The 55,604-nt window shown below is 72.0% G+C and carries 53 protein-coding genes (1 of these 53 running past the window's edge); 28 read left to right on the top strand and 25 right to left on the bottom strand.

Annotated elements, in window-relative coordinates; all coding sequences use genetic code 11:
- The 3 genes from ACFPFQ_RS46335 to ACFPFQ_RS46325 all read left to right on the top strand — a co-directional run.
- Positions 1–312 carry the end of a FadR/GntR family transcriptional regulator gene (locus ACFPFQ_RS46335; protein ID WP_379629692.1) on the top strand. 426 nt of this gene lie to the left of the window's left edge, so 312 of the gene's 738 nt are visible here — the last part of the coding sequence; its start codon lies off the left edge, out of view; it ends in the stop codon at positions 310–312.
- 78 nt (positions 313–390) lie between these two features.
- A complete protein-coding gene (locus tag ACFPFQ_RS46330) occupies positions 391–1,320 on the top strand; it encodes an alpha/beta hydrolase (protein WP_379629691.1) in 930 nt (309 codons plus the stop codon).
- Entirely contained in the window at positions 1,317–2,921 is a 1,605-nt protein-coding gene (locus ACFPFQ_RS46325) for a flavin-containing monooxygenase (protein WP_379629690.1), read from the top strand. The genes ACFPFQ_RS46330 and ACFPFQ_RS46325 overlap by 4 nt, the downstream gene beginning before the upstream one ends.
- A 102-nt stretch (positions 2,922–3,023) precedes the next feature.
- Here ACFPFQ_RS46325 and ACFPFQ_RS46320 read toward each other — a convergent pair whose 3' ends face one another.
- Both ACFPFQ_RS46320 and ACFPFQ_RS46315 read right to left on the bottom strand, forming a co-directional pair.
- Positions 3,024–4,280 (bottom strand): RNA polymerase sigma factor, encoded by a 1,257-nt coding sequence (locus ACFPFQ_RS46320; RefSeq protein WP_379629689.1) that lies wholly within the window; start codon positions 4,278–4,280, stop codon positions 3,024–3,026.
- Between the two features lie 69 nt (positions 4,281–4,349).
- Positions 4,350–4,703, bottom strand: a complete 354-nt coding sequence (locus ACFPFQ_RS46315) for a YciI family protein (RefSeq protein ID WP_379629688.1) — start codon at positions 4,701–4,703, stop codon at positions 4,350–4,352.
- 130 nt (positions 4,704–4,833) lie between these two features.
- On the opposite strand from ACFPFQ_RS46315, the gene ACFPFQ_RS46310 reads away from it, so the two are divergent.
- The gene (locus ACFPFQ_RS46310; protein ID WP_379629687.1) at positions 4,834–5,358 is read left to right on the top strand and encodes a DinB family protein; all 525 of its coding nucleotides are present in this window, start codon (positions 4,834–4,836) and stop codon (positions 5,356–5,358) included.
- A 5-nt stretch (positions 5,359–5,363) separates the two neighbouring features.
- On the opposite strand, the gene ACFPFQ_RS46305 is transcribed toward ACFPFQ_RS46310, so the two are convergent.
- The 4 genes from ACFPFQ_RS46305 to ACFPFQ_RS46290 form a co-directional block, all read right to left on the bottom strand.
- Positions 5,364–6,806, bottom strand: a complete 1,443-nt coding sequence (locus ACFPFQ_RS46305; RefSeq protein ID WP_379629686.1) for a purine-cytosine permease family protein — start codon at positions 6,804–6,806, stop codon at positions 5,364–5,366.
- 75 nt (positions 6,807–6,881) lie between these two features.
- Positions 6,882–7,625, bottom strand: a complete 744-nt coding sequence (locus tag ACFPFQ_RS46300) for an alpha/beta fold hydrolase (RefSeq protein WP_379629685.1) — start codon at positions 7,623–7,625, stop codon at positions 6,882–6,884.
- Positions 7,626–7,704: 79 nt separating this feature from the next.
- A complete protein-coding gene (locus ACFPFQ_RS46295) occupies positions 7,705–8,103 on the bottom strand; it encodes a cytochrome c oxidase subunit 4 (protein ID WP_379629684.1) in 399 nt (132 codons plus the stop codon).
- Between the two features lie 8 nt (positions 8,104–8,111).
- On the bottom strand, positions 8,112–9,026 hold the full coding sequence (locus ACFPFQ_RS46290; protein WP_379629683.1) for a cytochrome c oxidase subunit II: 915 nt from the start codon (positions 9,024–9,026) through the stop codon (positions 8,112–8,114).
- Between the two features lie 297 nt (positions 9,027–9,323).
- Between ACFPFQ_RS46290 and asnB the strand changes: the two genes are divergently transcribed.
- From asnB to ACFPFQ_RS46270, 4 genes are read left to right on the top strand one after another with little or no spacing between them, the layout of a single operon-like run.
- Complete coding sequence (gene asnB, locus ACFPFQ_RS46285) at positions 9,324–11,234, top strand: asparagine synthase (glutamine-hydrolyzing) (protein WP_379629682.1); 1,911 nt, start codon at positions 9,324–9,326, stop codon at positions 11,232–11,234.
- Positions 11,235–11,292: 58 nt separating this feature from the next.
- A complete protein-coding gene (locus ACFPFQ_RS46280) occupies positions 11,293–12,306 on the top strand; it encodes a GNAT family N-acetyltransferase (RefSeq protein ID WP_379629681.1) in 1,014 nt (337 codons plus the stop codon).
- A gap of 28 nt (positions 12,307–12,334) precedes the next feature.
- Positions 12,335–12,967, top strand: a complete 633-nt coding sequence (locus ACFPFQ_RS46275; RefSeq protein WP_379629680.1) for a TetR/AcrR family transcriptional regulator — start codon at positions 12,335–12,337, stop codon at positions 12,965–12,967.
- Between the two features lie 50 nt (positions 12,968–13,017).
- A complete protein-coding gene (locus tag ACFPFQ_RS46270; RefSeq protein WP_379629679.1) occupies positions 13,018–13,890 on the top strand; it encodes an alpha/beta fold hydrolase in 873 nt (290 codons plus the stop codon).
- Positions 13,891–14,007: 117 nt separating this feature from the next.
- On the opposite strand, the gene ACFPFQ_RS46265 is transcribed toward ACFPFQ_RS46270, so the two are convergent.
- Both ACFPFQ_RS46265 and ACFPFQ_RS46260 read right to left on the bottom strand, forming a co-directional pair.
- Positions 14,008–15,393: a helix-turn-helix transcriptional regulator gene (locus tag ACFPFQ_RS46265; protein WP_379629678.1), complete on the bottom strand. Its 1,386-nt coding sequence runs from the start codon at positions 15,391–15,393 to the stop codon at positions 14,008–14,010.
- A gap of 106 nt (positions 15,394–15,499) precedes the next feature.
- On the bottom strand, positions 15,500–15,868 hold the full coding sequence (locus ACFPFQ_RS46260; RefSeq protein WP_379629677.1) for a hypothetical protein: 369 nt from the start codon (positions 15,866–15,868) through the stop codon (positions 15,500–15,502).
- 302 nt (positions 15,869–16,170) lie between these two features.
- On the opposite strand from ACFPFQ_RS46260, the gene ACFPFQ_RS46255 reads away from it, so the two are divergent.
- From ACFPFQ_RS46255 to ACFPFQ_RS46245, 3 genes are all read left to right on the top strand, one after another.
- Positions 16,171–16,866: a Crp/Fnr family transcriptional regulator gene (locus ACFPFQ_RS46255; protein WP_379629676.1), complete on the top strand. Its 696-nt coding sequence runs from the start codon at positions 16,171–16,173 to the stop codon at positions 16,864–16,866.
- Positions 16,863–18,986, top strand: coding sequence for an adenylate/guanylate cyclase domain-containing protein (locus tag ACFPFQ_RS46250; protein WP_379629675.1), 2,124 nt, complete (start codon positions 16,863–16,865; stop codon positions 18,984–18,986). Before ACFPFQ_RS46255 ends, ACFPFQ_RS46250 begins: the two co-directional genes overlap by 4 nt.
- Positions 18,987–19,078: 92 nt before the next feature.
- Positions 19,079–19,651 carry an RNA polymerase sigma factor gene (locus tag ACFPFQ_RS46245; RefSeq protein ID WP_379629674.1) on the top strand — a complete coding sequence of 191 codons (573 nt, stop codon included), beginning with the start codon at positions 19,079–19,081 and terminating at the stop codon, positions 19,649–19,651.
- A gap of 7 nt (positions 19,652–19,658) precedes the next feature.
- Here the strand turns inward: ACFPFQ_RS46245 and ACFPFQ_RS46240 are convergent, their stop codons facing one another.
- The 3 genes from ACFPFQ_RS46240 to ACFPFQ_RS46230 all read right to left on the bottom strand — a co-directional run bounded on the left by ACFPFQ_RS46240 (position 19,659) and on the right by ACFPFQ_RS46230 (position 22,351).
- On the bottom strand, positions 19,659–20,591 hold the full coding sequence (locus ACFPFQ_RS46240; RefSeq protein WP_379629732.1) for a carbohydrate kinase family protein: 933 nt from the start codon (positions 20,589–20,591) through the stop codon (positions 19,659–19,661).
- Positions 20,592–20,731: 140 nt separating this feature from the next.
- Positions 20,732–21,094, bottom strand: a complete 363-nt coding sequence (locus ACFPFQ_RS46235) for a HesB/IscA family protein (protein ID WP_379629673.1) — start codon at positions 21,092–21,094, stop codon at positions 20,732–20,734.
- Positions 21,095–21,232: 138 nt separating this feature from the next.
- Positions 21,233–22,351 carry a glycerate kinase gene (locus tag ACFPFQ_RS46230; RefSeq protein WP_379629672.1) on the bottom strand — a complete coding sequence of 373 codons (1,119 nt, stop codon included), beginning with the start codon at positions 22,349–22,351 and terminating at the stop codon, positions 21,233–21,235.
- A gap of 32 nt (positions 22,352–22,383) precedes the next feature.
- Here ACFPFQ_RS46230 and ACFPFQ_RS46225 point away from each other — a divergent pair, with 32 nt between their 5' ends.
- The gene (locus ACFPFQ_RS46225; protein ID WP_379629671.1) at positions 22,384–23,019 is read left to right on the top strand and encodes a DUF3043 domain-containing protein; all 636 of its coding nucleotides are present in this window, start codon (positions 22,384–22,386) and stop codon (positions 23,017–23,019) included.
- A gap of 87 nt (positions 23,020–23,106) precedes the next feature.
- Here the strand turns inward: ACFPFQ_RS46225 and ACFPFQ_RS46220 are convergent, their stop codons facing one another.
- On the bottom strand, positions 23,107–24,321 hold the full coding sequence (locus ACFPFQ_RS46220; protein WP_379629670.1) for a citrate synthase: 1,215 nt from the start codon (positions 24,319–24,321) through the stop codon (positions 23,107–23,109).
- A gap of 53 nt (positions 24,322–24,374) precedes the next feature.
- Here ACFPFQ_RS46220 and ACFPFQ_RS46215 point away from each other — a divergent pair, with 53 nt between their 5' ends.
- A complete protein-coding gene (locus ACFPFQ_RS46215; RefSeq protein WP_379629669.1) occupies positions 24,375–25,535 on the top strand; it encodes a citrate synthase in 1,161 nt (386 codons plus the stop codon).
- 18 nt (positions 25,536–25,553) lie between these two features.
- Here the strand turns inward: ACFPFQ_RS46215 and ACFPFQ_RS46210 are convergent, their stop codons facing one another.
- Positions 25,554–25,751 (bottom strand): hypothetical protein, encoded by a 198-nt coding sequence (locus ACFPFQ_RS46210; RefSeq protein WP_379629668.1) that lies wholly within the window; start codon positions 25,749–25,751, stop codon positions 25,554–25,556.
- 72 nt (positions 25,752–25,823) lie between these two features.
- Between ACFPFQ_RS46210 and ACFPFQ_RS46205 the strand changes: the two genes are divergently transcribed.
- The 3 genes from ACFPFQ_RS46205 to ACFPFQ_RS46195 are packed head-to-tail and all read left to right on the top strand — an operon-like array spanning position 25,824 to position 28,211.
- Entirely contained in the window at positions 25,824–26,345 is a 522-nt protein-coding gene (locus ACFPFQ_RS46205) for a bifunctional adenosylcobinamide kinase/adenosylcobinamide-phosphate guanylyltransferase (protein ID WP_379629667.1), read from the top strand.
- Between the two features lie 55 nt (positions 26,346–26,400).
- Positions 26,401–27,465: a nicotinate-nucleotide--dimethylbenzimidazole phosphoribosyltransferase gene (locus tag ACFPFQ_RS46200; RefSeq protein ID WP_379629666.1), complete on the top strand. Its 1,065-nt coding sequence runs from the start codon at positions 26,401–26,403 to the stop codon at positions 27,463–27,465.
- Positions 27,462–28,211 (top strand): adenosylcobinamide-GDP ribazoletransferase, encoded by a 750-nt coding sequence (locus tag ACFPFQ_RS46195; RefSeq protein ID WP_379629665.1) that lies wholly within the window; start codon positions 27,462–27,464, stop codon positions 28,209–28,211. Before ACFPFQ_RS46200 ends, ACFPFQ_RS46195 begins: the two co-directional genes overlap by 4 nt.
- A gap of 161 nt (positions 28,212–28,372) precedes the next feature.
- On the opposite strand, the gene ACFPFQ_RS46190 is transcribed toward ACFPFQ_RS46195, so the two are convergent.
- Genes ACFPFQ_RS46190 through ACFPFQ_RS46180 form a run of 3 tightly spaced genes read right to left on the bottom strand, consistent with a single transcriptional unit; the run spans position 28,373 to position 31,052 of the window.
- The gene (locus tag ACFPFQ_RS46190; RefSeq protein WP_379629664.1) at positions 28,373–29,476 is read right to left on the bottom strand and encodes a branched-chain amino acid aminotransferase; all 1,104 of its coding nucleotides are present in this window, start codon (positions 29,474–29,476) and stop codon (positions 28,373–28,375) included.
- Between the two features lie 50 nt (positions 29,477–29,526).
- The gene (gene gcvT, locus ACFPFQ_RS46185) at positions 29,527–30,609 is read right to left on the bottom strand and encodes a glycine cleavage system aminomethyltransferase GcvT (protein WP_379629663.1); all 1,083 of its coding nucleotides are present in this window, start codon (positions 30,607–30,609) and stop codon (positions 29,527–29,529) included.
- A 26-nt stretch (positions 30,610–30,635) separates the two neighbouring features.
- Positions 30,636–31,052, bottom strand: a complete 417-nt coding sequence (locus tag ACFPFQ_RS46180; RefSeq protein WP_379629662.1) for an SRPBCC family protein — start codon at positions 31,050–31,052, stop codon at positions 30,636–30,638.
- 46 nt (positions 31,053–31,098) lie between these two features.
- Here ACFPFQ_RS46180 and ACFPFQ_RS46175 point away from each other — a divergent pair, with 46 nt between their 5' ends.
- The gene (locus ACFPFQ_RS46175) at positions 31,099–31,650 is read left to right on the top strand and encodes a TetR/AcrR family transcriptional regulator (protein ID WP_379629661.1); all 552 of its coding nucleotides are present in this window, start codon (positions 31,099–31,101) and stop codon (positions 31,648–31,650) included.
- On the opposite strand, the gene ACFPFQ_RS46170 is transcribed toward ACFPFQ_RS46175, so the two are convergent.
- Entirely contained in the window at positions 31,647–32,888 is a 1,242-nt protein-coding gene (locus ACFPFQ_RS46170) for an APC family permease (RefSeq protein ID WP_379629660.1), read from the bottom strand. The genes ACFPFQ_RS46175 and ACFPFQ_RS46170 overlap by 4 nt on opposite strands.
- A gap of 112 nt (positions 32,889–33,000) precedes the next feature.
- Here ACFPFQ_RS46170 and ACFPFQ_RS46165 point away from each other — a divergent pair, with 112 nt between their 5' ends.
- On the top strand, positions 33,001–34,521 hold the full coding sequence (locus ACFPFQ_RS46165; protein WP_379629659.1) for a leucyl aminopeptidase: 1,521 nt from the start codon (positions 33,001–33,003) through the stop codon (positions 34,519–34,521).
- Between the two features lie 85 nt (positions 34,522–34,606).
- Here ACFPFQ_RS46165 and ACFPFQ_RS46160 read toward each other — a convergent pair whose 3' ends face one another.
- On the bottom strand, positions 34,607–34,948 hold the full coding sequence (locus ACFPFQ_RS46160; RefSeq protein WP_379629658.1) for an oxidoreductase: 342 nt from the start codon (positions 34,946–34,948) through the stop codon (positions 34,607–34,609).
- 161 nt (positions 34,949–35,109) lie between these two features.
- Here ACFPFQ_RS46160 and lpdA point away from each other — a divergent pair, with 161 nt between their 5' ends.
- The 5 genes from lpdA to ACFPFQ_RS46135 all read left to right on the top strand — a co-directional run bounded on the left by lpdA (position 35,110) and on the right by ACFPFQ_RS46135 (position 40,965).
- Complete coding sequence (lpdA, locus tag ACFPFQ_RS46155; RefSeq protein WP_379629657.1) at positions 35,110–36,492, top strand: dihydrolipoyl dehydrogenase; 1,383 nt, start codon at positions 35,110–35,112, stop codon at positions 36,490–36,492.
- A gap of 53 nt (positions 36,493–36,545) precedes the next feature.
- The gene (sucB, locus tag ACFPFQ_RS46150) at positions 36,546–38,354 is read left to right on the top strand and encodes a 2-oxoglutarate dehydrogenase, E2 component, dihydrolipoamide succinyltransferase (RefSeq protein WP_379629656.1); all 1,809 of its coding nucleotides are present in this window, start codon (positions 36,546–36,548) and stop codon (positions 38,352–38,354) included.
- A gap of 37 nt (positions 38,355–38,391) precedes the next feature.
- Positions 38,392–39,135 (top strand): maleylpyruvate isomerase family mycothiol-dependent enzyme, encoded by a 744-nt coding sequence (locus ACFPFQ_RS46145; protein ID WP_379629655.1) that lies wholly within the window; start codon positions 38,392–38,394, stop codon positions 39,133–39,135.
- Positions 39,136–39,242: 107 nt separating this feature from the next.
- Complete coding sequence (locus ACFPFQ_RS46140) at positions 39,243–40,133, top strand: TIGR01777 family oxidoreductase (RefSeq protein WP_379629654.1); 891 nt, start codon at positions 39,243–39,245, stop codon at positions 40,131–40,133.
- Between the two features lie 10 nt (positions 40,134–40,143).
- Complete coding sequence (locus ACFPFQ_RS46135; RefSeq protein ID WP_379629653.1) at positions 40,144–40,965, top strand: SAM-dependent methyltransferase; 822 nt, start codon at positions 40,144–40,146, stop codon at positions 40,963–40,965.
- A gap of 10 nt (positions 40,966–40,975) precedes the next feature.
- Here ACFPFQ_RS46135 and lipB read toward each other — a convergent pair whose 3' ends face one another.
- Together lipB and ACFPFQ_RS46125 are read right to left on the bottom strand one after the other, a co-directional pair.
- Positions 40,976–41,722, bottom strand: coding sequence for a lipoyl(octanoyl) transferase LipB (gene lipB / locus ACFPFQ_RS46130; RefSeq protein ID WP_379629652.1), 747 nt, complete (start codon positions 41,720–41,722; stop codon positions 40,976–40,978).
- Positions 41,723–41,755: 33 nt separating this feature from the next.
- A complete protein-coding gene (locus ACFPFQ_RS46125; protein ID WP_379629651.1) occupies positions 41,756–42,691 on the bottom strand; it encodes an LLM class F420-dependent oxidoreductase in 936 nt (311 codons plus the stop codon).
- A gap of 78 nt (positions 42,692–42,769) precedes the next feature.
- Between ACFPFQ_RS46125 and lipA the strand changes: the two genes are divergently transcribed.
- On the top strand, positions 42,770–43,774 hold the full coding sequence (gene lipA / locus ACFPFQ_RS46120; RefSeq protein WP_379629650.1) for a lipoyl synthase: 1,005 nt from the start codon (positions 42,770–42,772) through the stop codon (positions 43,772–43,774).
- Positions 43,775–43,842: 68 nt separating this feature from the next.
- Here the strand turns inward: lipA and ACFPFQ_RS46115 are convergent, their stop codons facing one another.
- Entirely contained in the window at positions 43,843–44,415 is a 573-nt protein-coding gene (locus tag ACFPFQ_RS46115; protein ID WP_379629649.1) for a pyridoxamine 5'-phosphate oxidase family protein, read from the bottom strand.
- 91 nt (positions 44,416–44,506) lie between these two features.
- Between ACFPFQ_RS46115 and ACFPFQ_RS46110 the strand changes: the two genes are divergently transcribed.
- Positions 44,507–45,106 (top strand): TetR/AcrR family transcriptional regulator, encoded by a 600-nt coding sequence (locus ACFPFQ_RS46110; RefSeq protein WP_379629648.1) that lies wholly within the window; start codon positions 44,507–44,509, stop codon positions 45,104–45,106.
- A complete protein-coding gene (locus ACFPFQ_RS46105) occupies positions 45,093–45,851 on the top strand; it encodes a DUF4191 domain-containing protein (RefSeq protein ID WP_379629647.1) in 759 nt (252 codons plus the stop codon). Before ACFPFQ_RS46110 ends, ACFPFQ_RS46105 begins: the two co-directional genes overlap by 14 nt.
- A gap of 94 nt (positions 45,852–45,945) precedes the next feature.
- On the opposite strand, the gene ACFPFQ_RS46100 is transcribed toward ACFPFQ_RS46105, so the two are convergent.
- Positions 45,946–46,419, bottom strand: coding sequence for an RDD family protein (locus tag ACFPFQ_RS46100; RefSeq protein ID WP_379629646.1), 474 nt, complete (start codon positions 46,417–46,419; stop codon positions 45,946–45,948).
- A gap of 141 nt (positions 46,420–46,560) precedes the next feature.
- Here ACFPFQ_RS46100 and glnA point away from each other — a divergent pair, with 141 nt between their 5' ends.
- Together glnA and ACFPFQ_RS46090 are read left to right on the top strand one after the other, a co-directional pair.
- Complete coding sequence (gene glnA, locus ACFPFQ_RS46095; RefSeq protein ID WP_379629645.1) at positions 46,561–47,985, top strand: type I glutamate--ammonia ligase; 1,425 nt, start codon at positions 46,561–46,563, stop codon at positions 47,983–47,985.
- 369 nt (positions 47,986–48,354) lie between these two features.
- Positions 48,355–50,754: a serine/threonine-protein kinase gene (locus tag ACFPFQ_RS46090; RefSeq protein WP_379629644.1), complete on the top strand. Its 2,400-nt coding sequence runs from the start codon at positions 48,355–48,357 to the stop codon at positions 50,752–50,754.
- A 10-nt stretch (positions 50,755–50,764) separates the two neighbouring features.
- On the opposite strand, the gene ACFPFQ_RS46085 is transcribed toward ACFPFQ_RS46090, so the two are convergent.
- From ACFPFQ_RS46085 to ACFPFQ_RS46075, 3 genes are read right to left on the bottom strand one after another with little or no spacing between them, the layout of a single operon-like run.
- The gene (locus tag ACFPFQ_RS46085; protein WP_379629643.1) at positions 50,765–52,894 is read right to left on the bottom strand and encodes a transglutaminaseTgpA domain-containing protein; all 2,130 of its coding nucleotides are present in this window, start codon (positions 52,892–52,894) and stop codon (positions 50,765–50,767) included.
- The gene (locus ACFPFQ_RS46080; protein WP_379629642.1) at positions 52,891–53,997 is read right to left on the bottom strand and encodes a DUF58 domain-containing protein; all 1,107 of its coding nucleotides are present in this window, start codon (positions 53,995–53,997) and stop codon (positions 52,891–52,893) included. The genes ACFPFQ_RS46085 and ACFPFQ_RS46080 overlap by 4 nt, the downstream gene beginning before the upstream one ends.
- A 28-nt stretch (positions 53,998–54,025) precedes the next feature.
- Positions 54,026–54,982: an AAA family ATPase gene (locus ACFPFQ_RS46075; protein ID WP_379629641.1), complete on the bottom strand. Its 957-nt coding sequence runs from the start codon at positions 54,980–54,982 to the stop codon at positions 54,026–54,028.
- Positions 54,983–55,604: the final 622 nt, after the last annotated feature.

Raw genomic sequence — 55,604 nt, 5'->3', positions numbered from 1 at the left:
GCGGCCGCCCGGTCCCCGGCCGACGGTGCCGCGATCCGTCGCGCGGACCAGGAGATGCACCGCGCGATCATCGCCGCGGCCGGCAACGCGCACCTGGCCCGGATGTCGCGCGACCTACTGGCCCAGCTCAACATCGGCCTGCCCATCGAGCCCTACAACGCGGCGCTGCTGCAGCTCTCGATCGAGCAGCACACGGCGCTGGTGGCGGCGATCGAGGCCGGCGACGCCGACGGCGCGGCCGCGGTGGCTCGCGTCCACTTCACGATCACGACCGACGCCGTGGAGCGCGCCGCGAGGCGAGCGGGATTCTGAAATTGGTCGTTGACCCCGCGCGGGACGGCTCTTACGGTCGGATTGCAGGTCATCGCTGACCAGAGACGGGCGGGCTCCATGGCTCTCGACGACGCCACCATCACCTTCCTCGCGGGACTGGCCGAAGCCGGCGGACCCCCGCTGCACGAGCAGACCCCCGATGAGGCCCGAGCGCTGGGGCCGGCTCTGCGCGAGCTCTACGGTTCGGGTCCGGAGATGGTGCGCACGTCCGACACGGACGTGGCCACCCCCGACGGCTCGACGTTCACCGTGCGCACGCTGGTGCCGACCGCCGAGCCGGCCGCCGTGATCGTCTACTACCACGGTGGCGGCTGGGTGCTGGGCGACATCGACGACTACGACACGCTGGGCCGCCTGCTGGCGGCGCGCACCGGTGCGGCCGTCGTGCTGGTGGACTACCGCCTCGCCCCCGAGCACCGCTACCCCACGGCCGCCGAGGATGCGTGGACGGCGCTGACCTGGGTGGACGCGCACCTGGAGGAGATCGCCGGGAAACGGGTGCCGCTGATCGTGGCGGGCGACAGCGCGGGCGGCAACCTCTCGGCCGTGGTCGCGCAGCGGGCCCGTGCCGCGGGCCCGGCGATCGGGCTGCAGGTGCTCGTGTACCCCGTCACCGACGCCGACCTGGACACCACAACCTACGCCGATCCCGCCAACCAGCTGATGCTCAGCCGCGACACCATGATCTGGTTCTGGGACCACTACGCGCCCGACCCGGCCGATCGGCGCAAGCCCGATGCGTCGCCGCTGCGGGCCGCGGACCTGTCGGGCCTGCCACCTGCCGTGGTGCTGCTGGCCGAGCACGACGTGCTGCGCGCCGAGGGCGAGGCCTACGCCGCCGCGCTGCGGGCCGCCGGCGTGCCGGTGGAGCTGCGTGTGCTCGACGGCCAGATGCACGCGTTCTTCCAGCTGGTCAACGTGCTGCCGGGCGCCGCGGACGGGCTCGAGTTCGTCAGCGGCCACATCGAGAAGTTCCTCGCGTCGTGACGGCCCCGGTGGAGGCAGAGGTCGACGTCGTCATCGTCGGGGCCGGCTTCGCCGGGCTCTACCAGCTGCACCGGCTGCGGCAGCTCGGACTGGCCACCCGCGTGTTCGAGGCGGGCGACGGCGTCGGCGGCACCTGGTACTGGAACCGCTACCCCGGCGCCCGCTGCGACGTCGAGAGCATGTCCTACTCCTTCTCCTTCGACGCCGAGCTCGAACAGGAGTGGACCTGGACCGAGAAGTACCCGGCGCAGCCGGAGATCCTCGACTACGCCAACCACGTGACCGACCGGTTCGGCCTGCGGGACGGCATCACGTTCGGCGCCCGCGTCACGAGCGCCACCTGGGAGGACCCGCGCTGGACCGTCACCACCGACACCGGCGAGACGGTCAGCGCCCAGTTCGTGGTCATGGCCACCGGGTGCCTCTCGGCGTCGAAGCTGCCGGAGATCCCCGGCCTCGACCGGTTCGCGGGCGACACCTTCCACACCGGGCACTGGCCGCACGAGGAGGTCGACTTCACCGGCAAGCGCCTCGGCGTGATCGGCACCGGTTCCTCGGGCATCCAGTCGATCCCGGTCATGGCCGCGCAGGCCGCTGACACCACGGTCTTCCAGCGCACCGCCAACTTCTCGATGCCGGCGCGCAACCGGCCGCTGACCGCTGACGAGATCACCACCACCAAGGAGAACTACCCGCTGCTGCGCGAGGCGCAGCGCAACTCGATGTCGGGGATCCCGCGCGAGCCCGCCACGCTCTCGGCGCTGGAGGTCTCGCCCGCCGAGCGCGCCGCGACCTACGAGCAGGGGTGGGAACGGGGCATGCTCGTCGCGATCAGCGGCAGCTACACCGACATCCTCACCGACCGCGACGCGAACGAGACGGCGGCCGAGTTCGTCCGCGGCAAGATCCGGGAGACCGTCACCGATCCCGGGGTGGCCGAGATGCTCTCGCCGCGGACGTTCCCGTACGGCACGAAGCGCCCGTGCCTGGACACCGGGTACTACGAGACGTTCAACAACGCCAACGTGCACCTCGTCGACCTGCGCCGCACGCCGCTGGTGGAGATCACCGAGCGGGGCGTCCGCACGTCGGAGCGGGAGTACGCGTTCGACGCCATCGTGTTCGCCACCGGCTTCGACGCCATGACCGGCGCGCTGCTGGCCATGGACATCCGGGGCCGCGACGGTGAGGAGCTGGCCAAGCACTGGCGCGACGGCCCGCGCACCTACCTCGGGTTGGGGATCGCGGGGTTCCCCAACCTGTTCACGATCACCGGCCCGTCGAGCCCCTCGGTGCTGAGCAACATGATGGTCTCGATCGAGCAGCACGTGGACTGGATCAGCCGGTGCATCGCCCACCTGCGCGAGCACGACGTCGCCGCGATCGAGCCCGCGGTGGAGGCGGAGGACGCCTGGGTCGCCCACGTCGAGGAGGTCGGCAACACCACGCTCTTCCCGGTGGCCGACTCCTGGTACATGGGCGCCAACGTCCCCGGTAAACCGCGGGTGTTCATGGCCTACATCGGCGGGGTGCAGGCCTACCGCGAGCACTGCGACCGGATCGCGGCCGACGGCTACGAGGGCTTCCTGCTGACCCCCTGACCGTCGAGAACGACGTTGTCATGATCAACAGGGCCCGATGATCATGGCAACGTCGTTCTCGACGGGATCTGCGGGGGCGCGTTCGCTGCACGTGATCGGACCTCACCTCTCCCCCAGCTCCGCCGCCCGCCCCAGGCTCAGTTCCCGCTCCCGCACGTTGCGGGTCAACGCCGCGGCCCGCTCGAACTCGGCCCGCGCCTCATCGGTGCGTCCCAGCTTCGCCAGCAGGTCGCCGCGGACGCTGGGCAGCAGGTGGTAGTTGGCGAGCGAGCCGTGCTCCACCACCGCGTCCACGAGTTCGAGCGCGTTCTGCGGCCCGTAGGCCATCGACACCGCCACCGCGCGGTTGAGCTCCACCACCGGGGAGCGGGTCAGGTCGGCCAGCGCCGTGTAGAGCTCGACGATGCGCACCCAGTCGGTGTCCTCGGCGCGGGCCGCCCGGCCGTGGCAGGCGGCGATGGCCGCCTGCAACGCGTACGGCCCGTTCGCCCCGCCGAGCTCCTCGGCCCTGGCCAGCGCCGTGAGCCCACGGTTGATCAGCAGCCGGTCCCAGCGGGCCCGGTTCTGGTCCAGCAGCAGCACCGGTTCCCCCGCCGGTCCGGTGCGCGCGGCCGTGCGCGAGGCCTGGATCTCCAGCAGCGCGACCAGCCCGTGCACCTCCGGCTCCGCGGGCATGAGACCGGCGAGCACCCGGGCGAGCCGCAGCGCGTCGTCGCAGAGCGCGGGTCGCATCCAGTCATCACCCGCGGTGGCCGAGTACCCCTCGTTGAAGATCAGGTAGACGACCTCGAGCACCGACGACAGGCGCTGCCCGCGCTCCGCGGGCGGCGGCACCTCGAACGGCACCTGCGCCGCGGCCAGCGCCTTCTTCGCCCGCGTGATGCGCGCCGCGATCGTCGCCTCGCCGGTCAGGAAGGCCCGCGCGATCTCCGCCGCCGTCAGCCCCCCGAGCAGGCGCAGCGTCAGCGACACCCGCGCGGCCGTCGACAGCACCGGATGGCACGAGACGAAGACCAGCCGCAGCAGGTCGTCGTCGATCTCCTCGGCGAACGCACGGTCGAAGTCGACGGTCAGCGCCTCGTCGGCCGCCCGGCCGAGCTCACCGTACTTGCGCTGCAGGACGTCGTTGCGCCGGAACGTGTCGACGGCCCGCCGCTTGGCCACGGTCATCAGCCAGGCACCCGCGTTGCGCGGCACCCCGGAGTCGGGCCACTGCTCCAGCGCCGCCACCACGGCGTCCTGCGCGAGCTCCTCGGCGAGCCCGACGTCGCCGGTGAAGCGGGCCAGGCCCGCGATCAGCCGGGCCGACTCCATCCGGACGACCGACTCGATCGCGGTGCGGGTGTCCGTGGCAGCCATGCCACGGATCCCACCACCCCCGGGGCGCCCCCGCGAGCCCGGCCCCGGACCACGGGGCCGGCAGCAGGCTCAGAAACCGTCCTCGGGACCGAAGATCTGCCGCACCCGGGACTCGCCCCCGCCGACCACGGCCAGGAAGCGCTTGGTCCATTCGATGGCCTCGTCCTTGTCCCGCACGTCGACGATGGCCCAGCCCCCGATCAGCTCCTTCGCCTCGATGAACGGGCCATCGGTGACGGTGTACTCCCCGCCCTCGAGGCTGACCTTCGAGCCCAGCGCGGTCGGAGCGACGCCACCGGTGGCCACGAGGACGCCCGCCTTGGTGACGTCCTCCATGAACTTGCCCATCTCGACCATGAGCTCGGGCGTGGGCGGCGGCTGGGGAACGGACTCGTCGCCGAGGGTGTAGAGGAAGAACCGCATGATCGTCTCCTTGGGGTGTGTTCCGTCCTTGCACCCATGCGTCGAACGGGACCGCCCCGGAATCGACACGTGCACCGAAGATTTTCCAGGACCTCTATCGTGGCTGCTCCCCCGTCCCGCAGGAGGCACCGTGAGCACCGAACGCACCGACATCGCCAGCACGCTCGGCAAGCACCGTGCGCTGTTCCTCAGCACCGTCCGTGACCTCACCGACGAGCAGGGCCTGCTCCCGAGCACGGTCAGCGCGCTGACGCTGACGTCGCTGCTCAAGCACGTCGCCGACACCGAGAAGGGCTGGGCCGAGTTCATCACGAAGGGCCCGGCGGCGCTCGGCGGCGACGTCGACTGGAGCGCCTTCGACGGCGACGGGGGCGGGGGCGGCGAGTTCGTCGACACCCGCTTCGTCGTCGAACCCGGCGAGACCTTGGCGGTACTCACGGCGCGCTACGCCGAGGTGGCCCGCACCACCGACGAGCTCGTCGCCACCGTCGACCTCGACTCCGCCCAGCCGCTGCCGAAGGCGCCGTGGTTCGAGGCGGGCGCCAACTGGTCGGCGCGGCGGGTGTTCCTGCACATCATCGCCGAGACCGCGCAGCACGCCGGGCACGCCGACATCATCCGCGAGGCGATCGACGGCGCGAAGACGATGGGCTGACGGCCTCAGGCCCTCGCCTCCTGGCGCCGCACCCGGGCCCGCCCGGTCAGCAACGTCACGACGAGGCCCAGCAGGAGCGCGGCGAGCACGCCCAGGTTGGCCCCCGCCCACGCACCCTGGCGCCCACCCAGCCCGAGCGCGTCGAGCAGGTAGCCCTGCCAGCCCAGCCACGCCACCGTGTTGGTGACGAGACCCCAGCCGATCGCGGTGCCGATCACGACCACGGCGATCGGCACCGGGTTCGCGTCGCCGTAGCGGCCGCGCCGGTCGTAGAGATCGGCCTCGGCATAGTCGCGGCGGCGCATCGCGATGTCGGCGAGCATCACACCGCACCACGCCGCGACCGGCACGCCGAGCGTGATGAGGAACCCGGTGAACTGGCCCAGGAAGTCGCCTGCGAAGAACACCACGTAGACGGTGCCGATCACCATGATCACGCCGTCGACGAGCGCCGCAGCCCAGCGCGGGGCGGGCAGGCCCAGCGTCAGCAGCGCGAGGCCGGACGAGTAGATGTCGAGCACCGCGCCGCCGACGAGACCGAGCACGGCCACCAGTGCGAACGGCACCAGGAACCAGGTGGGCAGCGCCGCGGCCAGCGCGCCGATCGGGTCGCCCGCGATCGCCGTGCTCAGATCCGCCGACGACGCGGCGAGCAGCAGCCCGAACACGAGCAGCACCAGCGGCGCGAGCGAGGCCCCGAACGTCGTCCAGCCGATGACACCGCGGCTCGACGCCGAGCGCGGCAGGTAGCGCGAGTAGTCGGCGGCCGCGTTCACCCAGCCCAGGCCGAACCCGGTGAGCAGGAACACGAGCGCCCCGACGACCTGCTCGGTCGAGCCCGCCGGCAGCGCGCCCACGGCCGACCAGTTGATCTGACCGGCCACGAGGACCATGTAGACGACCGTCAGCACCGCGGTCACCACGGTGATCACCGTCTGCAGCCGCATGATCAGGTCGAAGCCGAGCACCCCGGCACCGACGATCAGCGCGGCCACCACCAGCAGCGCGACGATCAGCGTCGGCGTGCCGCCGCCCCAGCCGAGCCTGTCGAACACCGTGGCCGTGGCCAGCGTCGCGAGGATCGTCAGCACCGTCTCCCAGCCGACGGTCAGCAGCCACGAGATCGCGGTGGGCAGCCCGTTGCCCCGCACCCCGAACGCGGCCCGCGAGAGCACCATCGTCGGCGCCGAGCCGCGCTGGCCCGCCAGCGCGATGAAGCCGCAGAGCAGGAACGACACCACGATCCCGACGATCGCCGCGATCACGGCCTGCACGAACGAGATGCCGAAGCCCAGCGTGAACGCGCCGTAGCTCAGCCCGAGCACCGAGACGTTGGCGCCGAACCACGGCCAGAACAGCTGCCGTGGACGGCCCTTGCGCTCGGCGTCGGCGATGACGTTGATGCCGTTGCCCTCGATCTGCAACGTGCCCGCCCTGCCCTCGGCCACGGCTGCCCCCCCTGTTCGCCCGCACCGGTGCTCACCGCCGGTGCGCGAACCGTAGTGCCCCGCCGCAGGTACCCGTCAGACGCTCGCCAGGAACTCGCCGACCGCCTTCGCGCCACGAGCGGGATCCTGCAGCATCCACCAGTGCCCGAGCCCCTCGAGCACCTCGACGCGGGCACCGGCTCGGGCGGCGCCGCGACGGCGGGTCTCGTCGGAGCCGCCGAAGTGGTCCTCGGTGGCCAGTAGGCAGAGCCCGGGGCGGATCGCGGCCGCCGGCAGGTGCTCCCCCAGCGCGGCCAGCACCGGCTGGGGTGCCGAGCGGTAGAGCACCAGCAACGCGCGGCCCATCTCGTCGTTCTGCCCGGCGGCCACGGCCTCGGCGATGTCCTGCGGCATCCCGAGCCCGACGCAGCGCTCGGCCCGCTCGGCGAGCGAGGCCCCGAACATCATCTCGACGAGCTTCTCGCCGGCACCGGGCTTGAGCCACATCTGGGCGAGGTCGTGCCAGACGTAGTCGGGCTCGTAGATGCCGATCACGTCGGTGGTCCAGCTCAGGAGCAGGTCCGGACGGCTCATCGCGACGTTCATCACGTGCCCGCCGCCCCAGTCGTGACCGATCAGGTGCACCGGCTCGCCGATCGCCGTCAGCTCGCCGACCAGCCAGTCGCGGTACCCGGTGACGGTGGCGTCGAAGCCGGCGGGCAGCGGCGCCCCGAACCCAGGCGGGGACAGGCACACGACGTCGTCGCGGCCCAGTTCGGCGACGAGCGGCCGCCAGATCGCGTCGGTCTCGGGATTGCCGTGCACCAGCACCACTGTCATCCCGCGATCATCGCACCCACCGGACGCGCGAACGGCACCCCCCGAAGCTCGGGAGGTGCCGTTGGCGGGTGGTGCGGTGTCAGTGCTCGGCGGGCCGGATGTGGTACTCGAACACCAGGCCACCGACCGCGATGAACAGCAGGACGGCGCCGATCACCAGCAGCCAGATGTAGAAGAACGCCAGCGCGATGGCGACGAGCGCCGCAGCGCCCGCCAGCCCGATCGGCCAGTAGCTGCCGGGCGAGAAGAACCCGACGTCGCCCGCGCCGTCGGAGACCTCCGCGAGCGGGTTGTCCTCGGGGCGGGACTCCAGGCGCCGCGACACGAACCGGAAGTACGTGCCGATGATCAGCCCGAGGCCACCGGTGAGGAACAGCGCCGCGATGCCGACCGGCTCCTTGGCGATGAACGTGTACGCGATCGCGGCGATGAAGAAGAACGCCGTGATGACATCGAAGATGCGGGATTCGACCTTCATGGCGTGCCTCAGCTCCCCGTCGAGGGCGGCAGCGACGCCGAGCGCTGCGTCCGGTCGGTGGTGAACGGATAGGTGGTGTACGCGGTGGGCGTGCACAGCTGCCCGCAGCCCAGCTTGGCCAGCGCCTCACCCGCGGTGTAGGCCGCACCCGTTGCCGGGTTGGTCTGCGTGCGCAGCGCGACCCACTGGTCGTAGAGGGCCGGGGCGAGCGCCCGTACCTCGAAGTTCATCTGCGAGTGGTAGCTGCCGCACAGCTCGGCGCAGCGACCGACGAACGCACCTTCACGGTCGATGCTGTCGATCTGCCAGCGGAAGTCCTGGTCGTTCTTCTCCGGCATCGGGAAGACGTCGCGCTTGAACAGGAACTCCGGCACGAAGAAGCTGTGGATCACGTCGTTGGAGTGCTGGGTGAACTCGATGCTGCGACCCGTCGGCAGCACCAGCAGCGGGATCGTCTCGGTGGTGCCGAGCGTGCTCACCGGCTTGCCGTCGGCAGCCTTGTTGTCCGGGTAGTCGAATCGCCAGTTCCACTGGAACGCGGTGACATCGACGTGCATTTGAGCGGGTTCGTCCTTGTCCACGAAGTTCTGGACGTTGACCGTGAACCCGAACAGGACCGCAACGATGATCGTCGGGATGACCGTGAAGACGATCTCGACGGGCAGGTTGTACTGCGTCTGACGCGGCACCTCGGTGGCGTCGTCAGTCTTCTTCCTCCGGTGGAAGGCGACCGCCCAGAACATCGCGCCCCAGGTGATGGCACCGACGACGAGCGCCGCGATGGCCGACCAGGTCCAGAGGTTGCGCATGGCTTCCGCCTGCGGCGTCACCCCGGACGGCCAGCCGAAGCGGATGACGTCCTCCACCGAACACCCCGTGGTGAGCGGGATGATCAGAGCGGCGAGGCCGACGAGCTTGGCCACACGGCCAACACTCGGGCGCCCGAATCCGCGGCGATCTTCTCCGCGCTGTGCTCGGCCCACTGCTCGCCGCCTCCCGTCGTGACAACAATCGGCTGCCGGAACCCCCGGCGGCGCGCGTAGGCACGCGCCTTCGACCTCGCGTAGAGACTAGGGCATGCCCCGGCCGCGCAAGCCACCTGTCCCCGGTCGGGTGGGCCACCGGATCCGGTGACGTCCAGCACTCCGCTGCCGAGGTGGGGCCGACCGCGGGTGAGGCGAGGTCGGACCGAACCGGGCGCGACGGCATACTGACTCGCTGTGTGCGGACTCCTGGGACTGCTGACCACCGAGGGCGATGCGGCCGCGCGGGCGGGCGCCATCGGCGCCGCGATGCGCTGCATGCGGCACCGCGGCCCCGACGAGAGCGGCACCTGGAACGACGACGACGTCGCCTTCGGGTTCAACCGGCTCGCGTTCATCGACATCGAGAACTCGCACCAACCGCTGCGCTACGCCGACGACCGCTACACGCTGGTGTTCAACGGCGAGATCTACAACTACCTGGAGCTGCGGGCCGAGCTCGCCGAGAACCACGGTGCGACCTTCGCCACCGAGGGCGATGGCGAGGCGATCGTCGCGGCCTACCACCAGTGGGGCCCGTCGGCGGTGAGCAGGCTGCGCGGCATGTTCGCGTTCCTGATCTGGGACGCCCAGGAGCGCGTCCTGTTCGGTGCGCGCGACCCGTTCGGGATCAAGCCGCTGTTCTACGCCACCGGCCCCGCGGGGGTGGTGTTCGGCAGCGAGAAGAAGAGCCTGCTGGAGCTGGGTCCCACGATCGGGCTCAACGACCCGATCACCGAGCTGGATCCCGTTGCGCTGCAGCACTACCTGCTGCTGCAGTACGTCCCGGAGCCGGAGACGCTGCACCGCGTGATCCGCCGCGTCGAGTCCGGCACGCACTTCACCGTGCGGCCGGGCGGCGAGGTCGACGTGGAGCGCTACTTCACCCCGGTGCTCCACAGCGGCGGCGGCTCCGGTGCGCCGCTCTACCGCAAGATCGCCGACGCGCTGCGCGACTCGGTGGCCAAGCACATGCGCGCCGACGTCACGGTCGGCTCGTTCCTGTCGGGCGGCATCGACTCCACCGCGATCGCCGCGCTGGCCAAGGAGCACAACCCCGACCTGGTCACGTTCACCACCGGCTTCGAGCGCGACGGCTACTCCGAGATCGATGTGGCCGCCGAGTCGGCCGCGGCGATCGGCGTCAAGCACGTGGTGCGGGTGGTCAAGCCCGACGAGATGATGGAGGCGCTGCCGCTGATCGTCTGGTACCTCGACGACCCGGTGGCCGACCCCGCGCTGGTGCCGCTGTGGTTCATCGCCCGCGAGGCCCGCCAGCACGTGAAGGTGGTGCTGTCCGGCGAGGGCGCCGACGAGCTCTTCGGCGGCTACACGATCTACCACGAGCCGCTGTCGCTGGCGGCGTTCGAGCGCGTCCCGGGCGCACTGCGCGGGCTGCTCGGCAAGGCGTCCACCAAGCTGCCGCCGGGCATGCGCGGCAAGGACCTGCTGCGCCGCGGCGCGCTCACCCTGGAGCAGCGCTACTACGGCAACGCCCGGATCTTCCTCGACAACCAGCTCGAGGGCGTGCTGCGCCAGTACGACCCGCGCCGTTCGCACACCGACGTCACCGAGGCGCACTACCGCGACTCGGCCGGCTGGGACCCGGTCTCGCGGATGCAGCACGTCGACCTGTTCACGTGGTTGCGCGGCGACATCCTCGTCAAGGCCGACAAGATGACGATGGCCAACTCGCTGGAGCTGCGGGTGCCGTTCCTCGACCCCGAGGTCTTCGCGGTGGCGTCGGGCATCCCGCTCGAGGAGAAGCTCGCCGAGAACACCACGAAGTACGCGCTGCGGCGCGCGCTGGAGGGCATCGTGCCCGCCCACGTGCTGCACCGGGCGAAGCTCGGGTTCCCGGTGCCGATCCGGCACTGGCTCAAGGACGAGATGTACGACTGGGCGCGCAACATCATCCGCGACTCCCAGGCCGACCACCTCGTCGACCTCGCCGCCACGCAGCGGCTGCTCGACGCCCACCGGGACGGCCCGATCGACCACAGCCGCCGCATCTGGACGCTGCTGGTGTTCCTGATCTGGCACGGCATCTTCGTCGAGCAGCGGATCAAGCCCGAGATCCCGGAGCCGGCCTACCCCGTCCGCCTGTAGCCCCCGCAGCCGGAGAAAACGGCTCGCGCCGACGCCGCTTCCGTGCCGGGATGGGCGGATGACCACCGCCGAGCTCCGGATCGACGCCGTCGACCCCGCCGATGAGGCGGGGCTGCGGCAGTGGTTCGACCTCCTGCGACTCGCGCAGGACCACGACCTCCCCGACGACCCGCCGCTGACCTGGATCGATGTCGGAGCCCGGCTGCAACCCCGCGGCGGCAAGACCGTCGAGCTGTGGCTGGCCCGGCACGGCGAGGAGGCGGTCGGAGCCGTCGTGATCTTCCTGCCGACGCTGGACAACCTCGACAACGCGACGGTCGACGTCGTCGTCGCGCCGCAGCACCGTCGCCGGCGGGTCGGGACGCGGCTGCTGGAACACGTCGGTGCCGCAGCCCGGGACCGCGGCCGCAGCCTCCTGTTCCTCGAGGCCCAGCAGCCGCTCGACGGGCCGAGCCCCGCCACCCTGTTCCTCGAGGCCGCGGGCGCCCGGCTGGCGCTCGCCGACACCCGTCGCGCGCTCGACCTCACCGCGCTCGACCAGCCGGAGCTCGACCGGCTCCTCGCCGATGCCCGGGACCGGGCGGTCGGGTACCGGCTCGTCCAGTGGGTCGGTGCGACGCCGCAGCCCCGGCTCGACGACATGGCGAGGCTGGCCGGCCGGATGAGCACCGACGCGCCGTTGGACGACCTGCAGCTCGAACCCGAGGTGTGGGACGCCGAACGGTTGCTCGGCCGCGAGCGCGCCCTGGCGGCCCGCGGGCTGTACAGCATCGTCACCGCCGTGGCCGACGAGCACGACGCGCTGGTCGGCTACACCGTGGTCCTCGGGTTCACCGGGGTGGGCTGGTTCGGCCAGCAGAGCGACACGATCGTGCTCACCGAGAACCGGGGCCACCGCCTCGGCATGCTGCTCAAGCTCGCGAACCTGGCGTTCGCCCGCGCCCGGAACCCGGAGCTGCGGGTGATCCACACCTACAACGCCGACTCCAACGCGCACATGGTGGGGATCAACGAGGCGATGGGCTTCCGGCCGCTCGACCGGCTGGGCGAGTGGGAGCTGGACCTGGTGTGAGCGGCGGTGCCGCGGCGGGGATGCTGTCGTGGTGGACGTCTCCGCCGACCAGGGCCCCGCAGCGCGCACCGGCTACCGGCGATCGGCCGGCACGCCGCGGGGCGAGGCTCGACGCCGGGAGCTGCTGGAACGGGTCACCGAGGACCTCGCGACCAACGGACTCGTCGACTTCTCGCTGCGCCGGGCGGCCCGGGCCGCGGGCGCCACGCACAAGGTGTTGCTCTACCACTTCGACAGCGCCGACGACCTGCTCCTGCAGGCGGTGCTGCGGCTGCGTGACCGGCGCATCGACAACGCGATGATCGCGGCGTCGCGCGAGCCGGACAGCCGCACGCTGGCGTCCCGGGTGCGGTCGCTGTGGCCGGTGCTCACCGGCGAGGGCTCCCGGACGCTGGACCAGGCCATCGGGTTGGCGATGTACGACCCGGAGCGCTACGCCGAGCTCGGCCGCGGCGCGTCGCAGCAGTACCTGCCGTCGCTGCTGGCGCTCTGCCCCGAGCACTGGGACGGGCGGCGCAAGCTCGAGGTGTCGGAGATGATCCTGGCCGTGCTGCGGGGATTCCTGGTGGACCACCGCACGAGCGGCGATACCGAGGGCATCACCGCGGGGTTCGAGGCGCTGATCCGCGCGCTGGAGCGTGAGGAGGCGGCCGGGCCGTAGCGGTTTTGCGAACCGCGTGGTTCACTTCTGGGACGCAACCGGAGGTGCCCATGGAGATCGCGCTGTCCACCGGAACGATCGACTACCGCGACACGGGCGGGCCCGGCCCCACCGTCGTGCTGCTGCACGGGCTGCTGATGGACGGCTCGCTGTGGGACGCACCCGTCGCCGACCTGGCCGTCGATCACCGCTGCGTGGTGCCGACGCTGCCCCTCGGTGCGCACCGCCACCCGATGCACCCCGATGCCGATCTGTCCCTGCCCGCCGCGGCCCGGCTGGTCACGGAGCTGCTCGACCGGCTCGACCTGCACGACGTGACGCTCGTGGGCAACGACACCGGCGGCGCGCTCGTCCAGCTGATCATGGCGGCGGGCTGCGACCGGGTCGGACGGATCGTGCTCGCGTCCTGCGACGCGTTCGACAACTTCCCGCCCGGCCTCACCGGCCGCACGCTCCTGCTCACCGGCAAGCTCTCACCCCGGCTGTTCGGGATGTTCCTGCAGCAGCTGCGCCTGCGGCCGTTCCGGCGGCTGCCGATCACCTTCGGCTGGCTGACACGACGCGGCGACGCCACCGTCGCCGGCTGGCTGCGGCCGGTGCTCACCCGGCCGGAGATCCGGCGCGACGCCGTGCGCATGCTGCGCGCCGCCGCCGCCGACCCCGGGTTCCTGGAGGTGGCCGCCGAACGCCTGCCGGACTTCGACCGTCCGGCGCTCGTGGCGTGGGCCGTCGAGGATCGCGTGATGCCCCTCGAGCACGGCAGGCGGCTCGCGCAGCTCCTCCCCCAGGGACGGCTGGTGGAGGTGGCCGACAGCTACACGCTCATCCCGCTCGACCAACCGGCCCTGCTGGCGAGCCTGATCCGCGAGTTCACCCCCGTCCGGCCGCCGGCACCGGACCCGGAGCCCGCGGCGGCGGGGTGACGGACCGGCGCGGCCCGTCCTCGCGTTGCAGGAGGCGAGTGCGGTTCCCGATGGCAGGAAAGCCACTTTCCCGCAACGTCGTTGCGGGAAAGTGGCTTTCCTGCAACCCGGGTACCCCTACCCCAACCGCACCCGCAACGCCGCCATGAGCTCTGCGCGGTTGCCCGCCAACACCTTGCGCCGCATCCGCCCGACGTGCTGCTCCACCGTCTTGGGCGAGAGGTAGAGACGCGCGCCGATCTCGCGGTGGGTGAAGCCGTCCAGCACCAGCCTGCCGATCTCCCGTTCCCGTTCCGTGAGCAGGTCGTCGGACGGGTGTTGCGGCCGGTCCCGGCCGGTCCCGAGCAACACCCGCGCCGTGGCGGGCTCGGTGGCCAGTGCCGCGGCCGCACCGCAGAGCTGCCGCGCCTCCCACGGCCTGCCGGCGGCGGCGAGGCCGGTCGCCGCCGCGAGGACGGCGGCGGGCTCCGCGGTGTGGTCGAGCACCGCCGCCCACGCGGCCGCTGCCGCTCCGCGGACCGCGTCGAGCCCGCACAGCTCCCCGGCGAGCGACGCCACGGGGGCACCGGTCGCGATCGCCCGCTGCAGCCGCCACCAGAGCAGCACCGGCGCACACCACGACGGCGATCCGGCCGCGACGACCGTCGTGTCCATCGCGGCGGCGATGTCCTCGGCCTCGGCGGGCGCCACCACCGCGGCCGCCACGGACAGCTCGCCCCAGACGTCGAGGCGCAACACCTCGACCTCGGACCCCGCCACCACCGGGGCGGCGCGGTGCCACGCTGTGGCGAGCGCCTCCGGATCGCCGGACCGGCGCGCCAACCCGACGGCCACCACGGCGGCCAGCAGGGCGTCACGACGCATCACCGGGGCCGTTGCCGCCGCGGCGAGCGCGGCCCCGGCGTGGGTGAACCGGGCGGTGCGCAGGTCCACCCACGCCGTGAGCAGGGACCGCAGCGGCGTCGGATCCGGCCGCGCCGCGAGCATCGCCGTGGCCGCGGCGTCCGCACTGCCCGCGAGCGCCAGCTCGACGGCCAGGTCGTCCCAGCGCTCGACGGCGAACAGGTCGGCAGGGACGGTCGCCACCGCCAGCCCACGCAGCCGGCGGGCAGAGCCGAGCAGATCTCCACGCACACCGTCCAGCACGGCCGCGACGCCCTCGATCAGCACGGCGGTCCCGCGCGGCGCGGGGTCGGCGAGGCCGCTCCGGGCGCGACCGAGGTCGGTCGCGGCGACGGCGAGACGGCCGCCCAACGCCCCGAGCAGCGCGGCGTGCGCAGCGGCCGGCACCGCCGCGGCTCCCGCGTGCATCTCGGCGATGCGCCGCCAGCGGGTCGCGCCGTCGGTCAACGCGCCGTCGGCGGCGGCCGCCGCGGCGACCACGGCGGCGGCACTCCCATCCGGGTCGGCGCCAGCGGCGAGCACCCGGTCGGCGACCTCGATGGCGCGGGTGACGTCACCGTCGCGCCACGCTCGTGCGGCGCCAAGGCCCGGTTCCGGCATCGTCGTGCACACCATGGCAGTCCCCTCGGGATCGGAGCAGCCATGCTCGCCGAACCCGGGCCGGACGGATGTGGAGAAGGACACACCCGGGCCGGTGACTTGCGGCCTACGAGGTGGCGAAGCGCCCCAGCGGAAGCAGTTCGGCCAGCGCCCGGTCGAGCAGCGTGCAGTGCTCCACCGTGTACAGCATCTCCGCGATCGCGTCGGTGCCACCGGGCGGCGAGGCGTCGTCATCCGCGCACACCCCGCCGCTGTTGATCATCGAGGTGCGGGCGTCGCGCACGTCCTGCGCGCAGGTTCCGGCGATGCCGCGCGCCGCGAGGGTCCCCTCGGGGTCGTCGCGGAACGCCGCACCGGCCGCCGGGACCTGCAGCAGCTCCACCAGCAGGTCGGTCAGCGCCGACCGCGCGGCCTCCCGTTCCAGCTGCGCGGTGACGTCGAGGATGAAGGCGTTGAGATCGAACTGGCTGCTCATGAACGCTCCTGCTCGCTCGGGGTCCGGCCCCTTCGGTCCGCTGCGATGAACGGTAGGGACGGCGACGGCGCCCGCCATCCGGGGAACTACCGGGTTCGCCCGGCTTCCTGCAGGGTTCTGCCCGGTGCCGACGGCGATCGACCCGAAACCCCGCCGCGGCGGTGAACCCCGTCGCGCCCCCGTCCGTACCCCCCGAATCGGTTCGCGACTCCCCCTAGACTGCGGGCCGATCATCGAACGAACGGGCGAGGGGCCGCCATGCCGGGCAGTACCGAACGGGACCGGGCCGAGCGGGACCGGCGATGAGCGATCCCGCCGCCGACCTCGACCCGTCGGAGTTCCTGGCCCGGCTGCCACCCGCCGACTGCGCCGAGCTCACCCAGCGCGGCCGCCCACGCCGCTGGCCGGCGGGGGCATCGCTGTTCCTCGAGGGTGAGCGGTCCACGACGGTGGTGGTGGTCCTGACCGGTCGCGTCAAGGTGTTCACGCTCTCGGAGGAGGGCGAGGAGACCGTCCTCGCCGTGCGCGGGCCCGGCTCCCTGCTCGGTGAGCTCGCCGCCGTCGACGGCGCGCCCCGCTCGGCCTCGGTGGCAGCGCTCGAGCCCGTCGTGGCGCTGGTGTTCCCCGTGGGGGTGTTCGTCGACTTCCTCAGCACCCATGCGGCGGCCGCCATGGTGGTGTTGCGGCTGGTCATCGGCCGGTTGCGCGACGCGGACCGCAAGCGGGCCGAGTTCGCGGCCTACGACACGGCGGCCCGGGTGGCGCGGCGGCTCGTCGAGCTCGCCGAACGCTTCGGAGAGCCCGACGGGAACGGGGTGCGGATCACCGTGGCGCTCACCCAGGACGAGCTGGCCGGCTGGGTCGGATCCTCGCGGGAGGCCGTGGCCAAGGCGCTGCGGGCGCTGCGGGAGCGCGGGCAGCTCACTACCGGGCGGCGCACGATGACCGTGCTGGACATGGACGGCCTGCGCCGCCGCGCAGGCGAGCCGACCCCGTGACCGCCGACTCCCTGGCCGCAGGCTCCCCTGCTGCCGCGGCGCCCGCCACCGTTCCCGCGGCCGACCGCAGCGGGCGCGCCCGGCTGGCGCTGTGGACGTTCCACCTCGCGCTGCCGATGGCGGGGCTCTACCTGCTGCTCGCCGTGCCGGCGGCCGACGTCCGCATCGAGCACCACCCCACGCACTTCTGGCTGGTCATCGCGGCAGCGGCGCTCAACATCGGGTTGGCCGAGCAGGTCAACCGGGGTGCGCGGGCCCACCGCGACGCCCGCCTGACGCTCGTCGGGCTGGGGTTCCTGGCCGCGGCGCTGTTCCTGGGCCTCCACGCGTTGGCCACGCCCGGCATCCTGATCGACTCGAGCAACGGCGGGTTCGCGCTGGCGACGCCGGTGGGCCTGTTGCTCGCGGCACTGTGCAGCGCGGTGTCCACCGTCGATCTCGACGGGCCACGCGGCGCGGCCGTGCTGGCGGCCTGCCGGTGGCTGCGGTGGGTGTTGATCGCCTTCGGTGCGGTGTGGGCCGCGGTCTCGCTGTCGGGGTTGCCACCGCTGGCGAACCCCGCCGTCGGCGAGCCCGGCAGCCCCGCCCTCATCGCCATGGTCGTGGTCACCGTGCCGCTCTACGTGCTCGCGGCGGTGCGCTACTTCCGGCTCTACCGCAGGCGCCGCTCGGTCGTGCTGCTGTCGGTGCTCACCGCCGACGCGCTGCTGGCCGAGGCCATGATCGCCGTGGCGCTGGGCGTCAGCTGGCAGCTGACGTGGTGGCTGTGGCACGTGCTGATGGTGATCGCGTTCGGCTACGTCGCCTACAGTGCCTACGTCACCTACCGCCGCGAGGGCATCAGCGGTGGCCTGTTCGACGCCGTCGGCTCCGAGCAGACGCTGCGACGCGTCCGTGCGGAGTACAGCTCGGCGTTGGAGGCGCTGGTCGCGGCCGTGCAGCGGCAGGAGGCCGGTGAGCTCACAGCCCGGGAGATGACGTTGATCACCGCCGGGCTGGCCCGGCGGTTCGGGCTCTCCGAGGGCCAGACGGCCGTGCTCGGCCGCGCCGCTGCCGCGCTGCGCGACGAGCGCGAGCAGATCGGCAGGCTCGATGTGCTGGTCGCGATCGGCCACGAGTCCCGGGTGCGCCACAGCGAGCAGGACCTGCTGGGTATCGCCGTGCGCAGGCTGGCGGGCGGGTTCGGCGGCGACGGCGTCCGGGTCGGCCTGCTCACCGAAGGCACGCTGGAGTTCCCGCCGCAGCTGTGCACCGACCCGGGATGGAGCCTGGGCCCGAGCGCGGCGCGGGACCTGGAGCGGTCGCTGGGTGGCATGGCGGCGTTCGAGGTGGCCGGCACGGTGCTCGCCTGCCCGCTGTCGGTGAAGGAACGTCCGGTCGGCATGCTGCTCGCCCGCCGCTACACCGGCTTCACCGCCCGCGACCGCTCGATGATCGCGTCGCTGGCCAGCCAGCTGTCCATCGGGCTGGAGAACGCCCGCCTCTACCACCAGCTCGACGGGTTGTTCCGCCAGTACATGTCCCCCGACGTCGCGACGCAGCTGATCGCCGACCCGAGCCAGGCCGCGCTGGGCGGGGCCGTCGTCCCGGTCACGGCGGTCTTCGCGGACCTGCGCGGGTTCACCACGTTCTCGGAGCGCTCGACGCCCGAGGAGATCGTCGCGATGCTCAACCGCTACTTCGAGCAGGCCACCGAGGCGATCCTCGCCGAGGGCGGCACGGTGGTGCAGTTCGTGGGCGACGCGATGATGGCGCTGTTCAACGCGCCGGTCCGCCAGCCCGACCACGCGCTGCGAGCCGCCCGGGCCGCGCTGGCGATGCAGCGGCGGGTGGAGCACGTCGCCGAGCCGGGCTGGCCGCAGTTCCGCATCGGCATCAACACCGGTCCGGCGCTGGTGGGCAACATCGGCAGCACCGCCCTGCGCAACTTCAACGCCATGGGCGACGCGGTCAACGTCGCCGCCCGGCTGGAGTCGGTGGCCCAACCGGGGCAGGTCGTGATCGGTGAGGACACGCGCGTGCTGCTGCCGGCCTCGGCGCGCACCGAGTCGCTGGGCGTCCTTGCCGTCAAGGGACGGGAGCAGGGGGTGGGGGCGCACGTCCTGCTGGGGCTCGACTGAACCTGTCAGTTACGTCCTGGGTGTGTAGAAGTACCAGTTTGACCCCGTCGGACGACCTCTGACCCATGGGCCATTCCCAGCACTGTTGCGGCATGCCGAAGACGAGCTCGCTGCCCCGCCGCACCGCCCCCTGCACCGGGCCGTGCGCCCGCCTCTGCACGGAGGCCGGATTCGCCGCCGCCTACCAGGAACACCGCCCACGGATGATCGCCAAGGCCATGTCGATGCTCGGTGACCCCGGCCTCGCGGAGGACGCCGTGCAGGACGCGTTCCTGCGCGCCTGGTCGGCCTGCCCGACGTTCGACCCGGGCAACGGCCCACCGCTGGTGAGCTGGCTGCTGACGATCACCCGCAACATCGTGATCGACGGGGTGCGGGCGCGGGCCTCCCGACCGCAGACGGCCCCGGCCGACAGCAGCCCCGAGCCTGCCGACCGCCGGGCGGCCGTGGACGCCATCGTGCTGCGGTCGGTGCTCGTGGACGCGCTGGCGACCGTCAGCCCGGAGCACCGCGCCATCGTCGTGCAGACCGTGGTGCGCGACCGCAGCCACGCCGACGTCGCCGCCGAGCTCGGGGTGCCGGTCGGCACCGTCAAGAGCCGCGTGTTCTACGCGCTGCGCGGCATGCGTGGCGTGATCGACCAGCCGGAGGCGCTCTCCGCCTGAGCGGGGCTCAGGTGGTGGGCAGGATGCGCTCGATCTCCGCGGCCGCATCCGGACCGAACGCGTCGCGCAGCCGCTCGAGGCCGTGCGCCTGGTCCCACTCCCACTCCTGGCCGCCCTCGGTCTCCAGCACCTGCACCGCGACGAGCGCACCGAGCTGCGCGCCGCGCTCCAGGGACAGCCCGCCCGCGGTGGCCGCGAGGAATCCGGCGCGGAACGCGTCGCCGACGCCGGTGGGATCGACCTTGCCGGTCTCGGGGACGACCCCGATCTTGAGCTCACCGGTGTCCTTGCCGACGATCTGCACGCCGTGCTCGCCGAGCGTGGTGATGCGGATGTCGATGACGTCGGCCACCTGCGACTCGGTCCAGCCGGTCTTCTGCAGCAGCAGGTCCCACTCGTAGTCGTTGGTCATCAGGTAGCGGGCGCCCTCAACGAGCTTCCGGATCTCGGGGCCTTCCATCCGCGTGACCTGCTGGGAGACGTCGGCGGCGAACGGGATGCCCAGCTCGCGACACTCGGCCGTGAGCGCCACCATCGCCGACGGGTCGCTCGCGCCGATCAGCACCAGGTCCAGGCCGCGCGGTACCAGCGGTGCGAGCGTGACCTCGCCCGAGCGGGCCATCGCGCCGGTGTAGAACGAGCCGATCTGGCGCATGTCGTCGTCGGTGGTGCAGACGAAGCGTGCGGTGTGCACGTCGTTGCAGACGAGGATGGCCGAGCAGTCGACGCCGTGCGCCTCCAGCCACTGCTGGTACTCGCCGAAGTCGGCACCGACGGCGCCGACGAGCAGCGGCGACTGCCCCAGCACGCCGAGCCCGAAGGCGATGTTGGCCCCGGACCCGCCCTTGCGGATGGCCAGGTCGTCGACCAGGAAGCTCAGCGAGATCCGGTCGAGCTGATCGGCGACCAGCTGGTCGGCGAACCGCCCCGGGAAGTGCATGAGGTGGTCGGTGGCGATGGAACCGGTCACGGCGATGGGCACGGGGGGTCACCTTACCGGGTGGTGAACGCACGAACCCCGGCCGTGGAGCCGAAGCTCACAGCCGGGGTTCGGGCTTCCGGGACGATCCGGAGGAAAGCTCAGTTGAACGAGTCGCCGCAGGCGCACGAGCCGCCTGCGTTGGGGTTGTCGATCGTGAAGCCCTGCTTCTCGATGGTGTCGACGAAGTCGATCACCGCGCCCTGGAGGTACGGGGCGCTCATCCGGTCGACGCCGACCTTGAGGCCGTTGTAGTCACGGAACAGGTCGCCATCGAGCGAGCGGTCGTCGAAGAACAGCTGGTAGCGCAGGCCTGCACAGCCACCGGGCTGCACGGCGATGCGCAGGTGCATGTCATCGCGACCCTCCTGCTCGAGCAGGAGCCGAGCCTTCAGGGCGGCAGCTTCACTGAGCTCGACGCCGTGCGTCTCAGCGGGTGCCTCGGTGATGTTCTCGACGGTCATGGCTCTCCCAACAACGAGCGGGGTACTGCGTATTCCGCCGACGGCAGATCCGGCAGAAGTCTTCCTGACCCCATAGTAGGCCCCGGCGCCGGCAACGCACCCCCACCGGCGTCCGCCGCTCGTGATCCGCACCACGGATCACGAGCTCCAGCGCGCCGCCACCCGCTCGGCCAGCGCGGCGAGCGTGCCGGCCGGATCGGCCATGGAGGCTGCGACACCGCCGGCGTCGTCGGACACGGAGTAGGCGGAGTCGACACCGGCCGCCGCGGCCTCGCGCCTGCCGACGGACACCTGACCGGCAAGCACGACGCACGGCACGCCGCGCTCGGACGCCGACCGCGCAACGGCCGTGATCAGCTTGCCGCGCAGCGACTGCCAGTCGAAGCTCCCCTCGCCGGTGACGGCCAGCCCGGCGGCGTCGAGCTCGGCGTCCAGGCCGACGAGGTCGCGCACCAGTCCGGCGCCGGAGACCTGCCGCGCGCCGCAGGCCAGCAACGCCGCGCCGATCCCGCCGGCCGCGCCCGCACCCGGCTCGTCGCGGACGTCGCGCCCGAACGCCGTGGCCAGCACCTCGGCGAACCGCGCCAGCCCGGCGTCCAGGTCCGCGACGGCGGCCGGGTCGGCACCCTTCTGCGGGCCGAACACCGCGGCCGCGCCGTGCTGCCCGAGCAGCGGGTTGTCCACGTCGACCGCCGCGACGAGCTCGATCCCGTCGAGCTGCGGCAGGCCGTCGAGGCGGGTGGCGGCCGAGAGTGCCGAGCCACCGGCGGGCACCGGCACGCCGGACGCGTCGACGGGCCCGGCGCCCAGCGCGGCGAGCATGCCGGCGCCACCGTCGGTGGTGGCCGAACCGCCGAGCCCGATCACGACCGTGCTGACGCCGTCGGCCCGCGCCGCCGCCACCAGTTCCCCCACCCCGCGGCTGGTGACCGCGCGGGCGGTGGCGGGAACCCGCTGCTCGCGCGGCACCAGGTGCAGCCCGCAGGCGGCGGCCGACTCCAGGTAGGCGGTGTCCCCGATCCGCAGCCAGCGCGCCGGCACGGGAGCCCCGAAGGGCCCGGTGACCTCGAGTTCGTGCCAGGTGCCGCCCACCCCGGCGTGCAGCACGTCGACGAAACCGGTGCCGCCGTCGGCCAGCGGGAGCAGGCGGAGCTCGTCGCTCGGAGCGGCCCGTCGCCAGCCCGTTGCGATGGCCTCGGCCGCCGCCGTTGCCGTCAGTGTTCCGCCGAAGGAGTCAGGTGCCACTACCACGCGCATGGCCACCACCGTAGGGCCCGTAGGCTGCAGTGGTGAGGTTCCTGCGCCGCTCCACACCGACCACGGTCGGTGCCGAATCGTCCGATGCCACCGATGCCGCGCAGGGCCCTGCCGAGCCCAGCCGCACAGCCGGGAAGGGCCGTCCGACGCCGAAGCGCCGCGAGGCCGAGGCCAAGCGCCGTGGCCCGGCGCCGCCCCCGCCGCGCACGCAGCGTGAGGCCGCCAAGCTGGCCAGGGCCAACCGCCCGGCCAAGGAGGACCGCCGCGCCGCCGCCGCGCACCGCACGGAGCGGATGAAGGCCGGCGACGACAAGTACCTGATGCCGCGCGACCGCGGGCCCGTCAAGGCCTACGTCCGCGATGTCGTCGACTCCCGGCCGCACATCATGGGCCTGTTCATGCCGCTCGCGGTGATCGTGCTGATCTCCGTGGTGCTGCCGTTCCCGGCCGCACAGCAGTACCTGAGCCTGTTCAGCATCATCGCGCTCGCCACGATGATCATCGAGGGCATCACGCTGGGCATCACCACCACGCGCAAGGCCCGCGCCAAGTTCCCCGACGAGACGATCGGCGGGCTCGGCACCGGCTGGTACGCCTTCACCCGGGCCAGCCAGCTGCGCAGGCTGCGCATCCCGAAGCCACGCGTGGAGCGCGGCGCCAACCCCTGACCGGCGCCTGACCGCAGCGAGCTGACGCACACCATCAGTGGGTGACGCACACCGTCAACGGTGTGCGCCGGCCCCTCACGATGTGCGTCAGCTCTGCGCCGGAGCCGGCTGGGGCGGGCGTCGGCCGCGGTAGTGCCCGCTCGGGCGCATCCGCAGCGGCGCCGCCGCGTACTCCTCCAGGGCATGGGCGATCCAGCCTGCCGTGCGGGCCACGGCGAAGATCGTCTCGCCGGCGTGCGCGGGCATCCCGAACGCGACCGACAGCGCGGCGAGCGCGAGGTCGACGTTGGCCGGCAGCGCCTGGCTGCGGCTCATGATCTCCGCGATCTCCCGCGCCAGCGTCACGGCGCCACGGGCCTGTGGCAACGCCGTGAGCAGCGCGAACAACGCCTCGGCCCGCGGGTCGGCGCTCCGGTAGACCCGGTGGCCGAGCCCGGGCACCCGTTGCCCCGACCGCACGTGCTCGGCCACGACCGCGACGCTGCCCCGCTCCAGCGCGTCGAGCAGCATCCGGTGGGCCTGCTCGCTGGCGCCGCCGTGCAGCGGGCCCTCGAGCGCGCCCAGCCCCGCCGAGACCGCCGCGTACGGGTGGGCCCGCGCCGACGCCGCGACGCGCACGGCGAACGTCGACGCGGCCAGGTCGTGGTCGAGCAGCAGCACCATCGCGGCGTTGAGCACGGCCACCTCCGCGGCACCCGCGGGCCACGACGACAGTGCTGCCCACAGGCGGGCGGCCAGCGATGCGTCCGGGTCGCCCGCGCCGTCCAGCGCACCGATGCCCACGGCCGGGATGGCCCGACCGGCGGCGCACACGCTCGCGGCCGAGAGCTCGAACCGCAGCGGGTCTGCGGCTGCGGCGACGATCGTGGCCACCCGCAGCCGGTCGACCGGCCCGCAGCCTGCGGGCAGCGCACCGACGGCCGCCGCGGCCTCGGCGACGACACCGGCCGGTGCCACGAACCGCATGTCGGGCTCCCACCGGCCCGTCCAGAGCCACTCGGCAACCGTCTCGTACGGGAACCGGGCCAGCGTGACGGGGTCGGTGCCGCGGTACCAGTAGCGATCGCCGTCGATCAGGGTGATCGCGGTGGTGACGGCCGGCACACCCCCACCGGCCGGTGCACCGGCCCGGCGGCCGTCGCGGGCCAGCGCCTCGACCTCGGCGCGATCGAAGGTGGACCCGCGGCCGTTCTCGGCCGGGCTGCTGGTCAACAGGCCCCTGCTGACGTAGGCGTAGATCGTTTCCGGCTTGACCGCGAGGCGGTCGGCGACCTCGCGCGTGGTCAGTCGGTCTCGAGTCATACATTGATTCAATCAATATTGACAGCTGACGGTCAACAGCGGACAACAGACGCATGCAGACCGCATCGCCCGCGCCCGTCGAGGTGCCCCGTGGACTGAAGGGCGTGGTGGTCACCGACACCGCGCTCGGCGACGTCCGCGGCTCGGAGGGCTTCTACCACTACCGCCAGTACTCTGCCGTCGAGCTCGCGCAGACCCGCAGCTTCGAGGACGTCTGGCACCTGATGATGATCGGGGAGCTGCCCGACGCCGCGCAGCGGGCCGCGTTCACCGCCCGCACCACAGCCCTGCGCGTGCTGCCACCGGAGGTCGCCGACGCGCTGGGCGTGATCGCGCGTGGCAGCCGGGCGGCCGGGGCGCTCGACGGGCTGCGCACCGCGCTGTCGCTGCTCGGCGCCGGTCGCGGGTTCGCGCCCGTCTACGACCTGACGCCCGAGCAACGCCGCGAGGACGCGCTCGTGGCCGCCGCCGCCGTCCCGACGATGCTCACGGCGCTGTACCGCCTCGGGCAGGGCCTGGAGCCGGTGGGGCCGCGCACCGACCTGGGCTACGCGGCCAACTACCTCTACATGCTCACCGGCGAGGTTCCCGGCGCGCGCGAGACGCGCGCGATCGAGCACTACCTGATCTCGACGATCGACCACGGCTTCAACGCGTCCACGTTCACCGCGCGCGTGATCGCGTCCACCGGCGCCGACGTGGCGGCCTGCCTGGTGGGGGCCGTCGGAGCGCTCTCCGGCCCGCTGCACGGCGGCGCGCCCAGCCGGGCGCTGGACACGCTCGACGCGATCGGCAGCCCCGACAAGATCGACCCCTGGATCCGGGAGGCCGTGCTGGCGGGTGATCGCATCATGGGCTTCGGGCACGCGGTCTACCGCACGGAGGACCCGCGCTCGCGGATGCTGCGCGAGCTGGCCGAGCAGGAGTTCGGCGGGCCGCGCGTCGCGTTCGCCGTGGAGGTGGAGCGGCAGGTCGAGGCGATACTCGCCGAGCTCAAGCCCGGCCGCGAGCTGCACACCAACGTCGAGTTCTACGCAGGTGTCGTGATGGAGCTGTGCGGGGTGCCGCGGGAGATGTTCACGCCGACGTTCGCGGCGGCACGGGTGGTCGGCTGGGGCGCGAACATCCTGGAGCAGGCGGCCGACACGAAGATCATCCGGCCGGCGGCGCGGTACGTGGGACCGGCGCCGAGCCAGCCGGTGCCGGTGGTCTGACGCGCTCCATCCCGTTGGCTACTGGTCGCGCAGGCTCATCGGCCCGTAGACCTCCACCTCACCGTCGACGAGCACCACCGCGTCGACGCCGGCGTCGCGCAGCTCCGGCCAGACGTCGGAGAACCACGTCTCGGCCTCGGCCTGGTCGTCGAACTCCTCGTCGGGCCCGTCGGTCGGCGCGGCCGATGCGTCCAGATAGCGCCAGCGGAAGGTCATGACGCGACGATAGTGATCGGTCCGTCTTCCATCGAGGGCAGCGCCGTCCACGGCGTCGGTTAGCGTGCAGCGGTGATCACATTGGTGCTCGGTGGCACGCGTTCGGGCAAGTCCCGGCACGCGGAGGACCTGCTTCCCGCCGACGCACCCGTCCGCTACCTCGCCACCGCCCGTCGCGACGACGCCGACGCCGAGTGGGCGGCCCGCCTGGAGGCGCACCGCGTTCGCCGCTCCGCCGCGTGGACGACCGTGGAGGACCCCGACGTGGCGGCGCTCGTCGCTGCGGGCGGCACGCCGATGCTGGTCGACGACCTGGCCACCTGGCTCACCGGCGTGCTCGACGACGCCGATGCCTGGGAGGCGCCCACGGTGCCTGCCGAGGTCGGGCAGCGGGTGGCGGAGCTGGTGGCGGCGGTGCGGTCCGCGCCCGGCCGGGTGGTGCTGGTGTCGGCGGAGGTCGGGCTCGGGGTGGTGCCGGCGACGCGGGCCGGGCGGCTGTTCCGCGACGAGCTGGGCGCGCTCAACGCCGCGCTCGCCGCGGTGGCGGACGAGGTCGTGCTGCTGGTGGCCGGGTTGGCGCTGCGGTTGAAGTAGTGCCCGGGTGGCCCCGGGTGTGGGGGCACCGGAGGCGGCGCGGTAGGAAGGCGCCGTGGATCTCCCAGCGGTCAGCCCTCCCGACGTCGATGCCCGTCGCGCCGCCGTCGCTCGGTACGCGGAGCTCGACGCCCCGACCGCGGGGCTCGGGAAGCTGGCGGAGATCGGGGTCTGGCTGGCCGCGACGCAGGGCACCTGCCCGCCGCGCCCGCCCGCCCGACCGCGGGTGATCGTGCTGGCAGGCGATCACGGGGTCGCTGCCGCGAACGTGTCGGTGCACGCCGCGGGCACGACGTCGGCGCAGGTCGAGGCCGTGCGGGAGGCGACGGCGCCGGTCGCGGTGCTGGCGCCCGTCGCGGGCACGTCCGTGCGGGTGGTCGACATCGCCCTCGACACCGACGCACCGGAGGGCACCGCGGCCCGCTACCGGGTCCGGCGCGGCAGCGGGCGGATCGACACCGAGGACGCGCTGACCGTCGAGGAGGTGGAGCGCGCGGTCAAGGTCGGGCGCGACCTCGCCGACGAGGAGGTCGACGCCGGGGCCGACCTGCTGGTGCCGGGCTCGCTCGGGGTCGGCGCCACGACCGCAGCCGCCACGCTGGTGGCGGCGCTGACCGGCACCGAGCCGGTCGCCGTGATCGGGCGCGGCAGCGGCGTCGACGACAACGGGTGGATGCGCAAGGCCGCCGTCGTCCGCGACGCACTGCGCCGGGCCCGGCCGCACGGCCGCGACCCCCTCACGCTGCTGCGCATCGTCGGCGGGGCCGACCTGGCCGCGCTCACCGGGTTCTGCATCCAGGCCGCGCTGCGCCGCACCCCGGTGCTGATCGACGGGCTCGCCGTCGGCGCCGCCGCGCTGCTCGCCGACTCCATCGCACCCGGCTCGCGGGCCTGGTGGCAGGTGGCCCAGCGCTCCCCCGAACCCGCCATGGCCGTGGTGGTGCAGCACCTGGACCTGCAGCCGCTGCTGGAGCTCGACATCCGGCTCGGCGACGGCACGGGCGCCGCCGCGGTCGTCCCGCTGCTGGTGATGGCGGCCCGGCTGCTGGCCGAGGTCGGCACGATCAGCGTGCCGGAGCCCGAACCGGTCGCCGACACCGCCGCAGCCGCACCCGAGTGAGAGGTCTCGCGCTCGCGCTGAGCTGGCTGACCGTCCTGCCGGTGCGCACCGGCGCCCCCGACGCGCGCACCGCCGCGAACGCGATCCGGTGGGCACCGCTGGTCGGCGCGCTGCTCGGAGCGGTCGCGGGCGGGGTGCTGCTGGGCCTCACGGCGCTGGGCGTCCCCGCGCTGGTGGCGGGCCTGCTCGCCGTCGCCACGGGGGCGTTGGCCACCCGCGGCATGCACCTGGACGGGCTGGCCGACACCGCCGACGGTCTGGGCTGCTACGGCCCGCCGGAGCGCGCGCTCGCCGTCATGCGCGACGGGGGCGCGGGACCGTTCGGGGTGGTGACGCTCGTGGTCGCGGTCGGGGTGCAGGGCGCCGCGCTCGCGGTGCTGACCACGCTCCCCCCGCTGCCGGTGCTGGGCGCCGTCACGCTCGCCGCCGCGGCCGGCCGGGCCGGTTTCGCGTGGATCTGCCGCCCGGGGGTGCCGGCCGCGCGCCCCGGCGGGCTCGGTGCGACCGTCGCCGGTTCGCAGCCGTGGTGGGTGGCCGTGGCCTGGTGGCTCGTGCTCGCCGCGGCGGGCGGCGCGCTCGCCGGGGTGCGCGGGATCGTGGCGGTGGCGCTGGGTGCCGCCGTCGTGATCGGGCTGTCCTGGCACACCGCACGCCGCTTCGGCGGCATGACCGGTGACGTGCTCGGCGCGGCCTCCGAGCTCGCCGCCACCGTGGCGATGGTCGTGCTGGTGGCGTCGCCGCGCTAGGAGGGTGCTGAAGAACTCCGGCCGTAGCGAGCGGCGTCCAGGTGGTGTCATGGTAAGGCGGGCAGATGCGGCGATACCGCTGTTGTATCGACGCATCTGCCCAACGCCGCGAGGGCGCCGCCTGGGCGTCGCGCAGTAGGCCCGAGCTTTTCAGCGCGCTCCTAGGCCGGAACGACCGTGCGCATCCAGGAGTGGGTGTCGGGAGCGTCGCCGCGCTGGATGTCGGTGAGCAGCTTGCGCAGGCGCAGGGTGACGGGGCCGGGCTCGTTGCCGCCGATGCTGGTCTCGCCCCCGTGGTGCTTGACCTTGCCGATCGGCGTGATCACCGCGGCGGTGCCGCAGCCGAAGACCTCGGTGAGCGTGCCGTTGGCGCCGTTCTCCAGCCACTCCTGGCCGGAGACGCGCCGCTCGGTGACCTGGCAGCCGATCTCCTTGGCCAGCAGCAGCAGCGAGTCGCGCGTGATGCCGGCGAGGATGCTGCCCGAGAGGGTGGGCGTGACGACCTCGGTCTGGTCATCCGACCCGTAGACGAAGAACAGGTTGTTGGAACCCATCTCCTCGATCCACTTGCGCTCCTCGGCGTCGAGGTAGGCGACCTGGGCGCAGCCGTGTGCGGTGCCCTGCGCCTGCGGCAGCAGCGAGGCCGCGTAGTTGCCGCCGCACTTGGCCGTGCCGGTGCCGCCCAGCGAGCTGCGGGTGTAATCGGTGGCCAGCCAGACGTCGACGGGCTTGACGCCACCCGCGAAGTAGGGGCCTGCCGGCGAGGCGATGAGCACGAACAGGTACTCCGACGCCGGGCGCACGCCGAGCCCGACCTCGGTGGCGATCATGAACGGGCGCAGGTAGAGCGACTCCTCGCCACCGGCGGGCGGGGCCCACTCGCGGTCGGCCGTGAGCAGCTCGGTGATCGCGTCGAGGAACAGGTCATCGGGCAGCTCCGCCATCGCGAGCCGCGCGGCCGATCCGCGGAACCGGGCCGCGTTGGCCTCGGGGCGGAAGCACGCGATGGAACCGTCGGGCTGCTTGTAGGCCTTGAGTCCCTCGAAGATCTCCTGGCCGTAGTGCAGCACCATCGACGCCGGGTCGAACGACAGCGGCCCGTACGGGCCCACCGTGGCGTCGTGCCACCCCTTCTCGACACTCCAGCGGATGGTGACCATGTGGTCGGTGAAGAACCGGCCGAAGCCCGGGTCCGCGAGGATCTCCGCGCGCCGGTCGGCCGGCAACGGTGAGGGATGGGGGACCCGGGTGAACTGCGTGCTCATGCCCCAGACGGTACTGCCTACCACCGAAGATCGGACATCAGAGTTTCCGATCACCGCACATGTGACGGAACAAACGGCGGTTTTGCCACCACACAGTCCAACGCCCTGCCCCGGACATCGACGGTGACGGCGTCGTCGAGCCCGATGCCGGACGCGGTGTCGATGAGCGCCAGCGCGATACCGACCTTCGTCGTCGGCGAGAACGTGCCCGACGTGGTGACGCCGACCGGCACGCCGTCGCGCAGCACGGGCATGCCCGAGCGCGGGATGCCGCGCCCGGTGGCCCGCAGGCCGCGCAGCCGCCGGACCGGGCCGGCCGCCTTCTCCGCCAGCAGCGCCTCACGCCCCCAGAACTCGGGCTTGGCCCAGCCCACCGCCCAGCCGCTGCCGGCCTGCACCGGCGAGATGTCCACCGACAGGTCCTGGCCGTGCAGCGGGTAGCCCATCTCGGTGCGCAGCGTGTCGCGCGCCGCGAGCCCGGCCGGCTTCGCCCCCGCCGCCACGAGCGCGTCCCACACCGCCGGCGCCTCGACAGCCGGCACGAGCAGCTCGTAGCCGCGCTCGCCGGTGTAGCCGGTGCGGCAGACCCGGACGTCGCCGGAGTCGGTGAAGGCCATGTAGTCCATGCCGTCGAGCGCCGCGGCGGGCAGGACCGTGGCCACCGCGGACGGCGCCTGCGGGCCCTGCACCGCGATCACGGCGATCTCCCGGTGCCGGTCGGTGATCGTGACGCCCTCGGGTGCCGCGGCTCGCAGGAGCTCGGCGACCCGCGCCGCGTTGGCGGCGTTGGGCATGGCGAGCACCTCGTCGGGCCCGACCAGGTAGACGATCACGTCGTCGACGACGCCGCCGCTCGCTGTGCAGCACAGCGTGTACTGCGCGCTGCCGGGCTCGATCCGGTCGAGGTCGGCGGTGAAGCAGCGGTTGACGAACGCTGCCGCCCCGGGGCCCGCGATGGCCAGCTTGCCGAGGTGGCTGACGTCGAAGAGCCCGACGCTCTCCCGCACCGCCGTGTGCTCGGCCACCGTCCCGTCCGGGTACGAGATCGGCATCGACCACCCGCCGAACTCGCCCATCGTGGCGCCGAGCGCGGTGTGTCGAGCATGCAGGGGGCTGGTGAGGAGATCGTCCACGACGCTGGACGGTACAGAGGGCGCCGCTACCGCTCGCAGCAGCGCTTGAACCCGTCGCCCTCGAGCTTGATGTAGCGGTTGGTCAGGCCCTTGTAGAGGGTGCCGATCACGGCACCGACCGGCCCGTTCTGCACGATCCGCAGGTCGAGCCGCGTGCCGTCGCCATCGGGCGAGATCAGGTGCTCCCCCACCGTGCGCACGCCAGGACCCGTGGACTCCCAGATGAAGCCGCGGGCGGGGTCGATCACGGTCACCTTCCACTCCGCCTTCGGCAGCTTGGGCTGGCGCACGACCGCCCGGCTGCCCACCGCCAGCGGGCCGCTGTCGACGCGCTGCACGTCGTTGATCGACGTCGTCCAGTTCGGCCAGTCCTCCACGTCGATCAGTGCCGCGAACACGCGGCCGGGATCGGCGTCGATCGTCACCGTGTAGTGGAAATCCATGACTCCTCCAGGCGTGTACCAGTCGGTACAACGTACCATCTGGTACATGCCTGGACGCGACGATCTGCTCGCTGCCGCACTCGACTACGTCACAGCGCACGGGATCGGTGAGACGTCACTGCGCGCGCTCGCCACCGAGCTCGGCACCAGCCACCGGATGCTGATCTACCACTTCGGATCGCGGGAGGGCCTGCTCGTCGCGATCGTGCAGGCCGTCGAGCAGCAGCAGCGCGACCTGCTCGCCGCGCTGGCCACCGACCCGGACCTGCCCCCGCTGGAGCTGGGCCGCCGGTTCACCGAGCAGCTGTTCGACCCGGCGCTGTGGCCGTCGGAGCGGCTGTTCTTCGAGCTCTACGGCCAGGCGCTGCAGGGCCGCCCGCACGCGGTGGCACTGCTCGACGGCGTGGTCGAGAACTGGCTGGAACCGATCGGCGAGCTCGTGGTGCGGCTGGGCGTGCCGCCGGAACAGGCGCGGGCGCACGCGCGGCTGAGCATCGCCGTCTCGCGCGGGCTGCTGCTGGACCTGCTCGCCACCGGCGACGTCGACGGGGTGCGCGCGGCCGCGGAGGTCTACCTGCGGGTGTTCGAACCCCGCTAACGGTGCACGAACAGCGTGCAGACGATCCACGCGACGAGCAGGGTGGCCGCGGTGATCAGCACCTGCGGCAGCGGCAGCAGTACGGCGAGCCCGACGCACATCACGAGCCCGAGCACGGCGGTCCAGGCCGGCCAGCGGCGCATCGCCGCCGGTAGCCGGAGTGCGGCGAGGTTGATCACGGCGTAGTAGACGAGCAGTGAGCACGCCGAGAGCGCGATGGCCGCTGCCGGGCCGGCCAGCACCGAGACGCCGATGGCGACCAGCCCGCCCAGCACGTCGGCCCGCCACGGCGTGCCGCGCGAACCGATGGTGGCCAGCGGCCGCGGCAGCTCACCGCGGCGGGCCATCGCCAGCGTGGTGCGCGACAGCCCGACCAGCACCGTCAGCAGCGCCGAGCCGGCCGCGACGGCAGCGCCGACCCGCACCAGCACCCCGAGCGCGGGCGCGGTGCCGGCGTCGACGAGCACCACCAGCGGCGCGGTCTCGGAGGCGAGCCGGGCCGGGCCGAGGCCCACGAGCAGCGCGATCGCGACGAGCACGTAGATGGTGAACGTGATGCCCAGCGCGATGCCGATGGCCCGGCGCAGGGTCCGGGCCGGGTTGCGCACCTCCTCGCCGAGCGTGGCGATGCGCGCGTAGCCCGCGAAGGCGAAGAACAGCAGCCCGGTGGCGGTGAGCACGCCGAGCGGTCCGCCGTCGTGGGTGATCACCACCGGCTGGACCGGCTGGGCGGCGGAGGGCACCACGACGGCGCTGGTGCCCAGCAGCCCCGCGCCGACCACCACCAGCAGCACCGCGATCGTCCCGCCCACCAGCGCGTATGCGCCGCGGGCCGTCCAGCGCACACCCGCGCTGTTGAGCACGGTGGCCACGGCGACGGCGGCGAGCCCGGCCGGCACGGGGTCCGAGGGCAGCACGTAGCTGCCGAACACGCCGGCCGCCGCGGCCGCCGACGCGGACTTGCCCACGAGGAACGCGACCCCGGCGAGCCGCCCGACCCCGGGACAGAGCTGTTCCCGGCCGTAGACGAAGCCGCCGCCGCTCTCCGGGTGGGCGACGGCGAGGTCGGACGTGGAGGCCGCGTTGCAGGCCGCCACGATGCCCGCCAGCGCGACAGCCAGCAACAACCAGGCCCCGGCGGCGGCCGCAGCAGGCCCCCACACGGCGAAGACACCGGCGCCGAGCATCGCCGCCAGACCCAGCACGACGGCATCGGTCGTGCTCAGGCGGCGCTGCACGCTCGAGGACACTGCCCTACCCAAGCACCCTGGCCTGCCCGATCCGACCGCATCGCGGTGTCATTAGCATCTCGAAGCGGTCTCGCCGCGCAACGGCTTCTCGATCATCGAGATGCCGGCCACGAAAGGAAGCACCGTGTCCACCGATCTGCACCTCGGCAGCGCCTCCCCCGCCACGGCCGACACCGACGCCGTGATCGTCGGGTTGCTGCCCGCCGCCGAAGCGGGCGCGACACCCCGCCTCGCCCCCGGTGCCGAGGAGGTGGACGCCGCGTTCGACGGCGCGCTCGCCCAGCTGCTGGCCGTCACCGGTGCCACCGGCAAGGCCGACGAGGTCGTCAAGATCCCTACCCGCGGCACGATCACCGCACCGCTGCTCGTCGCGGTCGGGCTCGGCAAGCCGGATGCGGGCGATGCGCCGAGCGCCGAGCAGGTGCGCCGCGCGTCGGGCACCGCGGCGCGCGCGCTGGCGGGCACCGAGCGGGCGCTCAGCACGCTGGGCCGCATCGAACTGGCGGCGGCAGCCGAGGGCACGCTGATGGGCGCCTACACCTTCACCGCCTACCGCACGGGCAGCAACGGCCGCGCGCCCGTCGGGTCTGTCGAGCTGCTCTCCACCGACAGCGACGCAGCGGCGACGCTGCGCACCGCGGCCGCGGTCGCCACCGCCGTGCGGACCACTCGGGACCTGGTCAACACCCCGCCCAACGACCTCTACCCCGAGACCTTCGCGGCCCGCGCCCGCGAGCTGGCCGAGGCCGCCGGGATCGAGGTAGAGATCCTCGACGACGAGGCGCTCGTCGCGGGCGGGTACGGCGGCGTGTCCGGCGTCGGGCAGGGCTCGTCGCGCAAGCCGCGGCTCGTGCGCCTGCGCTACGCGGGCGGACCGTCGCCGCGGGCGAAGGTCGCGCTCGTCGGCAAGGGCGTCACGTTCGACACGGGCGGCATCTCGATCAAACCGGCGGCCGGGATGGACGCGATGACCTCCGACATGGGCGGCGCCGCAGCCGTGATCGCCACCACCGTGCTCGCCGCGCAGCTGGAACTGCCGGTCGCCGTCACCGCCACGGTGCCGATGGTCGAGAACATGCCGTCCGACTCCGCCTACCGACCCGGCGACGTGCTGCGCATGTACGGCGGCAAGACCGTCGAGGTGCTCAACACCGACGCCGAGGGCAGGCTGATCCTGGCCGACGCGATCGTCCGGGCCGCCGAGGACGGGCCCGACTACCTCGTCGAGACCTCCACGCTCACCGGCGCGCAGCAGGTCGCGCTGGGCATGCGGACCATGGGCGTGATGGGCAGCGAGCCGTTCCGCGAGCGCGTCGCCGGCCTCGCGCGCGCCACCGGCGAGGACGGCTGGGCAATGCCGTTCCCGGGGCACATCCGCGCGGAGCTGGACTCGCGGGTCGCCGACATCGCCAACGTCACCGGCAAGCGCTACGGCGGGATGCTCGTGGCCGGCACGTTCCTGGGCGAGTTCGTGCCCGCCGGCCTGTCGTGGGCGCACCTCGACATCGCCGGACCGTCGTTCCACACGGGCGGGCCCTACGGCTACACCACCAAGGGTGGCACCGGGGTGCCGGTGCGCACACTGCTCGCGGTGCTGCAGGACATCGCGGAGAACGGCTGAGGTTCGCCGGCCGCCCTCCCGCGATGGCAGGAAAGCCACTTTCCCGCAACGTCGTTGCAGGAAAGTGGCTTTCCTGCAACGACCGTCAGAGATCGCGACGCCGCGCCCGCTCCCGCAGGATGCGCTCCCGGGAGTCGTGGTCGCGCATCCGCTGCGGGTAGCCCACCAGCTGCACGTCGTAGACGGGGATGGCGAGCGAGCGCGCCAGCTTCCGGGCGGCGGCGGGGCCGCTGATGCGCCGGCGCGTCCACTCCCCCTCCTTGGCGACGAGCAGCATGGTCGTCTCCGTCACAGTGGTGCGCGGCTCGACGAAGGCCTCCACGCCCTGGTGCGCGCGCGTCCAGTCCCGAAGGTGCGACTCGTCGGCGCCCGCTGCCCCGCGCAGCACCCCTGACCTGGCCTTGCGCAGCTTCCCCAGTAGACCCATCGCGGCCACCTCCTGCCGATGACAACGCCGGAGGCGCAAGATTTTCTCCCGGACGGACCAGTTCCCGCGCGCCGCGGCCCCGGATGACAAGATGGCGTCAGCGGCGCGACCTGCCGCAGCAGCACCGGTATGGCCGACAACTTCGGTGAGGGAGTATTCACGTGCCCGAGCACAACGCGGACCTGGTCATTCTCGGCGGTGGGTCAGGCGGCTACGCCTGCGCACTGCGGGCGGCTGAGCTGGGGATGTCGGTCGTGCTGGTGGAGCGCGACAAGGTCGGCGGCACCTGCCTGCACTACGGCTGCATCCCCACCAAGGCGCTCCTGCACGCGGCCGAGGTGGCCGACAGTGCCCGCGAGGGCGCGAAGGTCGGGGTCAGGAGCTCCCTCGAGGGCATCGACATGGCCGGCGTCAACGCCTACAAGGACGGCGTGATCGCCAAGCTCTACAAGGGCCTGCAGGGGCTGGTGAAGTCCCGCAAGATCACGGTCGTCGCCGGTGACGGCAAGTTCGTCGGCCCCAACGCCGTGGTGGTGGGTGACGATCGCTACGTCGGCAAGAGCGTGGTGCTCGCCACCGGCAGCTACGCGCGCACGCTGCCCGGCCTCGACATCGGCGGCCGCGTCATCACCAGCTACGAGGCGCTGAACCTCGACTACGTCCCGAGCAAGGTCGTCATCCTCGGCGGCGGCGTCATCGGCGTCGAGTTCGCCAGCGTGTACTCCAGCTTCGGCGCCGAGGTCACCATCGTCGAGGCGCTGCCCCGGCTGGTGCCCAACGAGGACGAGTTCGCCTCCAAGCTGCTGGAACGCGCCTTCCGCCGCCGCAAGATCACGTTCAAGACCGGCGTCCGGTTCACCGGTGCGAAGCAGTCCGACGACGCCGTCACCGTGTCGCTGGAGTCGGGCGAGGAGCTCGAGGCCGACCTGCTGCTCGTGGCCGTCGGCCGCGGCCCGAACACCGCCAACGCCGGCTTCGAGGAGGCGGGCGTCACGATGGAGCGCGGCTTCGTCCTCACCGACGAGCGCCTGCGCACCAACCTCCCCGGCGTCTACGCGCTCGGCGACATCGTCCCGGGCCTGCAGCTCGCGCACCGCGGTTTCGCGCAGGGCATCTTCCTGGCCGAGGAGCTCGCCGGGTTGAAGCCCCCGGTCATCGACGAGGCCGGCATCCCGCGCGTCACCTACTGCGAGCCCGAGGTCGCCTCCGTCGGCCTCACCGAGGCGCAGGCCAAGGAGCGCTACGGCGAGATCCAGACGCTCACCTACGACCTCGCCGGCAACGGCAAGAGCCAGATCCTGCAGACGCAGGGCGCCATCAAGCTGGTCAAGTCGGGCCCAGAAGGCACCCCGGGACCGGTCGTCGGCATCCACATGGTCGGAGCGCGGGTCGGTGAGCTCATCGGCGAGGCCCAGCTGGTCTACAACTGGGACGCCCAGGCCGAGGACGTCGCCGCGCTCATCCACGCCCACCCGACCCAGAACGAAGCGTTCGGCGAAGCGCACCTCGCGCTCGCCGGCAAGCCGCTGCACAGCCACAGCTGACCGGTTCACCGGCCCGAACACGACCGCGTAGATACGAGGAGCTCCGACCCACCATGGCCTTCTCCGTCCAGATGCCCGCTCTCGGCGAGAGCGTCACCGAGGGCACCGTCACCCGCTGGCTCAAGCAGGAGGGTGACCAGGTCGAGGTCGACGAGCCCTTGCTCGAGGTCTCCACCGACAAGGTCGACACCGAGATCCCGTCTCCCGTCGCGGGGGTGCTGCAGCGGATCGTCGCGGCCGAGGACGAGACGGTCGAGGTCGGCGGCGAGCTCGCCGTCATCGGCGACGGCGACTCCGGAAGCGACTCGAGCAGCGACTCCGGCAGCGACTCGGCTCCGGCACAGGAGGCCGCCGCCCCCGAGCCGGAACCCGAGCCCGAGCCCGCTGCGGCCGCCCCCAGCGCGGCCGAGGAGCCCGCCGAGGCGCCGAAGGCGGCCACGCGTTCCACCGACTCCGGCACCGCCGTCACCATGCCGGAGCTGGGCGAGAGCGTCACCGAGGGCACCGTCACCCGCTGGCTCAAGCAGGTCGGCGATTCCGTCGCGGTCGACGAGCCGCTGCTCGAGGTCTCCACCGACAAGGTCGACACGGAGATCCCGTCGCCGATCGCCGGCACTCTGCTGGAGATCACCGCGGCCGAGGACGAGACGGTCGACGTCGGCGGCCAGCTCGCCGTCATCGGCTCGGGTGAGCCCGCCGCGAAGTCCGAGCCCCAGCCGAAGTCCGAGCCGAAGCCCGAGCCCGAGCCTGCCCCCGCGTCGAAGCCCGAGCCGAAGGCGGAGGCGGAGTCCGCCCCGACCCCGCTCCAGACCGGCGGCGCCTCCACCAACGGGTCGGCCGCACCGGCCGACTCCGCTGACCACGATGGAGGCGACGACGAGGGCGGCGACGCACCCCGCGAGGGCGCGCCCTACGTCACGCCGCTGGTGCGCAAGCTCGCCGCGGAGAACGGTGTCGACCTCTCGGCCATCAGCGGCTCGGGCGTCGGCGGCCGGATCCGCAAGCAGGACGTCCTCGCTGCCGCGGAGGCCGCCAAGCCCACCCCGGCTCCCGAGCCGGAGCCCGCCGCGGCCCCCGCCGCGAGCGCACCGGCACCGTCGGCGCCCTCGGCTCCGGCGAAGCCCGCCGCGGGCGCGCCGCAGCCGGGCACCACGGTCAAGCTGCCGCGCCTGCGGCAGGTGATCGCGCAGCGGATGACCGAGTCGCTGCGGGTCTCGGCCCAGCTCACCACCGTGCAGCAGGTCGACATGACGCGCATCGCGAAGCTGCGCACGCGCGCCAAGGCCGAGTTCGAGCGCCGCGAGGGTGTCAAGCTCACCTTCCTGCCGTTCTTCGCCAAGGCCGCCGTCGAGGCGCTCAAGCAGTTCCCGCAGGTCAACGCCTCGATCAACGAGGAGGCGAAGGAGGTCACGTACCACGGTGCCGTGCACCTCGCGATCGCCGTCGACACCCCCCGCGGCCTGATCGTCCCGGTCATCCACGACGCCGACGAGCTCAACATCGCGGGCCTCGCCCGCAAGATCGCCGACCTCGCGGCGCGCACGCGCGACAACAAGGTCTCGCCGAACGAGCTCTCCGGCGGCACGTTCACGATCACCAACATCGGCAGCGCGGGCGCGCTGTTCGACACGCCGATCATCAACCAGCCACAGGTCGCGATCCTCGGCACCGGCATCATCACCAAGCAGCCCGCCGTCGTGCCGGGCCCGGACGGCGACGACGTCATCGCCGTTCGGTCGATGTGCTACCTGCCGATGACCTACGACCACCGCCTGGTCGACGGTGCCGACGCGGGTCGTTTCGTCAGCGCGATCAAGGCTCGGCTGGAGGAGGGCGCGTTCGAGGCCGATCTGGGTCTCTGATTCGCGAACCATCGGTGGGCGGTGCCAGGCTGCGGGTATGGATCACGCGGCCGGCATCGCCCATCTCCATGTCGAGTACCGGTTGCTCGCTGCCGCGATCGCGGCGGCACGGCCGGACGAGCCGGTCTCGAGCTGTCCCGGCTGGACGGTCGCCGATCTCGCGGCGCACGTCACCACCGTGTACCGGCACAAGACCGAGAGCATGCGCCGCGGTGAGAATCCCCGGCCATGGCCGCCTCCCGGTGGGGTCGGCACCCTCGACGACGCCTTCGCCGAGCTGATCGGCGAGTTCGCCGCCCGCCCGGCAGAGCAGCCCACCGTCACGTGGTTCACCCCCGATCAGACGGTCGGGTTCTGGATCCGGCGCATGGCCCACGAGACCGCCGTGCACCGCGTCGACGCGGAGCTGGGTGCCGATTTCCCGATCACCCCCGTCGACGAGGAGTTGGCCCTCGACGGCATCGACGAGCTGCTCCGCACCAACGTCGAGTTCGCGTTCGCGTCGTGGCCGGAGGATTTCACCGAGGTGTTCCACGGCGCCGACCCACGGCCGGTGCTCATCGATGCGGGTAGGCGGGCCTGGTGGATCACCACCGGCCCCACGGAGATCGTCGTGACCGATGCCGAGCCCGACACCGAGCCCGACACCGAGCCCGCCCGGCTCACCGGTCGGCCCGGCGAGCTCTACCGCTACCTGTGGGGCCGCCCGGGGGATGTGCGGTTCCAGGGCGGTGCAGAGCGCGCCGCGCAGTTGAGCGCCGTACTGGCCGTCGCGCTGTAGGGGCGCGCCGGCGCCGCACCCCACGGTGACGGCGGCCACAACGTGATCAGCGACGCGATTCGGTGGTCCAGCTCGCGCCCCGGTACCCCGTCCGCAAGGATCGCCCTGTGCGGGTACTCATTGCCGGTTCGTCCGGCCTGATCGGCAGTGCCCTGGTCGCCCACTTGCGGGCGGCGGGGCACGACGTCCTGCGTCTCGTCCGCCGCGAGCCGGCCGGACCTGACGAGCGGAGCTGGGATCCGCCTGCCGCACGCATCGACGAGGGCACGTTCGACGGCGTCGACGCGGTGGTGAACCTGTGCGGCGTCGGCATCGCCGACCGCCCGTGGAGCGGCGCCCGCCGCCAGCAGCTGCGTGACAGCCGCACCGTCCCCACCGAGGTGCTGGCAGCTGCGGTCGCCGACCACGGCGTCGCGGCGTTCCTGTCGGGCTCCGCCGTCGGCATCTACGGCGACGCCGGGCCCCAGGAGGTCGACGAGCGGGCCCCTTCGGGCGGCGGGTTCCTCGCCGAGCTCTGCCGGGACTGGGAGGGCTCCGCCCGCAAGGCCCAGGAGGCAGGCGCCCGGGTCGTGCTGCTGCGCAGCGGGCTGGTGCTGTCGCGCCGCGGCGGGCTGCTGGGCAGGTTGCGCCCGCTGTTCAAGGGCTTCCTCGGCGCCCGGCTGGGTCGCGGCACGCAGTACATGCCGTGGATCTCCCTGGACGACCACATCGGCGCCATCCGCTTCCTCCTGGAGCATCCCGAGGTCAGCGGCCCGGTCAACCTCACCGGCCCGCTCCCGGTCACCAACACCGAGTTCACCGCCGCGCTCGCCGCGGCCGTCAAGCGTCCCGCCGGGTTGGCGGTGCCGGCGTTCGTGCTCAAGGCCACGATGGGCGTGATGGGCGAGGAGATGCTGCTCTACAGCCAGCGCGCCGTACCCGCCGCGCTGCAGGACGCGGGATTCCCGTTCCGCCACGTGACGGTGGGTGAGGCGCTCTCCGCGGTCGTCGACCGGTGACGGTGGCAGGATGCCCGACATGATCGAGCCCGGCGCACAACCTGATCTCCAGACCCATCTCGCGCACACGGCCCGGATCTACGACTACTTCCTCGGCGGCAAGGACAACTACGCCGCCGACCGGGCCGCCGGTGATGCCACGATCGCGGCCTGGCCCGCCTCCCGCAGCGGCGCGCTCGCCAACAGGGCCTTCATGCGCCGGGCCGCCCGGTTCCTCGCCGCCGAGTGCGGCGTCACCCAGTACCTCGACATCGGCACCGGCATCCCGACCGCGCCGAACCTGCACCAGATCGCGCAGGGCGTCGCGCCCGAGTCGAGGGTGGTCTACGTCGACCACGATCCGATCGTGCTCGCGCACGCTCGTGCACTCATGGTCGGGACGCCGCAGGGCGCCACCACCTACATCCAGGCCGACCTGCGCGATCCGCGCGGCATCCTCGATGCGCCCGAGCTGCGCGCCACGCTCGACCTCGAGCGGCCGGTCGCGCTGCTGCTGCTCGCGATCGCGCACTTCGTCGAGGACGAAGCCCAGGCGATCGGCATCGTCGACGAGCTCGTGTCAGCGTTGCCGTCGGGGAGCTACCTGGCGCTGTCGACCGCCACCTCCGACTTCGATCCGGAGGGCCTCGCACTGGTGCAGGAGCAGTACCACAAGCACGGCCAGCCGCTCGCCTTCCGGACCCACGCGCAGGTGGAGCGCCTGTTCCACGGGCTGGAGCTGGTGGAGCCCCGCATCGTGCAGGCACACAAGTGGCGGCCGAACCCGTCCGATGTCGGGGCCTTCCGCGATGTCGACGTCGCGATGTACGCCGGGGTCGCCCGCAAGCCCTGAGGCTGATCCGCTACCGGAGTGCGGGGTGCAGCTGCAGGTCCAGCCCTGCGGGGGCGGCGGCCTTCTGGACCTCGTGCACGCCCACCGGCAGCGTGCCGTCGAGGGCTGCCTGCACGGCGGCGGTGACCGCGTCGAGCACCTCGGCCACCGGCACCGTGCGGCCCAGCTCCGCCGACAGCGAGGTGACGCCGACGTCGGTGAGCCCGCACGGGACGATGCGGTCGAACTCGGCCATGTCGGGGTCGACGTTGAGCGAGAACCCGTGCAGCGTGACCTTGCTCTGCACACGCACGCCGATCGCGGCGATCTTGCGCTCCTGGCGGGTGGTGTCGGCGGGCAGCCAGACGCCGCTGCGCCCGTCGACGCGACCGGCGGCGGTGAGGCCGTAGCCGTGCACGACCGCGATCAGGGCCTCCTCGAGACGGCGCACGTAGTCGACGACGTCGAGCGGCTCGGCGAGCCCGACGATCGGGTAGCCGACGAGCTGGCCGGGCCCGTGCCAGGTGATCCGCCCGCCCCGGTCGACCTCGACGACGGGTGTGCCGTCGGTCGGCCGGTCCTCTGGCTGGGTGCGCTTGCCCGCGGTGTAGACCGACGGGTGCTCGAGCAGCATGAGCACATCGGGCCCGCCGTCGAGCCGGGCGGCGGCGTTGGCGCGCTGCGCGTCCCACGCCTGCACGTAGTCGATCAAGCCGAGCACGTCGACACGCATCGGGTCGCTGCTGCGGCGGCAGGACCGGATCTCACCCGTAGCCATGGACGTCACGCTACGCGCCGGGCGATCGGCACGTCAGGCCAGCTGGGGGGCCACCTCGGCGGCGATCAGCTCGATCTGGTCGATGTCACCGATGTCGAGCAGCTGCAGGTAGATGCGCGTGATGCCGGTCTGCTCGCGCCACTGCCCCAACCGGTCGACGACCTGCGCAGGCGTGCCACCCAGGCCGTTGGTGAGCATGTCGACGGGGTCGCGGCCGATGGTCTGCGCCCGCGCGGCGACCTCGGCGTCGGTGCGTCCGACGGCGATGGTCTGCGCGGTGGAGCGCACGAGCGTCGCGGGGTCGCGGCCGATCTCGGTGCAGGCGGCGTCGGCCAGCGCGAACAGCTCGGCCACGACCTCGGGTGGGGAGAAGCCGACGTTGATCTCGGCACCGAACCGGGCGGCGAGTTGCGGCGTGCGCTTCCGGCCGTGGCCGCCGATGATCACGGGCGGGCGGGGCTGCTGCACCGGCTTGGGCAGCGCGGGCGAGTCGAGCAACGAGTAGTGCTTGCCGCTGTAGGAGAAGCGGTCACCCGGCAGCGTGCCCCACAGCCCGGTGATGATCTCGAGCTGCTCCTCGAACCGGTCGAAGCGCTCCCCCAGCGGCGGGAACGGCACGCCGTAGGCGGCGTGCTCGGCCTCGAACCAGCCGGTGCCCAGCCCGAACTCGACGCGGCCGGTGGACATCTGGTCCACCTGGGCCACCGCGACGGCGAGCAGTCCCGGCAGGCGGAAAGTGGCGGACGACACGAGCGTGCCCAACCGGATGCTCGTGGTCTCCCGCGCGAGCGCTGCGAGCGTCAACCAGGCGTCGGTCGGCCCGGGCTCACCGGACGCGGCACCCATCGCCTGGAAGTGATCCGAGCGGAAGAAAGCGTCGTAACCAGCACTTTCGGCCGCCAACGCCACCCGCAGCTGGTCGTCGTAGCTCGCGCCCTGCTGGGGTTCGGTGAAGATCCGGAGGTCCACGCAGGCGGACGCTACCCCGCCTCGGCGACGTGGGTGCAACGTGATCCGACCCCGGCGGCGGCGCGTAACCTGACAGGCGTGACGATCGCACCCGAAGGTCGCAAGCTCCTGCGCCTCGAGGTCCGCAACAGCGAGACCCCGATCGAGCGCAAGCCGCCGTGGATCCGTACCAAAGCGAAGACCGGTCCCCAGTACACCGAGCTGAAATCGCTGGTGCGCACGGGCGGCCTGCACACGGTGTGCGAGGAGGCCGGCTGTCCCAACATCTACGAGTGCTGGGAGGACCGCGAGGCCACCTTCCTCATCGGTGGTGAGCAGTGCACCCGGCGCTGCGACTTCTGCCAGATCGACACCGGCAAGCCCGCCGACCTCGACCGCGACGAGCCCCGCCGTGTCGCCGAGTCGGTGCAGCAGATGGGCCTGCGCTACTCCACCGTCACCGGCGTCGCCCGCGACGACCAGCCCGACGGCGGCGCGTGGCTCTACGCCGAGACGGTCCGGCTGATCCACGAGCTCAACCCCGGCACCGGCGTCGAGCTGCTGATCCCCGACTTCAACTCCATCGATGTGCAGCTGGGCGAGGTGTTCGACGCCCGCCCCGAGGTGCTGGCGCACAACCTCGAGACGGTGCCGCGCATCTTCAAGCGGATCCGGCCCGCGTTCCGCTACGAGCGCTCGCTCGAGGTCATCACCAAGGCGCGCGCGGCCGGGCTCGTCACGAAGTCCAACCTGATCCTGGGCATGGGCGAGACGCCCGACGAGGTCACCGACGCGCTGCACGATCTGCACGAGTCCGGCTGCGAGATCATCACGATCACCCAGTACCTGCGCCCCTCGCCGCGCCACCACCCGGTGGAGCGCTGGGTGAAGCCCGAGGAGTTCGTCGCCCACTCCGACACCGCCGAGGCCATGGGCTTCGCCGGTGTCATGGCCGGCCCGCTCGTGCGCTCGTCCTACCGGGCCGGGCGGCTCTACGCCCAGACCGTGCAGAAGCGCGGCGAGACGCTTCCCGCCGGGATGGAGCACCTCGCCACCGAGGGCGCCGCAGCGCAGGAGGCGCGCTCCCTGCTCGCCCGCCAGTAACCGTCGAGAACGACGTTGCCGTGATCAACAGGGCCATTCGATCATGACAACGTCGTTCTCGACGGATTTCAGCGGGACGGCAGGGACAGCTGCACGCCCGCATCCTCGAGTTCGGCGAGGCTGAACCGCGGGGTGATGTGCTGCGGGCAGTTCCAGTCGAACGCCTCCACCTGCACCGTGGCGATCGCCTCCACACGGCCCGACGTGCCCGGCTCGGCCAGCCGGGCCGCGAGCTCCGGGTGATCGGCGGCGTCGAGCCACCGCGCGAAGCCGAGGACCTTGAGCCGGCGCTGGTGCGGGTAGTCCATGAAGAACATGGCCATGCGGTCCTCGCCGTCGAGGTTGCCCGCGGTGACGTACTGCCGGTTGCCGCGGACGTCGGCCCAGGCGAGCGTCGCCTCGTCGAGCACGTGGACGAATCCGGGTGGCCCGCCGCGGTGCTGGATGTAGGGCCAGCCGGACTCGCTGACCGTCGCGACGTAGAACGAGTCGCGCGCGGTGATGAAGGCCGCCTCGCTCGGCCCGAGCAGATCCGCACCGGCCGGGCCGACACCCCGATCGGCGTAGGCGCGGGCGCTGCCGTGCACCTCCTGCTGGTGCCGCACGGCCGGCGTGAACGCAACCTGTCCGAACCGACTCATGTCGACCTCCTCGAAAACGGCACCGATCAGTACCGAAGCAGAACGGTACCGATCGGTTCCATCTTTGGTCAAGAGCCGGTACGGTGCGATGGTGCCCACACGCGCCAGGGAGCGGCTGCTCGACGCCGCCCGTCAACTCTTCTACGCCGAGGGCGTCCGCGCCGTCGGCGTCGATCGGCTGCTCACCGTGTCCGGCGTCGGGCGCGCATCCTTCTACCGGCACTTCGCGAGCAAGGACGATCTGGTCGCCGCGGTGCTCATCAGCGAGTCCGAGGACTACCTCGCCTGGCTGCGCTCCGTGGTCGAGGCCGGCGACGGGGATCCGCTCGCGGTGTTCGACGGGCTGGCCACCCGCTTCACGGCCACCGACTTCCGCGGCTGCGCCGCGCTCAACGCGATGGTCGAGATCGTCGAGGTCTCAGACCCCGCGTACGCGCTCGCCGCCGGCCACAAGAGGGCGGTCATCGCCTACCTCGACGGCGTGCTCGACGCCGCAGGCCACCCCGACCACGCAGCCCTCGCCGAGCAGTTCATGCAGCTCATCGACGGGGCCAACGTCACGTCGATGCGGGAGCGCACCACCGAAGCGGCCCAGCGCGCCAAGTCGATGGCCGCGTTGCTGCTCAACACCGGTACGGGTGGGGCGATCACGACACGGTTGCCCGTATCCTCGTCCCATGGCCGGTGGTAAGTCCGACAGCTCAGCCGAGAAGAAGGCTGCGCTGAAGTCTGCACAGCAGGAGAAGAAGCGGGAGAAGCGCGCCGCTTCCAAGCAGCGCCGCAAGCAGATCTGGGAGGCGTTCAAGACCCAGCGCCGCGAGGACAAGCTCCTCATCCCGCTGATGGCGGGTGCGTTCCTGCTGCCGATCGTGCTCGTGTTCGTCATCGGCCTGTTCTTCGACATGCAGTGGATCCTGCTGCCGATCGGTGTCGCGATCGGCGCGCTACTGGCCGTCACGATCTTCGGGCGCCGCGTGCAGAGCACCGTCTACGGCAAGGCCGAGGGCCAGCCGGGCGCCGCCGGATGGGCGCTGGACAACATGCGCGGCGCCTGGCGGATCACCCCGGGCGTCGCTGGCACCACCCACCTCGACGCCGTGCACCGCGTGATCGGCCGCCCCGGCATCATCCTGGTCGCCGAGGGCGCCCCGCACCGGGTCAAGTCGCTGATCGCGCAGGAGAAGAAGCGCACGGCGCGCGTCGCCGGCAGCACGCCGATCTACGACATCGTCGTCGGCAACGACGAGGGCCAGGTGCCGCTCAGCAAGCTGCAGCGCCACATCATGAAGCTCCCGCGCAACATCAGCCGCGAGCAGATGGACTCGATCGAGGCCCGGCTCGCCGCGCTCGGTTCGCGGGCCGCCGCCATGCCCAAGGGCCCGATGCCCGCCGGGGCGAAGATGCGCAGCGTGCAGCGCACGGTCAAGCGCCGCTGATCCCGGCTGCCGCTACCTGAACCTCCAGCGGGGTGACATCGCTGACGTTGAACGTCAGCGATGTCACTCCGCTGGACTTTGGGTGAGGTCCGCGTCAGGCCCGGGTGCGCACCACGATCGTGCGGGTGGCCTTGTCGTGCCAGCCGCGACCGTCCTGGTCGCGGATGACGGCCGGGATCACCAACGCGACGAGCGCGGTGCGCAGCAGCGCGCGCGGCACCCCGATCACGGCGGCCGAGTCGATCGAGGCCACCCGGATGCCCAGCACCGTCATGCCCGCGCTGGCGCCGAACACGGCCACCGGCACGGCCGTGAGCAGGAACCAGACCCCCAGCACGATCCAGGAGAACGTGGGGTTGGTGAGCGGATCGGGCCCACTGACCAACAGGCCGATCAGGTAGCCCAGCGCCCAGTCGACGGCGAGCGCGGCGAAGCGGCGACCGAACCCGGCCACCGATGTGACGCCGTCGGCGGGCAGCCCGAACGTCGCCCCGGGGTGGGCTGCGCCCGCCTCCACCTGCGGCGCAGGGCCTGCTCCGGGCAACCACGATTCACTCCAGCGGGCCATGTCTGCAGTTTAGGCGCCATGGGAGTTTCGTCCGCGGCCGTAGGCTCCCGTTAACCTCTGCGAAACGAGCGAGTGACGGACGGGCAACAACACCGCCATACCGTCGCCCTCGACTAGGAGCCGATCGAAGGAGCCGTGAGGGTGTTCAGCAACTCCGAAGAGGTTTTGGACTACATCTCGAAGGAGAAGGTCGAGTACGTCGACATCCGGTTCTGCGACCTTCCCGGCGTGATGCAGCACCTCACCGTCCCGGCGTCGGTCTTCGACCAGGACTTCATCGACAACGGGATCGCCTTCGACGGCTCGTCCGTCCGCGGGTTCCAGGCGATCAACGAGTCGGACATGGCCCTGTTCCCGGACCCTGCGACGGCTCGGCTCGACCCGTTCCGCAAGCACAAGACGCTCAACATGAACTTCTTCGTGCACGACCCGATCACGGGCGAGCCCTACAGCCGTGACCCCCGCAACGTCGCGCGCAAGGCCGAGCAGTACCTGGCCGCGTCAGGGGTGGCCGACACCTGCTTCTTCGGTGCCGAGGCCGAGTTCTACATCTTCGACTCGGTCCGCTTCGGCTCCGACCCGCACCAGCAGTACCACCACATCGACTCTGTCGAGGGCTGGTGGAACACCGGTCGCGAGGAGGCCGGCGGCAACCTGGGCTACAAGGTGCCGTTCAAGGGTGGCTACTTCCCCGTGCCGCCGGTCGACCACTACGCCGACCTGCGCGACGACATGGCCACCAACCTCACCAACGCCGGCTTCATCCTGGAGCGCGGACACCACGAGGTGGGCACCGCGGGCCAGGCCGAGATCAACTACCGGTTCAACACGCTGCTGCACTCGGCCGACGACGTCATGCTGTTCAAGTACATCATCAAGAACACCGCATGGCACGCCGGCAAGACGGTCACCTTCATGCCGAAGCCCCTCTTCGGCGACAACGGCTCGGGCATGCACGCCCACCAGTCGCTGTGGAAGGACGGCCAGCCGCTGTTCCACGACGAGAGCGGCTACGGCGGCCTGTCCGACCTCGCCCGCTTCTACATCGGCGGCATCCTGCACCACGCGCCGAGCCTGCTGGCGTTCACCAACCCCACGGTGAACTCCTACCACCGCCTGGTCCCGGGCTTCGAGGCTCCGGTCAACCTGGTCTACTCGGCCCGTAACCGCTCGGCCTGCATCCGCATCCCGCTCACGGGCAACAACCCCAAGGCCAAGCGCCTGGAGTTCCGCTGCCCCGACTCGTCGGGCAACCCGTACCTGGCGTTCTCGGCGATGATGATGGCCGGCATGGACGGCATCAAGAACAAGATCGAGCCGCCGGCCCCGGTCGACAAGGACCTCTACGAGCTCCCGCCCGAGGAGGCCAAGGACATCGCGCAGGTCCCCGGCAGCCTCGGCGAGGTCATCGACCGGCTCGAGGCCGACCACGACTACCTGCTCGAGGGTGGCGTCTTCACCCCCGACCTGATCGAGACGTGGATCGCCCACAAGCGCGACAACGAGATCGACCCGCTGCGGCTGCGGCCGCACCCGTACGAGTTCGCGCTGTACTACGACGTCTGATCCAGGTCCTCTTCGGATCTGAGCAACGCCCGTAAAACGGTGGTTGACCTGCGAGGCCGTCTTTCGACGGCTTCCTGCGTCAACCACCGTTTTTCGTTTGCCATGTGCCCCCATATGTCCCCGCTGGACGAAAGGCGTCTCTGACCAGGCAGCGACGCCCGGGGCCACCGGCAACGCCCCGCTGGCGGATAATCTGCGTGCCGCCAGCCGCAGTCCCGGACTTTCCCCGCTCGGACGAGCGACGATCCCGCGCGGGGCGCGGGCGGTTCGATCGAACTCACCCGCAGCTTCAGCCACCTCTGCACCGGAGACCACCTGCCGCGAGCGGGGACCGCCGCACGGGGCGTCCCGATCTGGAACGATGCTGCCGTGACCGATCTGCCGCTGGGCTCCAGCATCGCGGGCCTGCGGATCGAGGCCATCGCGGGGCGCGGTGGCATGGGTGTGGTCTACCGAGCGTTGGACGCCGAGCTCAACCGGCAGGTGGCGGTCAAGGTCATCGCGGTCGACCTCGCTGCCGACCCGGAGTTCCGGCAGCGGTTCCGCCGCGAGTCGCGCACGGCCGCCTCGGTCAACCACCCGAACGTCATCCCGGTCTTCCAGGCCGGCGAGGAACGCGGCCTTCTCTATCTGGCAATGCAGTATGCCGACGGCACCGACCTGCGCGAGCTCATCCGTCTGCACGGCCGGCTCGACGTCGTCCTCACCGTGTCACTGGTCGGGCAGATCGCCGCGGCACTCGACGCCGCGCATCGCCGCGACCTGGTCCACCGCGACGTCAAGCCCGCCAACATCCTCGTCACCACCGAGAACGGCGCACCGCACGTCTACCTGACCGACTTCGGGCTCACCCGCTCGATCCGCACGACCGAGCAGATCACCAGGACCGGCCTCGTCGTCGGCACCGCCGAGTACATGGCGCCCGAGCTGTTCGAGGAATACCCGGCCTCGGTGGCTTCGGACGTCTACGCGTTGGGCTGCCTGCTCTACCAGATGCTCTCCGGAGAGCTGCCGTTCAAGCGCACCGACAGCATGGCGTTGATCGCAGCGCACATGACCGCCACGCCACCTTCACTGGGCGACGCGGTGTCCGATCCCAACCTGCGAGCGGCACTCGACGCCGTGGTGTACAGGGCGATGGCGAAACGACCCGGGGATCGGTTCACGTCAGCGGGTGAGCTCGGAGCGGCGGTCGCATCCGCTGTGCAGCAGGCCCGCCCGGCGGTGCAGGAACCGCTCCCGCCCGCGTATGCACCGCCTCCGTCGGATCAGCCCAGCGACGTCGGACCGCGATACGTCGTCCCGGCCGACGCTGCACCGGCGCGGCACGCACCGCAGGCCGCGACTCCTCCCCGGTTCGACGGGGCCAATCTCGGACCGGTCAACACGCTGAACCTGCCCCGACTGACGAGACTGTCCCCGTTGGGCCGTGGCAGCGCCGCCGACGTCTTCCTCGCCTGGCACGTCGATCTCGAGAAGTGGGTGGCGGCGAAGGTCTTCCGCGCCACTCTCACCGACAAGGCGGCGGTCGAGCAGTTCCGAGCCGAGTGCCAGACCCTCGTCGGACTCCCCCGCGATCGGCACCTCATCGAGGTCCACGACGGCGACGTACTGCCCAATGGCCGCCCCTACCTCGTGACCGAGCACTGCGACAGTTCCCTGCACCAGCTGACGGCCGGCCGTGGACCGATGCCGGCAGGGCAGGTCGTCGACATCGGCATCGCGCTGTCCACGGCGCTGCAGGTGGCCCATGACGCCGGCGTCGTACACGGCACCGTGACACCGCAGAATGTCCTGCTCCGCGGCAGTGAGCCCGTGCTGGCCGACTTCACCCTGGCCGTGCTGCGCGATTACCAGGACAACGCGAACGGCAGTTCCGCGCTGGCCCACGCTGCTCCGGAGACGGTGCGCTACGACGGTGCCGTCGAGCGACCGACCGACGTCTACGGGCTGGGCTCCACGCTCTACTCGGCGCTCACCGGATCGGCGCCGTTCCCCGCCCGGCCGGGGGAAGGAGAGGCCGCGCACGCTCACCGGATCATGTACGAGCAGGCACCGCAGCCTTCGGGGGCACCGCCGTGGCTGGCCGACCTCATGCTCGCGATGCTGACCAAGGAGCCTGCTCGACGCCCCACCATGACCGCCGTGACCGCTGCCCTCACGGCAAGGGCGGCCGGCGCCGCGACACCGCCCTCGCCGTCCTACGCCGCCCCGCCCGGCGCGCCGACCTACCTGCCGCCACCCGATGCATCCTGGGCCCCAGCCGCCGCACCGCAGGGACAGCCCCGCCGAACAATGGCGACAGCCGCGACCGTCGTTCCTCGGACCGGCACCCCGGCACCAGACGTCCGCCCGGGCACGACGGCTCGCGGACCGCGCCGGATGTGGCTGCTCACCGCAGGAGCGGTCGTCCTCGCCATCCTCGGTGGAGCCGCGTACCTGCTGTCGTCACGATCGGAGCCGTCGCCCACTGCTGGGGCTGCCACCGCGAAGGCCCACATTCAACTCGCGGCCCCGATCGACCGGGGAGACACGATCGACCTGTCCTGGTCCGCCGATGCCACCCTGGACTTCGGGGTCCTGGTCGGGGAACAGGGCAAGCCGCAGGCCGACGCCATGCTGGTCGGTCGCGTCACGCACTTTTCGGTGCCCGTCCAGAAGGGCAGGCCGTACTGCTTCCGCGTGCAGGGCGTGAACCCGGCAGGCACCGTGTCGGAGAGCAACGTCGAGTCCGTTCGCGACGCGGTGTGCCGGTTCTCGGATCCCTGAGCCGACGTGTTCAGTCGTGCGGTGCCCGCAGGCCCCTGATCCCGACCGCGGCACGCACTCGCTCCGGCACCGGTCGTTTGCCCAGCTCCCGCCGGATCGACGCTGCTGCCCGCCACGCCTCACCGGTCAGCGCCGGCGGCACCTCGCTGTTCCCGGACCACACCGCGACGTCGATGCACCGGGCAATCGCGTCGAGCTCGGCCGTGGTCCCGTTGAGCACGGCGCTGGCCGGTTCGGCAGCATCGCGCACGGTCATCGCGGGGCCGGCGGCCACACCGTGATCACGAAGCCGGTCACGCGTGTCGAGCCATGCGCCGACGACACCAGCAGCGCCCGCGGCACGGCGTCGCTTGAGCCGGCGCAACAGCTTCGTGGCGGGGACGCCGAGGATCCAGGCGAGGAGTGCCGCCACGATGGCGAGACCGATGATCTGCAGTGCGGTCCACGGAGCGTTCGATGGGCCTGCCTGCGGTTGCGCGCGAGGCGCCGCGGCGGGACCGGGCTGTGTTGACGTACCGACGCCCTGCTGCGCCTGCTGGCGAGCGGCATCGGTGGCCTGCGTGGTCGGCGGTGAGTTCTGCGGGTTCTCGCGGGCCCCACCGGTCGGGTCGAGGGGAACCCAACCGACACCGGCGACGTCGACCTCGGGCCAGGCGAACGCGTCCGCGTTGTGGACGACGTAGAGCCCCGGCGAGTCCGGCTTGGGCTGCCGGAAGCCGACGACGAGCCGCGCCGGGATGCCCACGGTGCTCGCCATCAGGACGTAGGCGGTGGCGAACTGCTCGCTCGTTCCTCGATGGGTGCGGTCGAGGAAGTCCAGCAGCTGCGCGCTCCCGCTGCCGGTCGGCAGCTCGTCACCGGTGGCGATCTTGTAGTTGTCCTTGAGCCACGCCTCGAGCTTGAGCGCGGCAGCGAACGACGGCGGGGCGCCTGCCAGCGCTGTCTCCGTCGCCTTCACCACACCCGCTGGAACATCACCGACGACCAGTGACCCCGCCGCTCCCCTGACGACTGCGGCGCCGACGAGCTGGTCACGGGCAGGCTGCGGCGCCTGCCAGTGCAACGTGTACGACGTCGCGTCCGTCGTCGTGGTCTCGAGCAACGTGCCGGTGAAGGGATCCACGGCCGGGCGCAGCCCGTCGACGGACAGCGTCCGCAACTGCGTCGGCAACCACGGCCCGGCGGCAGCGGAGCCGAGGGTGATCTCGGCCTGGAACGTCCGTTTCGCCACCGTCACGGCCGGATCGGCGTCGAGCTCGGCACCGAGCGGGCGGTAGGTCGCGCTGCTGGTCCAGCCGGCGCCGTCGAATCCGTCAAGGACGATCTGTGGCCATCGATCGACCGGCGCATCGGTCCGGGCGGTGAAGACGACCGCACCGGGCTTGTCCAGACGCCCACCGATCTCCGACAGCGGACTCACCGCTCCGGACGGCACCGCAGCGACCTCGAACTTGTCGTGCACCGAGTAGGCGGGCAGGTGCAGCGGATCTGCCGACGCGAGACCCCACGCCCCCAGCACCGCAACCAGCGCGACCGGGACGACGAGCACCAGGGCGTCGATCAGCCGGCGACCGGTCCACCGCGCCGCGGTGCCGCGCCGCCCTGCGGCCAGCACCAGCGCGCCTGCCGCCGCGTACCCCGCGGCCAGCCCCACAGCCTGCCAACCCGACGCCGCCCGGAACACCTGCGACAGCCCGACCACAGCGAGGCTGGGGAGCAAGGTCACCAGCGGCGCGAATCCGCGGCGAAGCCATTCCAGACCGATGACTCCGGCGAGAAGTGCCAGCAACGGGACGAACGCGAGCAGGGCGGCATCCGGGCGAGCGGGGAACGTCGACTCGAGCGTGTGCAGCCATCCGTGCAGAGCGCCGTCGAGAACGGGCAGCGCCGCGGTCCCCCACGGAAGGTGGGGAAGGCAGAGCACAACGAGCCCGACCGCAGCTCCGAGGATGAGGCCGAGTATCGGTCGGACCGCGGCGAGCCGGGCGTGTTTGAGCGCGAGGAGATCGATCGCCGCCACCGGGACGACTACCGCAAGAACCGGGAGCAGCAGTGCCGTCGTCGCAAAGACAGGACTGAAGGCGAGGCCGGCGAAGAACGCCGCGAGCAGGACGCCGACGCCGGCGAGTCGTGAGGTCATCGTGCCCCTGCCGCGTTCCAGGTCCGGAGTGCCGTCGCAGCGTCTCCGGCTCGGACGACGAGGGTTCCGTCGTGTTCGCGGCGGACGTCGGTCGCCGAGAGGTCGAACAGCACGCTCTGCCCGAACCGACGCGCGGCGAGGCGCACGTCGGCGGGATCGGCGCCGCCCACGTAGGCGAACCAGCCGTCGCCGCGGCGTCCGCTCATGCGCGCGACATCGAGCGCGACATCGGCGGTGTCGTCCTGCACGACCTGGCACAGCTCGTCGAGCAGCCGGCGAGCCCCGGACGCACCGCCGCCGGTGTCGAGGCGGAGGCCCGCGGTGGTGCAGAGTCGCGAGGGACGGTCCTGCTCGCACGACTCCCACAGGATCGATGCTGCGATCTCGACCGCCTCCTCGAACGCAGCGGGCGTCAGCATGCGCGAGCGGGTGTCGAGCAGGACGACGCACCAGGGCTGCGCGGGATCGACGTACTCGCGGACCATCAACTGACCGGTCCGCGCGGTCGCCTTCCAGTGCAGATGCCGCAGCTCGTCCCCGACGACGTAGTCGCGCAGTGATCGCAGGTCCATCGATCCGCGGACCGGGATCGGCAGCGATTCGCCCTCGTGGTGGTGGCGCGAGCGTCCGGCCGGAGACAGGCGCACCGGGTGGCGGCGCGGGTACACCCACAGCTCGGCCACCTGACCGATATCCCCTCGGGCGCGCGCGAGCCCGAGCAGGTCGGACCGTTCGACCGACAGCGGACCGACGGCGATGCGGCCTCGTTTCCCTGTCGGGAGGTCGTAGCGATACCGCGCCGAGCCACCTGCCGGGAGCGCCCGCACCGGAACCTCCCGCACCTCACCGCCGACGACGTCGAGCGCCAGGAATGCCGGCTGCCGGACCGCGGAGTCGTTGCCGACCACCAGCTCAGCGACGGCCGGTGCGCCGCGTTGCACGCGGTCGGGATGCACGGCGCGAGTGACGGCCGGGCGCAACCGGCCCAGGATCGGCACCACGGCGACGACAAGCGCACCCACTGCGCAACCGGCCAGCGCGCGGAGTAGCGGCATACCCAGCAGCAGCCCGAGTGCATACAGCCCGACGGCGCAGGCCAGCACCGTGATCCCTCGACGCGTCGGGCGCACGTCAGGCGCCGGCAGCGATCGGGACCGACGTCGAGGCGAGCACCTCGGCCAGCACATCGGCGGTTGACTGGCGGTTGAGCTCCGCCTCCGGCGTGAGGATCAGGCGGTGCTCGATCACGGCGTGCGCGACGGCCTTCACGTCGTCCGGGGTGACGAACCGACGCCCGTCGATCGCGGCGGCCGCGCGGGCCGCGCGGATCAGTGCGACGCTGCCTCGCGGGCTGGCGCCGTAGCGGATCGCCGGGTGCGTGCGGGTCGCCGCGGCCACCCGGACCGCGTACGACGCGATCTGCGGATCGACGTGCAGCTTCTGGACAGTGGCGATGATCTGCTCCAGCGCGGCCAGGTCGAGAACCGGTTGCAGCTGGTCCGGGTCGACACCTGCCGAGTCCCCCATGATCACGCGGACCTCGGCGTCGTGATCCGGGTAGCCGACGTTGACGCGCATCATGAACCGGTCGAGCTGCGCCTCGGGCAGGCGGTAGGTGCCGTCGAGCTCGATCGGGTTCTGGGTGGCGACGACGAGGAACGGGCGCGGGACCTCGTGCTGGATCGAGTCGACGGTCACCTTGCGCTCCGCCATCACCTCCAGCAGGGCCGACTGCGTCTTCGGCGTGCCACGGTTGATCTCGTCGGCGAGGACGACATTGGCGAAGATCCCGCCGGGGTGGAACTCGAATGAGCTGCTGCCCTGGTGGTAGACCATCACGCCGGTGATGTCACCGGGCATCAGGTCCGGGGTGAACTGGATCCGGTTCCACTTCCCACCGATGCTGCGGGCAAGGCTGCGGGCAAGGCTCGTCTTGCCGAGCCCCGGCACGTCCTCGATGAGGAGGTGGCCCTCGGCGAAGAGCGCCACCACGGCCAGGCGAACCACCTCGGGCTTGCCCTGGATGACGCGCTGGACGTTGTCGGCGAGGAGGCGGTAGGCGGTGCTGGGGTCGGGGGTGGAGTTCACACTGTTCCCTTCCTATTCTGCCGGCATGGGGAAACTAACGGTATTACTGGTTGACGACAGACCAGATGCCGCAGTAATTGTTCCCGCCACCCTGTAAGTAGTGGTCGGGGCCAGTCCGGTCCCATTAGATTTACTCAATCCCGAAAAGGTTGCCTCCTGAGGTGCGCCAGTTCCGGAACATTTCCCCGACCAGCTTCCCTTATTTCTAATATCCATCAATGGGCCAGTTCCTCCATCCGCGGCCAGACTCACATCGCCACCAGTCCCAGTGCAATGAAACACGACTTTCGCAGTAGTAGAACTAGTTGCAGATCCTGAATCCAAGACAATTCCCGGCTTACAGAAAACAGCGGTAGACAACGTTGTTGTCGCGACTGATCCTTGTGCGCTATCCCTGCCACCGATCGGCCTCGTCAAGGCCCGAATCTGATAGTTGATGATCGGGATGCATGCGTTGCCAGGATCCTGGAAGCTCGTGCCGACCAAGGTCTTCACGAAAGCAACAGCCCCGGGGCCGCTTGCAATGAGCTCATACCCGACCAATTGGCCGCCCCTAAGCTTGTTGTTTAACCTTCTTGTTTCGTCCCGGTCGTGACCGTTGTGTCTGGTTTGGTGGTCTTTC

The sequence above is a fragment of the Pseudonocardia sp. GCM10023141 genome, assembly GCF_042653605.1.
The sequence above is the reverse complement of the archived record's forward strand: the minus strand, read 5'-3'. Positions and strand labels throughout refer to the sequence as shown.

What these genes read in the sequence shown, in the direction of transcription:
- ACFPFQ_RS46260 (WP_379629677.1), bottom strand. Translation starts at nt 15,868, where the DNA reads ATGAGCAGCCAGTTCGATCTCAACGCCTTCATCCTCGACGTCACCGCG.
- ACFPFQ_RS46320 (WP_379629689.1), bottom strand. Translation starts at nt 4,280, where the DNA reads ATGGCTGCCACGGACACCCGCACCGCGATCGAGTCGGTCGTCCGGATG.
- ACFPFQ_RS46280 (WP_379629681.1), top strand. Translation starts at nt 11,293, where the DNA reads ATGACCACCGCCGAGCTCCGGATCGACGCCGTCGACCCCGCCGATGAG.
- ACFPFQ_RS46115 (WP_379629649.1), bottom strand. Translation starts at nt 44,415, where the DNA reads ATGAGTCGGTTCGGACAGGTTGCGTTCACGCCGGCCGTGCGGCACCAG.
- ACFPFQ_RS46165 (WP_379629659.1), top strand. Translation starts at nt 33,001, where the DNA reads ATGCCGGCCACGAAAGGAAGCACCGTGTCCACCGATCTGCACCTCGGC.
- ACFPFQ_RS46135 (WP_379629653.1), top strand. Translation starts at nt 40,144, where the DNA reads ATGCCCGACATGATCGAGCCCGGCGCACAACCTGATCTCCAGACCCAT.
- ACFPFQ_RS46215 (WP_379629669.1), top strand. Translation starts at nt 24,375, where the DNA reads ATGCAGACCGCATCGCCCGCGCCCGTCGAGGTGCCCCGTGGACTGAAG.
- ACFPFQ_RS46330 (WP_379629691.1), top strand. Translation starts at nt 391, where the DNA reads ATGGCTCTCGACGACGCCACCATCACCTTCCTCGCGGGACTGGCCGAA.
- lipB (WP_379629652.1), bottom strand. Translation starts at nt 41,722, where the DNA reads ATGGCTACGGGTGAGATCCGGTCCTGCCGCCGCAGCAGCGACCCGATG.
- ACFPFQ_RS46175 (WP_379629661.1), top strand. Translation starts at nt 31,099, where the DNA reads ATGCCTGGACGCGACGATCTGCTCGCTGCCGCACTCGACTACGTCACA.
- ACFPFQ_RS46230 (WP_379629672.1), bottom strand. Translation starts at nt 22,351, where the DNA reads ATGCGCGTGGTAGTGGCACCTGACTCCTTCGGCGGAACACTGACGGCA.
- ACFPFQ_RS46105 (WP_379629647.1), top strand. Translation starts at nt 45,093, where the DNA reads ATGGCCGGTGGTAAGTCCGACAGCTCAGCCGAGAAGAAGGCTGCGCTG.
- ACFPFQ_RS46160 (WP_379629658.1), bottom strand. Translation starts at nt 34,948, where the DNA reads ATGGGTCTACTGGGGAAGCTGCGCAAGGCCAGGTCAGGGGTGCTGCGC.
- ACFPFQ_RS46235 (WP_379629673.1), bottom strand. Translation starts at nt 21,094, where the DNA reads ATGACCGTCGAGAACATCACCGAGGCACCCGCTGAGACGCACGGCGTC.
- ACFPFQ_RS46100 (WP_379629646.1), bottom strand. Translation starts at nt 46,419, where the DNA reads ATGGCCCGCTGGAGTGAATCGTGGTTGCCCGGAGCAGGCCCTGCGCCG.
- ACFPFQ_RS46190 (WP_379629664.1), bottom strand. Translation starts at nt 29,476, where the DNA reads ATGAGCACGCAGTTCACCCGGGTCCCCCATCCCTCACCGTTGCCGGCC.
- ACFPFQ_RS46270 (WP_379629679.1), top strand. Translation starts at nt 13,018, where the DNA reads ATGGAGATCGCGCTGTCCACCGGAACGATCGACTACCGCGACACGGGC.
- ACFPFQ_RS46220 (WP_379629670.1), bottom strand. Translation starts at nt 24,321, where the DNA reads ATGACTCGAGACCGACTGACCACGCGCGAGGTCGCCGACCGCCTCGCG.
- ACFPFQ_RS46245 (WP_379629674.1), top strand. Translation starts at nt 19,079, where the DNA reads ATGCCGAAGACGAGCTCGCTGCCCCGCCGCACCGCCCCCTGCACCGGG.
- ACFPFQ_RS46255 (WP_379629676.1), top strand. Translation starts at nt 16,171, where the DNA reads ATGAGCGATCCCGCCGCCGACCTCGACCCGTCGGAGTTCCTGGCCCGG.
- sucB (WP_379629656.1), top strand. Translation starts at nt 36,546, where the DNA reads ATGGCCTTCTCCGTCCAGATGCCCGCTCTCGGCGAGAGCGTCACCGAG.
- ACFPFQ_RS46300 (WP_379629685.1), bottom strand. Translation starts at nt 7,625, where the DNA reads ATGACAGTGGTGCTGGTGCACGGCAATCCCGAGACCGACGCGATCTGG.
- ACFPFQ_RS46315 (WP_379629688.1), bottom strand. Translation starts at nt 4,703, where the DNA reads ATGCGGTTCTTCCTCTACACCCTCGGCGACGAGTCCGTTCCCCAGCCG.
- ACFPFQ_RS46180 (WP_379629662.1), bottom strand. Translation starts at nt 31,052, where the DNA reads ATGGATTTCCACTACACGGTGACGATCGACGCCGATCCCGGCCGCGTG.
- ACFPFQ_RS46295 (WP_379629684.1), bottom strand. Translation starts at nt 8,103, where the DNA reads ATGAAGGTCGAATCCCGCATCTTCGATGTCATCACGGCGTTCTTCTTC.
- ACFPFQ_RS46210 (WP_379629668.1), bottom strand. Translation starts at nt 25,751, where the DNA reads ATGACCTTCCGCTGGCGCTATCTGGACGCATCGGCCGCGCCGACCGAC.
- ACFPFQ_RS46240 (WP_379629732.1), bottom strand. Translation starts at nt 20,591, where the DNA reads ATGCACTTCCCGGGGCGGTTCGCCGACCAGCTGGTCGCCGATCAGCTC.
- ACFPFQ_RS46145 (WP_379629655.1), top strand. Translation starts at nt 38,392, where the DNA reads ATGGATCACGCGGCCGGCATCGCCCATCTCCATGTCGAGTACCGGTTG.
- ACFPFQ_RS46265 (WP_379629678.1), bottom strand. Translation starts at nt 15,393, where the DNA reads ATGCCGGAACCGGGCCTTGGCGCCGCACGAGCGTGGCGCGACGGTGAC.
- ACFPFQ_RS46085 (WP_379629643.1), bottom strand. Translation starts at nt 52,894, where the DNA reads ATGACCTCACGACTCGCCGGCGTCGGCGTCCTGCTCGCGGCGTTCTTC.